The sequence below is a fragment of the Banduia mediterranea genome, assembly GCF_031846245.1.
GTDB lineage: Bacteria > Pseudomonadota > Gammaproteobacteria > Nevskiales > Nevskiaceae > Banduia > Banduia mediterranea.
In genome coordinates this window covers 57672-115342 of the sequence record NZ_JAVRIC010000010.1, presented here as the reverse complement: position 1 = coordinate 115342, position 57671 = coordinate 57672, and the positions used below count along the sequence as shown (strand labels likewise).

Below are 57671 nucleotides of genomic sequence, written 5' to 3'. Positions count from 1 at the left end.
TCCTGTTGCAGGCGCGGCTCCTGTCCGCCCGAATACAGCTTGGCGGTAATGCCGCGATCCTGCGGTGCGTTGAACGGATCGTTGCTGTCGAGCAGGTACAGGCGCACGCGTCCCACCTCCACCAACCACACGCGCAGCCGCACGGTCCGGCCCGGCAGCAACAGTTCGATGGTCAGCGGTGAACCGTCCGCCTCGGCCACCGCTTGTAACGGCAGCTGCCAGGGATCGTTGCCGGGATAGGATTCCTGCTGGCGGCCCTGCGGGTCGATCAACTGGCGGAAATAACCTTCGCGATACAGCAGGCCGATGCCGACCACCGGCAGGCCCAGATCGCTGGCGCTCTTGAGATAGTCGCCGGCCAGCACGCCGAGACCGCCGGCATACAGTGGCAAGGCTTCGCTGATCCCGAATTCCAGGCTGAAGTAGGCGATGCCGGCGGGGCCGTCCGCGCCCCGTGCCGCCGCGTACCAGCCAGGCTCCTGCAGATAGCGCTCACGTTCCGCCAGCAGCTGCGACAGCTGCGCCACGAAATCCTGATCCCTGGCGAGGGTCTCCAGGGTTTCCCGGGACACGCTCTGCAACAACATCCAGGGATTGCTTTCGCGTTCCCACAGGCTGGCATCGAGGCGCCGCCACAAGCGGTCCGCCGCATGATTCCAGGACCAGCGCAAATCAAGCGCCAGGGTGGCCAGCCCGGCAAGCGGCTCCGGCAGCGAGCCGGTCTGAAAGAAAATCGACATGCGGCCATTGTGCGGCTCCGCCCCTCACGCCCACCTTGACGGCCGTCAATTTGACGGCCGTCAATGCCACCACCGCGCACGCGGACAAAGCTGTGGCCGCCCTATCCAAGACGGTCGCCAGCGGCCACGCGAGCAGACGATGAAACTGATGGAAACCCTGTCCGGCCGGCGCGCGGTGCGCGCCTTTCTACCCGAGCCGGTCGACCCCGAGGTGTTGCTGGAGCTGGTGGCGGCGGCGAGCAATGCGCCGAGCCATCTTAATCAGCAGCCCTGGTCGTTCAGTCTGAGCGCCGACCCCGCCACGGTGTCCGAACTGTCGCGCCGCGCCAAGCAGCATCTGCTGACCTCCCTGCGCCGCCGCTCGCCGTTCTTCGGCCAGCGCGAGGAGCTGAAGGCGCCGGAGCACGAACTGTTCTACGGCGCACCGGCCCTGATCGTGGTCTGCGCCACGCAGCCCGGCGCGCTGGCCGACGCCGGCTGCGCCATGGCCGCCTACTCGATCATGCTCGCCGCGCACAGCATGGGCCTGGGCAGTTGCTGGGTCAGCACCGCGCTGCCCTGGCTGGATTCCAGCGACGGCCGCAAGGCGCTCGGCATTCCACCGGACTACCGGCCGATCGCACCGATCATTCTCGGTGGACCGGCCGGCACGCCGCTGTCTCCGGGCCGTTTCGAGCCGCGCGTGCGCTGGATTGCGCAAGCCGCCTCCCCGGCCTGAGGGTTCGCGACGGGCGACGCGTTCCTCAGGCCGGCTTCGCGTCCGCCTGCAAGGCCAGCCGGATCTCGCGGGTGTCGTCGCCGCGCTCGGCTGGCAACTGCTCGAAGCCGAGTTCCTGGGCCAGGTCCAGCATGCGCCGGTTTTCGGCGAGTACCGTGCCAATCAGAAATTGGGTGCCCTGTTCGCGCAGCGTCCGAATCAGCTTGTTCATCAACAGCAGACCCAGTCCGCCACCCTTGAGCCCCGAGCGCACGATGATTCCGAATTCCGCTTCGATGTTGTCCGGGTCGCTCAGCGCCCGCGCCACGCCCAGCGTCCGTTCGACGCCATCGACGCATTCCACGGCCACGAAGGCCGACTCGCGTCCGTAGTCGATCTGCGTCAACCGCGCCAGTTCGCTGTGCTCGATATGGCGGCGGCTGTTGAACACGCGCAGGCGCACATCCTCAGGGGCGAGGCTGGCCAGGAATTCCAGATGCTGGGCCTCGTCCTCGGCGCGGATCGGCCGCAACAGCAGCTCGCGTCCCTCCCAGCGCACCGATTCGACCAGTTGCTGCGGATACGGCCGGATCGCGAAATGCGGGACACCGGCCGGCGCGCGCGCATCCAGCCGCACGCGCGCATCCAGCGCGATCACGCCGGCGTCGTCGGCGATCAACGGGTTGATGTCGAGTTCCGCGATTTGCGGCACATCGGCCAGCAGCTGCGAAATATTGATCAGGACGCGCTCGATCGCCTCGCGGTCGGCCGGCGGCCGGCCACGGTATCCGGCCAGGCGCCGCGCAACGCGCGTACGTTCGATCAAGGCCCGCGCCAGTGGACTGTTCAGCGGCGGCAGCCCGATCGCGCGATCCGCGAGCAATTCCACGGCGGTGCCACCTTCGCCGAACAGGATCACCGGCCCGAACACGGCATCGATGCTGGCACCGACGATCAGCTCCTGCGCCTGCGACCGCTCGACCATGGCCTGCACCGAAAAGCCGTCGATATGGGCGTCGGGCTTTGCTGCGCGGACACGCTCCAGCATCGACGCCGCCGCGCTGCGCACCGCATCCTCGTTCTCCAGGTGCAGCGCAACCCCGCCAACATCGGATTTGTGGGTGATGTCCGGCGACAGAATCTTCAGGGCCACCGGCAATCCGATCGCCTGCGCCGCCTCGGCCGCAGCTTCCGGCTGCGGGTCGCAGCGGCGCGTCTCGACCACGGCAATGGCGTAGGCCGCCAGCAGCGCCTTGGCTTCCGGCTCGCTGAGCCAGTCACGGCCGGCCGCGAGCGCCTGCGCGACGATCGCGCGCGCCGCCTCCGGGTCCACGACCCTGGAGGGGCCAGCAACCGCCGGAGTTTCCAGCAGCTGCGCCTGGTTTTGCCGATAGCTACGCAGCATCGAGAACGCACGCACCGCCACCTCGGGCGTCGCATAGTCGGCAATGCCGCCTTCGCGGAACAGCGTCCGTGCCTGCACCACCGCCGTATCACCGAGCCAGCACCCCATCAGCCAGGGCGGTTGATGCCGGGCCAGCGGCAGCATGGCGCGCGCGATCTCCAGACTCGGCACGATCGCCGTTGGCGCGTGCACGAACAGCACCGCACCGCCGGGCATGTCGTCGGCCAGCACGCGCAGCGCCGCCTGGTATCGCTCCACCGGCGCGTCGCCGATGATGTCCACCGGATTGCCGTGTGACCAGCCGGCCGGCAGTTCCGCATCCAGCCGCCGCAGCGTGTCGGCGGACAGTTCGCTCAACGGTACGTCCAGAGACGCCGCGGCGTCGGCCGCCATCACCCCGGCCCCGCCGCCATTGGTCAGCACCGTCAAAGTATCGGCGAGATTGCCGCGGAAATGCGCCAGCGTCTCGGCCGCCAGAAAAAGATCCTGAAGCGTGTCCACGCGCAGCATGCCGGCGCGGCGAATGGCCGCATCGAACACGATGTCGGAACCGGCCAGCGCACCGGTATGCGAGGCAGCGGCACGACCGCCCGCGCTGGATCGGCCAGCCTTGACCACGATCACCGGCTTGTTGCGGGCCGCCGCGCGCGCCGCGCTCATGAACTTGCGCGAAGCCTGCACCGACTCGATGTACAGCAGGATCGCCCGCGTCTTGGGATCACTGGCGAGAAAATCCAGAAGATCGCCGAAATCCACATCGGCCTGCTCGCCCAGCGAAATGAAATGCGAAAACCCGATGTCGCGGGCACGCGCCCAGTCCAGCATCGCCGTCACCAGCGCGCCGGATTGAGAGACGAAAGCCAGCTCGCCGGGTCGGGCGTCCAGGTGCGCGAAACTCCCATTGAGGCCAATATGCGGCGCCAGCGCGCCGATGCAGTTCGGCCCCAGCACGCGCAGCAGATAAGGCCGCGCCGCATCCAGCATCGCCTGCTTCTGCGCGGCATTCAGGCCGCCGCTGATCACGATCGCCGCGCGTGTACCCCGCGCGCCGAGTTGCGCGATCAGTCCCGGCACCGTCGCCGCCGGCGTACACACAACGGCCAGTTCCGGCACCTGCGGCAAGGCATCCACACTGGCGTAGACCGGCTCACCGTCGAGTTCGTGATACTTCGGATTGAGCGCATAGCGCGCCCCGGAAAAACTGCCGTTGCGCAGATTGCGCCACACCGTAGCGCCCACGCTGCCGGGCCGGGACGAGGCACCGATCGCCACCACCGAGGCGGGATCGAACAGGGAATCCAGATTGCGTATTGTCATGGGCTGCTTCGGAATGCCGGCCATGCCGACGAGGCCCGGTCAGGGTAGGCCGTTGCGCCAGCGGCGCCCTTGTCCTGCGTCAATTTCCCGCGAAGCGGTAGACCGAGCGTTTGACACGGATCAATGCCGAATCCGAACAGATGCCTAAACTCTCGGGATCACCTATCAATTCGACATTCGGCACGAGGACAAACAGCCATGGCGATGGAACAACTCCACGAAGCGGCTTCGGACATGAGCCCGCAGACCCGCGACATGCACCGCGCACTGTCGTCCCTGATCGAAGAGCTGGAAGCCGTGGACTGGTACCAGCAGCGCGCCGACGCCTGCCAGAACGAAGAACTCAAAGCGATCCTCCAGCACAACGGCAACGAGGAAAAAGAGCACGCGTCAATGCTGATCGAATGGATACGCCGCAACGATCCCAAGTTTTCGAAAGAGCTGAAGGACTACCTCTTCACCGAACGCAGCCTCGCACACGACGCCGCCCATTCCCCGGAATAGTCCGACCATCCGTAGGGTGGGCAGAGCGTAGCGTGCCCACGCGGATCGACCGACCGCGCTGCGGGGTCAGAAAGCCGGCGGTGCTTACATCCAGGCAAGGCGTGGGCAGGTGAAGCCTGCCTACCCTACGGGCGGGGTGGGAGTGAGCAAATGTGGTGTTGGGTTTGGCTAGAGGACGCTGGCGGCGAGTTCGATGAGTTCGTCGGTGATGGCGTCCTGGCGCTGGATCTGTTGATCCAGGCGCAGGCCTTCGAGGCGGTGGCCGATGTTGTCTTGCGCGGCGGCCATGGCCTGCATGCGGGCGCTGTTTTCGGCGGCGTGGCTTTCGAGCACGGCGGCGGCGAGTTGGGCGAACAGGTATTCGGCGGCCAGTTCGCGGAGCAGCAGCGGTGCGGGCAGATACGTCAGCGGCTGGATGCTGCTGCGCGGGAAGCGGGTGGCGTCGAGCGGCAGCAGCGATTCCTGCTTCAGGTTCACGCGCGTGCCGTCCAGCGCCGCGTGAACGATCATGGCGCCGCCGATGCGGCCGGCCGCCAGCGCATCGATCAGGGCCTTGCCGATACGGTCTGCCAGTGCGCGTGCGCTGCCGGCCTGGGCGATCATCGGCGCCGACCACTGCGGTTCACCGCCGCGTGCGCGCAGCAGGCGGGCGCCGCGCCCGCCGATCACGAAGGGCACGGCGCCCGCGTCGAGCAAGGGTGCTGCCGCATCACAGATGCGGTCGTTGAACGCGCCGGCAAAGCCCTGCTCAGTGCAGAACATCACGCAGGCCTGGGGCAGGCCCGTATCGGCTGCGGGCACTGAATCGCCCGGCGGCAGCAGGCCCAGGGCTTGCGAGATCGCATCGGCCACGATCTCGGCGTAGGCGCGAATGCCGGCCAACTGGTGCCGGCTCTGCTGCGCGCGTGCGGCGGCGATGCCTCGCATGGCACCCACCACGCTGGAGAGCTGCTGCACGCTGCCGATCCGTTCGGCCAGCCGCGGGTCCTGCCCGCTCATGGGGCCGGGCCCAGCAGTTGCTTGAGCGCTTCGATGCTTTGCTTGAGCAGTGCCTCCGGCAGGGCATCGCCGGCTGCGACAGCGTCGGCGAAACCCTGCCCCGCTCCGGCCAGCCAGTCCGGCAGCCGTGCGCGCAGTTTGGCCACCGCTTCCGGCGGCAAGGCGTCGAAGGCGCCGCTGTGCAGCAGATGCAGTTGCGCCAGTTGCACGGCCGGCGTTTGCGGTGCGTATTGCGGCTGCGTCAGCAAGGCGCGGATGCGCCGGCCGCGCACCAGCCGTGCCTGTACGCGCGGCTCCACGGTGGTTCCGAAACGCGTGAACATCTCCAGTTCCAGGAACTGCGCGTAGTCCAGCCGCAGCGAGCCGACGGCCTGACGCATCGCGGGGGTCTGGGTCTTGCCGCCGATGCGGCTGACCGAGAGGCCGGTGTCGATCGCCGGCTTGTGATTGGCGTCGAACAGCTTGCGGTCGAGCACGATCTGGCCGTCGGTGATGGAGATCAGATTGGTCGGGATGTAGGCGGAAAGATTGCCGGCCTGGGTTTCGGCGATCGGCAAGGCGGTGAGCGAACCTCCGCCGCGCTCGGGCGAGAGCCTGGCGGCGCGTTCGAGCAGGCGCGCATGCACGTAGAAGACATCGCCGGGGTAGGCTTCGCGCCCCGGCGGCTGGCGCGTCAGCAGCGCCAGCTCGCGGTGCGTGGCGGCGTGCTTGCTGAGATCGTCGATCACCACCAGCGCATGCGCGCCGCGGTCGCGAAAGTATTCGGCCATGGTGAAGCCGGCAAATGGCGCGATCCACTGCAGGCCCGGCGCGCTCGACGCGGCGGCGACCACGATGATGCTGCGTTCCGGTGCGCCATGCGCGTGGATCGCCTCGATCACGCGTGCGGTCGAGGCGGACGTCTGCCCGACCGAGACGTAGACGCAGATCATGTCGCTGTGCTTCTGGTTGATGATGGTGTCGGTGGCGATGGCGGTCTTGCCGGTGGCGGCGTCGCCGATGATCAGTTCGCGCTGGCCGCGCCCCAGCGCGAACAGGCTGTCGATCGCGACAATGCCGGTATACGCGGTCTGGGTGACCAGGTCGCGCTCGAAGATCGCCGGCGCCGGGCGTTCGACCGGCAGCCACTCGGCCGCTTCGATCGGTGCGCCGCCGTCGAGCGGCCGGCCGATCGGGTCGATGACGCGCCCGAGCAAGCTGTCGCCCACCGGGGCGCGAATGATCTCGCCAGTGCCACGCACACGCAGGCCGGCGCCCAGCGATTCGGCACCGTCGAGCAGCACACAGGCCAGATGATCCGCCTCCAGGTTCAGCACGTAGCCACTGGGGCCACCTTCGAAACTGAGACGTTCGTCCAGCCGTGCCTGCGGCAGGCCGGACACGACCGCCACGCCGTCGGCGATCGATTCGACCCGGCCATAGGTTTCGGTGTGCCCGCCGAGCGGCGCGGCGGCGGCGCGCTCGCGCGCCTGCGGCAACCAGCCGCCCAGGGCCTCAGACAGTGTCATGTTCAAGCGCCGCGGCCTTGAGCTGCGTCAGATCCTGCGCCAGGCTGTGCGCGATCACGGAATCGTCGGCGTGCACCGCCAGCCCGGCGATCAGGCTTTCGTCGACTTCGAAGCGCCATTGCACCGGATGCGCCAGCAGCGGGCTCAGACGCGCCTGGATGGCTGTGGTTTCGTCCTCGGCCAGCGGCGAGGCGGAGACCACGCGCAGTTCCGATGCGCCGAGCGCCTGCAAGGCCTCCTTCTGCGTGGTCAATTCTTCGAGATAGGCCCGCGTCAGCACGCCGGCCGGCACCCGTTCGAGTATGCGTGCGGCGAAGTCCGCGGCCAGGGTGGCGGCATCCTCGCGCAGCTGCGTTTCGGCCTCGGCGCGCTCGCGTTCGATCTGGTGCTGTGCCTCATCGAGCAGACGCGCGCTTTGTACGGCCACGTCCTGCATGCGCGCGGCGCGGGCGGCTTCGGCTTCGGCCTGGACCTGTGCCAGCCGCTGCTCGCGCTGCGAGGCCAGACTGGCGTGTTCGGCGGCGATCTCGGTCTTGGCCGCTTCGGCTTCGAGCCGCGCCGTTTCGGCTTTGGCGAGGCGCTCGCCGATTTCCGTTTGGCGCCGCTCCAGCACCGCCAGTACCGGACGGTACAGGAAGCGTTGCAGCAGCCACAGCAAGACCAGGACGTTGATCGTCTGCAGAGCCAGGCTGGTCCAGTCGATCGTCATGGGCGCCTCAGGCGACAAACGGGTTTGCGAACAGCAGCAGCAAGGCGATGACCAGACAGTAGATCGCCGTGGTCTCGATCATCGCCAGGCCCACGAACAGCGTGCGCGAGATCGTTGCCGAGGCTTCCGGCTGGCGCGCCAGCGCGTCCATCGCTGCCGCCACCGAACGTCCTTCGGCAAGCGCCGGGCCGAGCGCGCCGAAAGCCACGGCGAAGCCGGCGCTGACGATGCTCACGACTTCGATCCAGTTGATGTCCATGCGGGGTTTCCTCGAAATGAGTGGGTTTCAGCTGTCTTCGTGCACGGCGGCGCCGATGAAGACCATCGCCAGCACGGTGAAGATGTAGGCCTGGATCGCGCTCGTGAGCAGGTCCAGGGCCATGAACGGAATCGGCACGAACAGGCCGGCCAGGGACAGCACCACGGCGATCACGAACACGCCGCTCATGACGTTGCCGAACAGGCGCACCATCAGCGAAAACGTGCGCGTCAACTGTTCGAGCAGATTCAGCGGAATCATCACCCAGCTCGGCGAGGCGAAGGTCCGCAGATAGCCGAGCAGGCCGTGCGCGCGCAGGCCCTCCACGATCACCGAGCAGAACACGATCAGCGCCAGTGCTGCGTCGGTTTCGATCGACGCGGTCGGCGGTTCGAAACCGGGAACCAGGGACGAAAGATTGGCGAAGAAAATGAACAGGAACAGCGTCGCGATCAGCGGCAGAAAGCGGCGTGGCTCGCATTTTATGGTGTCGCGAATCTGCGACTGCACGGTTTCAACGAAAGCTTCGAAGAGCACCTGCAAATGGCCCAGCGCCTCGACCTCGAGCCGTCGCGTACCGAAATAGCAGAGCAGGCTCAACGCCACCATCAGCACCCAGGTGGCGGCAACCTGATGCCCGATTGCCACGGGGCCGATGTGGAACAGCACTTCGGAGACGAGTGGCGACTTCACGAGGCGCGTTCCGCGCGCAATCCACGGCTGCGGGCCAGGTGCCAGCCGCCCAGCGCCGCCAGCAAAGGCAGCGGACCATAGTGAACCGCCGAGACCAGCACCAGGCCACTGACGACGAAACGCAGCACCAGCAGGCCCACCGTGGACAGGGCCGAACCGCCATCGGTGAGCATGCGTACGTTGCGGGCCAGGCTGGCGACATGCAGGGTGCCGGCCGCGAAGCCGAGCACGGCGAACAGCAGCGTCCAGGCCGCCGTGATCATGATTCCTGCATCCAGCGCCAGCCGGACCAGCAGCCGAGACAGATTCCGGCGAACAGCAGCGCGCCGCCGAAGAACACGCCGCTGTCGAAGTGATGATCGAGCCAGCGGCCCAAGGCGATGCCGAGCAGCGCCGGCACTACCACCAGCCAACCGAGCACGCCGACACGCGCGAACTGGCGCGCCAGACTGGGATCGCCCTCGCGCTGCCAGCGCCGCTCGCGCTCGACGCGGCGGCGCACGCCTGCCAGCACTTCGTCCTCGTCCTTGCCGTGCGGACTCATGGCATGCCTCCGCGTCCCGGATTGAGATAGCGCAGGATTTCGCGTGCGGCGCGCAGTTCCAGTTGCTGGCCGCCGACGCGCGCCTGGCGCTCCTCATCATCGCGTTCGTGAAAGCGCTCCAGCACGGTCGATTCGAGCTGCTCCAGATCGTCGTTGAGCACGGCTTCGCGGGTGGCCACCGACACCTCGCCATCACGCACCGTCAGGACACCGCCGCGTACGGCGCAGTGGTGCGCAAGCCCATCGGCATCGCTCCAGCTCACCACACCGACCTCAAGCGTGGTCAACAGGTCGACGTGCCGCGGCAAGATGCCGAAGGCCCCGCTGTCATCCTCGGCGCGCACCGAGCGCACCTCGGCGTCGACCAGCAGCTCGCCGAGACTGGTCAGACGCAGCCTCATGCCGCAACCTGGGCACGGGCGCGCTCACGCACCTCGTCGAGCGTGCCGGCCATGAAGAAGGCTTCTTCGGGCCAGCTGTCGGTCTTCCCTGCGAGTATGGTCTCGCAGCCGGTAATGGTGTCGTCGAGCTTGACGCTGCGGCCGGGCTTGCCGGTGAAGGCTTCGGTCACGACGAACGGTTGCGTCAGAAAGCGCTGCAGACGTCGCGCGCGACCCACGCTGAGCCGATCCTCGGCGCCCAGTTCCTCGATGCCGAGCAGGGAGATGATGTCCTGCAGTTCGCGATAGTGCGAGATCACCTCGCGGACCTGTTGCGCCACCGCGTAGTGGCGCTCGCCGACCAGGCCGGGATCGAGCAGCACCGAGCTGGACATCAGCGGATCGACCGCCGGATACATGCCCTCGGCCGCCATCGACCGGGACAGCATGACCTGGCTTTCGAGATGGGTCGCGATCGTGGTGACGGCCGGGTCCGTGAAATCGTCGGCCGGCACGTAGACCGCCTCGATCGCCGTGACCGAACGCCCGCCTACGGAGGCAATGCGTTCCTGCAGCGCCGCGACCTCGCTGGCCAAGGTCGGCTGGTAACCGACGCGTGACGGCAGGCGCCCGAGCAGGCCCGAAACCTCGGCGCCGGCCTGGACGAAGCGGAACACGTTGTCCATCAACAACAGCACGTTCTGGTGCTGTTCGTCGCGGAAATACTCCGCGACCGTCAGCGCCGCCAGCGCGATGCGCCAGCGCGCGCCCGGCGGTTCGTTCATCTGTCCGAACAGCAGCGCGGTCTTGTCGATCATCCCGGAGTTGCGCATGTCGAGCAGCAGTTCGTGGCCTTCACGCGAGCGCTCGCCGATGCCGGCGAACACCGAGATGCCTTCGTAGCCGGTGGCCATGGCCTGGATCAGTTCCAGCACCAGCACGGTCTTGCCGACACCGGCACCGCCGAACATCGCCGCCTTGCTGCCCTGCCCGACCGGCGCCAGCAGGTCGATCACCTTGATGCCGGTCTCGAACAGATCGATGTGTGCGCTGCGCCGCTCCAGCGGCGGCGGCGGACGCTGGATCGGCCATTTCGGTGTATCGGCGGGCAGTGCCGCGCCGCCGTCGCCGACGCGTCCGCTCACGTCGATCAGGCGGCCGAGTACATCGGGCCCCACCGGAATGGTCAGTGACTCGCCGCTCGCATGCGCCTGCGCTCCACGGGCGATGCCGGCGGTACCGGACAGCGCCACGCAACGCACGGTTTCGGGGTCGACGTGGCTCTGCACCTCGACCAGCAGCGGCTGTCCCAGCCCGGCCGCGTGTATCCGCAGCGCCGATTCGAGCGGCGGCAACTCGCCCGCTCCGAAACGCACGTCGACGACAGCGCCGCGCACGGCGCTCACGGTTCCGATGGAGGTATCGCTCATGCGGGCAACTCTACGCCGCGACACCCCCGACACCTTGACCAGCGTCAATTGCGGCACGCATCCGCGACGAAATCGCCGCAGCCCCGCCGAATCGGGAAGGCGCGTCGGGACTATCCGAGCGTCGAGCAGCTCATATCGAAGACGGATCGGCCAGCCGGAAAATCGGTTGTGGTGCTACCGCCGCGAGCCTCAGGCCGGTTGCGCGGCCCAGGCTGCGCACCAGCCGTTCCGGGGGACGAGCTTGCCGCCGAACGCACCGCAGGGCGCGTAGCCGTCCTTTTCGGATGCGGCCTGGTACAGCACGCAATCGCCGCAATGGCTACCTTCCTTGTAGGTCGGCGCCTGCGACTTGTCGAGCGCGGACACGTCTTCGACGAAGTGCAGCGCCTGTGCGGTGGGATCGCTCGTCGACAGCTTTTCCTGCGCCAGCACCGGAGCGGCCCATAGACCACCGACGGTGACGGTCGCCAGGGAAGCCCCTGCGACCTTGATGAAATGCCGGCGATCGTACTGCTTCTGCATGCCTTTCTCCTGTGAGGCTCGGGGGCCTGTTGCCCGGAGCCTGTTGATGTTCACACGGCCACCGCGCCGTGCCTCGATCGCCGCCGTCAGGGCAGCGTCTTCACGTACTCGGCCAGGGCCCGCATGGTGGCTTCGTCCATGCCCTGCACCACGCCCTGCATGACACGGGCGTTGCTGTTCGAATCACGTTCGCCGCTCTTGAATGCCTTGAGCTGGGACAGCACGTAGGCGCTTTGCTGGCCGGCCAGCGACGGAAAGCTGTGCCATGGCGTGCGCGTGCTTGCCGTCTGCGGGCGCGGGCCGCGACCATCGGCGCCATGGCAGCCTTGGCACGGCGGTATGCCCTGCCGCGAATCGCCTTGGGCGAATACCGCTCGGCCGCGAGCGATGAGCTGATCCTCGGCACTTGCGTCCAGCGGCTTGGCGTCTTGTGCCGAGAAGTACGCGGCAAGGTCCAGCATGTCCTGCTCGCTCAGACCCTGGGCCTGGGCGGACATCACTGGATTACTGCGGATTCCGCTCCTGAACTCCGCCAGTTGAAAGTAGAGATAGCTTTGCGGCAGTCCCGCCAGCACGGGAAAGGTCGGGACCACGGAGTGGCCGGCCGGGCCGTGACAGGCCTGGCAGGTACCGGCCTTGTCCTCGCCTGCCTGCGGGTCACCGGCCAGCACCGCTGGCGCCCCTCGCAAGTCCACGGGCGTTGCCGATGCGGCGTGCCCTGCGGATAGCGTGAGAACTAGACACGCAGCGACAAAGATCCTGGGCAATCTCATGGTGGCCCCCTCAAAGCTTGAACTGCAGCATCACGCCGACGAGGCTGGCTTCGTAGTGGCGGCTGGGGCCTTCGTCGGTGTAGATGCGGTGGTCATAAAGCCTGGCGTCTTCGAATCCAAGGTAGTGCCAATCGTCGAAATCGCCGACTTCGTAACGTCCGAACAGGCGCGCCGCGAAACGCTGTGAGAAATTGCGCGTGATTCCGAGATCGACGCTGTGCACGCGGTAGTGCGTGTCCGGATAGGGGGAGAATTCCCCCGGATAGGCTTGCTGGTTGAAGGTGATGGCGCCCAGCGAAGCGTAGTCGTAGGCGATCTCGCCACGCGCGTAAACGAAGCTGTAGGCGGCGTCGACCCGGGTACGCCCGAAGTCGCGCACGAGATTGAGCCCAAAATTGAGATCCTGCGTCTGACTGGTTTCCTTCCAGACGTTCTCCAAGGGGTACTTGTCGCCGCCCAGGTCGGCGTCGGAACTGACGACGCCTTCGTTGTCGGAGACGTTGGCCATGTTCATCTCGCCGACCTCGGCCCCGGCATAGACGCCCATGCTGAAATGGGGCGCTGGCTGGTAGTCCCACTGCATCGTCAGGCCGATGTTGCGATCGCCCTGACGGCCGATGCGCGCGCTGTAGTCATTGTATTGGCCGTACAGGATCGTCGAGACCGTCCCGGCCTGCCCGACCGGGTGGATGAAGATTCCCCGGAATTTGTGCTGGCGCCGGTCGCTGAGGTCGTACTTGCGCATCGCCGACACGGTGAACGGGTTGGCGCCTTCTTTCTCCACGAAGCCGTCGATGCTGGTGGAGTAGAACGCGTCATACGGAAAATAGTCGTAGCTGTCTCCGCCACGGTCGGCGAACTCGTAGCTCACGCGCAGGGAGCCATTCGCGATCGAACGGCTGACCCAGGCCAGGGTCGCGCGGCTTTCGTCGACCCTCGACCGTTCGCGATATTCAGGCTCGCGGCGCTCGAATCCGAACGAGAGGCTCAGCGTGTTCTGCCAGTTCACACGCCAGTCTCCGCCGAGATCGAAATTGGTCTTGTCGGTGGCGTACGGCGTGGAACGGATGTGAGCGAAGTAGGACTGATACAGCGGATTGTTGGGGTCGAAGATGCCCATTTCCCCAGGCACGACGCTGCCCTGTGAGCCGTTTTCGGAGATGTAGCCGTATTCGCCGGTCAAGGGGTTGTAGGCCAGGTAGTCCGTCTTGTTATCCTCGCCGTAGTGGCGCAGCTCGGCGCGCCAGCCGAACTTTGCGCTGGGCCGGAAGCTGAACTTGGCATCGAGCAGCAAGGTGTCGATGCGCGCGTCGGCCTTGGTCTGCGACAGCGAGGCGCTGCTGTTCCAATTCGCGCAGTCGGCCACGAATGGCGTTCCTGAAACGCCGATCGAACCTTCGCAAGTCACCGGCGCCAGCAGGGTCTCGTCCTGACGCATCGTGCCCACCGCACCGGTCAGCGACATCTGCCCGTTCCACGGAAGACGGCGCGACAGTTCCAGGCGCAGGTTGTGCGCATCGTTGTCCGGTTCCAGCGAGAACTGGCCGTAGCCCACCACACCCGCCGCCGGCGTACCGGTCACCGGCGAAAGGATGAACGGGCTTTCGAAATCGAGGCTGTCCTTGTGATTGCGGAAGAACGAGCCGCTGTAGACCGCGTTGAACTGCCAGAGATCGCCGACGAAGCGGGCGCCGACGCTGAGGTCGGTGGTGGTGAAGTCGATCGGGCGCACGGTTTCGACGATGCCGCCGTTGTTGGCGAACGGGAAGTTGAAGAACATCGACCCGCCCCACAAACGGGTGCCGTCGCGCTCCTCGTTGCTGACGGCGGCGTAACCGATCCACCGTTTCGCGACATTGCCTTCGACGCTCAGGCCGGTGCGCGTGCGGTCGACGCGAACCGTGCTGCGTGGCGCCCCAGACACCGCGGCCGCGATCGCGGCCGGATCGCTGGCGCCCGGCGTGAGTCCTTCGGGCAGCGTCAGACTATCGGTACCGACGCCGTTCCAGATCGGGTACGCGGTGGTTGAAACCACATGCGGCATGTCGCGGTAGAAACCTTCGATCTTGTAGCGCCCGTAGCGTCCCGCGCGAAAGCGGTAGAACTGGTCGTTCTCGCTGAGGTGGCTGGCGCGCAAATCCGCGTAGTGGCCGCTGTCCGGGCGGTAGGCGTCGAACCAGAGCGAACCCAGCACCAGGCCATTGCTCCAGTCGCTGTATTGCCGGAACAGCTGCGCATCGTCGTCGCCCGAAAGATTGATGACGCCCGCGCTGAGCAGGCCGCTGTAACGCCATGCGCCCTGTTCGTGCTCCGGTGGCGGCAACGTGGGAAAGCCATAGGGGATACCGCTGGGCGAACGCAGACTGCCGGCGTGCAGCCACGACATTCCGACCGGATCGGCTTGATCGGATAGCGCGGCGAAACCACTGGGATCGAGCCCGTTGCCGTATTGGATATCGGCCACTCGGGCGCTGTCGCTGGAATCGGCATAGGCCGGGGCGCAGGCGATACCGACACCCAGCCCGAGCAGTGCGATCAGAGCGTGATTGACTGTCATGTCTGCCTCCCCCGCCTACTTGTGAAACCTCGCGCCGGACGGATTGTTCGAGCCGTGGATATTGGTGTGGCAACTGATGCAGGCGCGTCCCATCAAACGCTCGTCGGGCGCGGACCCGGTACCGAGGCCGGCCGGCGTCTGCAGATCGTTGGGATGGAGCGTCATCGTGTGGCACTGCTGGCACAGCATCGGCAGCGGCGCGACCAGCAGGGTCTGCTGGTTGGAACCATGCGGATCGTGGCAATTCAGGCAACTCTCGCGGACCGGCGGATGTTCGAACAGCAAGGGGCCGCGCTTCTCCGCATGGCAGGTGTAGCAGGTGCCGTTGACGGTATCGGTCTTGAGCAGCGGATCGGTGACGGTGCCATGCGGGTTGTGACAATCCACGCAGGAGATCTGCCCTTCCGGCAAGGGCATGTGTGAGCGCCGGTTGAACTTGGCGCGCACGTCGCGGTGGCAGCCGGCGCAGGTTTCGCTGATCGATTGCTTGGTCAACAGGCCCTCGGGCGACATCTTCGCCATCGGATTGTGGCAATCCGAACAGGACAGTCCCCGCGCCTCGTGTATCGAACCGATCCAGTGCTGGCGCGCGCCGCCGGTATGGCAGCCGAGGCAGGTTTCGGTCTGGGTTTCCACCGGCGTGGCACTGCCGTGCGTGAAGGCGATGATGCTGCCCGCAACGGTCGGGCTGGCGGCATGCAGCGAACCGGGACCATGGCAGCTTTCGCAGGTGCGGTCCGCGTTCGAACCCAGGGCACCGGAACGCAGCGCGCGAGCATGAATCGTGTGCGAGAACTGCAGGTTCTCCTGACTGTGGCAGGCCACGCAGGTGGCGCTGCCGATCGGGATCGCGTCCGGAGCCTGAGGGTTCCTGGCGGCTGCGGCGTGTGCCAGTGAGACGGCGCCAGTCGCATCCACGCCGGCTTCGATGTCCAGGTAGTGGCGCATCGCGCCCACGCCCATGTCGGTTTCCGGCAACTTGTGTGGATTCGATGGCGCGGCGCTGTCCGCGTCGTCCTGGGCGTGCACCGTGATCGCCCCCACCAGCATTGCGGCGCTCGCGAGCAGCGTCGCCGCTGCGCTCGCCCACCTCCCAGTTCGCTTCATCGTCTCCCTCGCTTTGCGTTCTTTAGGAACGCTGCCGCTCGGTACACCTGATTTGTTATTTCGCGCCCGGCCTGTGACCCGACCGAACGCGTTTGTACACTATAACCAAACTGTACCGTTCAGTACAAGCAAGAAAGTCCGGCAGGGCTCGGCCGTTCAGGTACAAGGCTTGCAAATACGTTGCATCATCGGCGTGCGGACCCAGCTGACCGACGCGGGCGACATTGATTTCATTTGGCCATCCGCGGGTGATCGCGGAATGCGAACCCGAGCCACGAGCAGAGACTCATCAGACTTATGACCAACAAGCGAGTAGATCGCCGCGACGCCGCGAAAACGATCGTTCGCCCGACCGACACAGTCGCCGGCGCTCAGCAGTTTCGCACTGCCCGCAGCCGCGACCGCAACCGTCGCATCCGTGAGGCCGCCACCGCGCTGTTCCTGGAACACGGCTACGACGGCGTCTCGATCGACGACGTGGTCAGGCGTGTCGGCGGCTCCAAGGCCACGGTCTACAGCCAGTTCGCCAACAAGGAGGCCCTGTTCGTCACCGTCATCGAGGATCTCAGCGACGAATTCGTCGCCGAACTCAAAGCCGTGCGCACGAGCCGCATGGGGCTGGAAAACGGCCTGCGCCGAATCGCGAACAAGCTACTCGAGATTGTGCTCCGTCCGAGGCACCTCGCCTACTGGCGCCTGATCGTGTCCGAGGCCGCGCGCATCCCCGAAGTCACGCGGGCATGGTTCCGCCATGGACCGGCGGCGTCCAGCCATTTCATCGCCGGCTTCATTGCCCACCACCAGCAGACCGGCTCCGTGCGTCGCATCGACCCCGAGCAAGCGGCGACCCTGTTCCACGACATGGCGATCACCTCAATCTTCCACCGCGCGGTGATCGGCGACACGCCGAGCGAGGCCGAAATCGAGAGCACCGTGAATCTGGCCGTCAAAATCTTCGTGCACGGCGCCCGAAACTAACGGCCATGCCTCCTCCTCGCGCCTTGTCTCGCAGCACCATCCCTTCGCGATTGATTGCCTGACCGCCGGGACACCACACTAGGTGCCGGAATACCAGTCGAGCAGTTCCACCTCGATATCCGGATTGCCGCTGTTCACCAGGGATTTGAATTTTTCGACATCGCTGAGCCCCTCCGTTCCACGGAAGTGATATGGGTAAACCCGCTTCGGGGCGAAGGCCAATACCCCGTCCGCGGCGTCTTCCACGGTCATGGTGTACGGCAGGTTCATGGGAATGAACGCCACGTCGATGTCCTTGAGCGCACGCATTTCCGGCACGTCCTCGGTATCGCCTGCCACGTAGATGCGCAGACCTTCGCGCTCGATCACGTAACCATTGCCGCGCCCTTTGGGATGAAACGCATCCGCGCTTTCGGGCAGGTTGTACATCGGTATCGCCTCGATCGAAAAGCCGTGCTCGGTAAGGCTCTGCCCGTTCGCGAGCATCGTCGTGCGCTGCGCGAGGGGCTCGGGCAGCTGATCGATCACGGCCTGCGGCGCAACGATGACGGTACCGTCCTCGATCACCGCCGTCAGCGTGTCCGCGCTGAGGTGGTCTCCGTGAATATCGGTGACCAGCACCAGATCCGGCGCATCCATACCGGCGAAGGCCTCCGCTCCACCCACCGGGTCGAGATAGATCACCTTATCGGCCCAGTGCAGGACGGCCGTGGCATGCGAAACCGGCGTCACCTCGAAGGTTTCGGCGACAGCGCCTCCGGCCGGCATCGGCGCAGTCTCGGCCGGCGCGGGCGCGGCCATGGCCTCGTCGCGCGAGCAGGCGGTCAGCGCGCAGATCGCAACGACCGCCGCGAGCGTAGATCGATATTCCTTGTTCATGCTTGACTCCCTGGCAACGTCGATCAGCCGCCTCGCCTGTTGCGAAGCAACCCAATCCGGTATCTCAGGGTACGACAAGCCCGAACCGTGGGCGAGCTCGATCACAGCGATCATTTACTTGCGAACGCCCTCAGTACAGCTTTCCGTACATTCATGGTGCTTCACCAAGCCATACAACATACTGATTTTGTTTACTTCTCTTCTGACGGAATCTAAGGAGTAACGGGGGACAGACCACGGTTTTCGCTACACTCCATCACCCGTTATTAGACCGAGTCGCTCCCTATGCCCCGCCGCGCCCGGCTCACACGGCAGGGCATTGGGGTCGGGCAGGGCATTGGGGTCGGGTCTTGTTCCTTGCCGAATTTCTTTGGCTTCGCTACGTTCCCCGGATGGCCCGTCCTCTACGCATCGAATTCCTCGGCGCGATCCATCATGTGATGGCGCGCGGCAATGCCCGTCAAACGATCTTCCTCAATGAGGAAGATCGTGCCGCCTTTGTCGACGGGCTCGGCCGGAGATCGACGCGCACTTCGGTCTGCACTACTCGACCGTAAGCCGGATCGCGCGAGGTGTTGATCGACGGGTTTCGTCAAGAAGCAAGACCTGACCCTAAGTTCTCCGCCGGCACCCACACAAGCTCATGCCGGACACCGGGCATGAGGACACCAGCGCCCCGGATCACAAAGACGCCGACTCCGCCATACTCGGCGCCCCCCATACCGCACGGCTGCGGCCGCGCCCTCGCGCTGCCCGCCGTCGACAACAAGACAATCCATGCCCAGCGTTCGCCTGAACTACCAGACCATCGAGTTCGATCACGTGGACATTCACGTGCGCTCGCTGCGTGATCTCCAACAATTTTCGGACGATGCCGAACAGACCGCCGAAGCCTTCGGCATGCCGCTGTCGAACTGGCCGTTGTTCGGTGTGCTCTGGGATTCGAGCCGCGTGCTGGCGCAGTTCATGAGCGACTTCGAGTGCGGCGACAAGCGCATCCTCGAAGTAGGCTGCGGGATCGGTCTGGCGAGCCTGATGCTGAACAGCCGCAACGCGGACATCACCGCGACGGACTTTCACCCGGAAGCCGGCCATTTTTTGGCGGAGAACGTGCGCCTCAACAATGGGCGGGCGATTCCCTTCGTCCGCACCGGTTGGGCCGATGCGCCGTCCAGCCTCGACCGCTACGATCTGATCATCGGCAGCGACGTGCTGTACGCCGTCGAGCAGATCGACGCGCTCTCGAACTTCGTGGAACAGCATGCGCAGCCACGGTGCGAAGTCGTGGTCGTGGACCCTGGCCGGGGTTTGCAGCCCCACTTCACGCGAAACATGCAGGCCCTGGGTTACGGCCTGACACAGAGCAAACCTGTGCGGACGGCGGGTTCGTCACCGGATTTCAACGGCGACATTCTACGCTACAGACGCTGAGCCGCAGGCTTTCGGCTTGATCGTCCCCCTACAAACATCGACCGCCCGTGATTCCCCGACAGCCTGCTAGGCTGCCAAGGCGTCGCTTACGCCGTTGATCGACTCCCGAACGCGGCCCACCATTCCCCCCTCGGCCTGATGCAGCATCACCAAGCGCTGCGTGGCGCGCGTCATCCCCACGTACAGCAACCTGGCATCGGCATCGATCTTGTCGTGGGTGACACCATAGGCGTCCAGACGCGGAATGAAGGTGGCGCCGAATTCCAGACCCTTGCTGCTGTAAACGGTAACAATTTTGACGCTGGGCGCGCTCTCGAACAGCGCGCGCTTGCGGCTCTGACTGTCGGCGCAGAGGTAGGGAATGCCGCATTCCTCAAGCCGCGTGATCAAAGGCCGATGATCGGACATGTGCTGCACCAGCACCGCGATGTCGGATAGGGCGCGACCTTGCGCGACTTCGTCACGGATTCTTTCGACAATAAATCGGGCTTCCGCCCAATCGTCCTTGCACTGTACGAGTTCCGGCAGCGGACCGCGCCGCCCTGCGCTTTCAGGCGCTACGATCGGGGCGCCGTCATCGTCCGATTCCTGCGGATTGAGCAATTCATCGGCAAACGCCTTGGCGACGGACAGGATCTCCAAGGTATTTCGGTAGTTGAGCTTGAGGATGGTGGTCCGCCCCTGCGCCTGGATGCCGACGCTGGCAAAGCTGAACTTCCTTTGCTTCTCCTGCTTGTAGATCGACTGCGCATCATCGTAGAGCACCAGTACCGAGTTGCTGTTCGGGTCCACCATCTGCACGACCAGTTGAAACCATTCCGGCTCGAAGTCGTGGCCTTCGTCGATCATTACGGCGCCATACTGCCCACGCGGAATCTGGCCGCGCTCGACACTGGCGATGGTCTGCGCCACCAACTCAGCCGTGTAGGCTGCGTAGCCACCGCTGTTGCGTGGGATGTTCGCGTGGTAGGTCCGCAACATGTCGCGGCACCACTCATGAAAGCTGCATACCGAAACCTGCTCGGCGGCTCCCCGCTCAGCCAACAGCTCACGCAACCGGGCGGCCAAGGTGACGTTGAAGCAAAGCACCAGAATCGGCTTGCGGAGCGCGCGGGCCAGGTACAGACAGCGATAGCCGAGAATCATGGTTTTCCCGGAGCCGGCCACGCCATGAATCACGCGATGCCCGTCCCCTAGGGAGCGGGCCAGCATCTCTTGCTGTATGTCCATGACCTTGATGAGATCGGGAATTTCGAGCGTCTTGTGTCCCGGCCCATCGAACAGACCGAACTGCCCCTGCCCGCTACTCACTCGCAACTCCGGGAACAGGTGCCAACGCACGCGCTCGATTTGCGGAAGGCTCAGCTTGCAAGCGAACACGTGCGAGAACATGCCCCAGATGCGCGACTGGAAATCCTCGGCATCGGCGGAATCCGTCATCTCGTCCTGGCAAATGACCTTGTGTGGCTCGAGCACCTGTCCGAGGTCCGTCGCCTCAAATTGCTTGCGCGTGATGCTGGACAGCACCACACCGAATCCGTACGGCATGATCAATCGGCCGGCATACGGCGTATCCACCGGATTGCGCAATGCCGGGTCGCGCTCCAGGGCATCCACGACTTCCAGGGCGTAGACACGCGCCTGACTCATGGGGTTGCTGACCCGCTTGATACCAAGCGCAGTCAAAAGCTCAACCGACGCACGATCGATCGACCGAATGCTGTCCAGCTTCCAATCCTTCACTTCCAGCACGACAAAGCCACGCGCCGGGTGGAAGACGACGAAGTCCGGTTGCCGCTGCTGCGGCCCCAGCGGCACGTCGTACCAGCACAGATAGTCATCTTCGAGCTTTTGCTCGAGACGCTCAGACAAACGGCGTTCGCCCGAGGTCATGCGCCCCAGGCATGACCGGCGTGCAGGAATCAGCTTTGCCACGAATCCCCCTGGGGAACCTTGCCCCGAAACATCGACGCGGGCCCGCGCACCGCATCAGCCGTGAGAATCAGAATACAAGAGTCGGAATACAAAAATCACCAGTCAACGAACTCCAGGCTCGGTGATCGGGACAGGCGAACAATCCGTAGCGAACAGCACTATGCGGCGGCGCCAATGCGGTCGCACCCATGTCGGCTAGAATTTGCTAGCCACCGGCCCGCATCGCCTCCGCTGCCGCCCGTTCCCCGATTCCAACCAGCTTGCTGTCCTCGAATACCAGCGGCGTGGTTTCGTCCCGGGTGGTGTCGCCATCCGAGTGCGTGCGGTGGGTGCGGTACCGCAGAACGCGGATTTCGTGGCCGTCGACCAGGGAGGCTTCGGTGAAATCCGGATCGCCGAACTGGCTGCGGACCTGATCCAGGGACGAGCCCAGCGCAAGACGGCTGATCGCCTCGCGATTGCGGGTTTCCTGGGCGTGGACGCTGTCGTACTGATCGTCAACGTGATCGCCGTCCCGGCCGATGTGCAACACGCAGCCGTTGAGCATCAGTGCAGCGAGCAGGGCCAGAGCGGTGGCGCGGTAGTTCATGAAGTCTCCTAGTCGATGAATGGTCACAACCATAGTAGTAAGGCATGCGCAATGCCACCAATGGAGTCCTTAACAATCAATAAGTTACGATCCGAACGATTCGAGCCTTCGGCGAACTGCGTCGCAATCTGGCGAGACCGGCGAACTATTGGATGACGAGAGCGATCCACCAGGCAATGTTTGGACTGCCGATGTCTGCGTGGTGACATCGCATCCGCCGGCGCCGTTACGGCGCGGCCGATTTCAGCGTTCGTGCAAAACCGGGATGCCCCGATAGGTCCTGCCGGGCGCGGCGCTGCGGGCCGCCTGTGCCCGGTAGGTCAGCACGCGCGTGACCGGCTGCGCGAACAGGCAGGCTTCCGAAATCCCTTCGGCTTCGGCCTTCTCCATCACCGCCTTGAGAATCTCACCGGCCTGCTCGCTCGGCATCACGGTCTGCACCCAGCTGCGTTCGCGATTGAGCCGGCGCCCCATCGTCACTTTCGATTCGGCTTCGACGAAACGCGCGGACATGATGTTGGCGCCGACCGCGCCGGCGGACAAGGCGGCATCGAGCAGCATCTGCGTGTGTGCCTCGCCGACGATGAAGGTGAGCCGGGTATGCGCCTCGGCGGCCTCCGCCGTGTCCTCACCTTCCAGACCAAGCCCGGCGGCGCGGCCGCCGCTGCCGAGGCGCACGATGTTGCGGCGCCGCCAATCGGTGTGCCCCATCAGGCCGTCGATCGCGGAAATGACCTGCTGCATGTCCGCCGCGTAGTTGCGGCTGCCGATGCGACTGGCGAGATTGACGATGCCTTTCTGTACCGGCATGCGGTAGAGATAGCCGCGTCCCGGCATGTCCAGACGGCCGGCGATGCGGATCGCCTCGACGATGGCATCGGCATCCGCGTTGTCCACGATCAGGGTCATCACTTCCTTGGTGCGCTTCTTGGTGATGCGCAGCCAGCCCAGCCGATCCCGCAGGCCGCGTCCCTCGCAGTAGAAGATCACCGGACCGTGCGCACCGGCCTGCACCGCGGCGCGCGATACCGTCTCGGTCTGTTCCGGCTGCAGGATGCAGGAGATCGCGGACAGATTCTCGCGCAGGGAAAGCGTCGCGTCGGTACCCGGCTCGTCGGTGTCCAATCCGGCCCAGATCGGAAAATCCGGCGTGTGATAGAGGTCGTCGCAGGGCACCGAGTACACGGCGCCGGCGCCGGGATATCGCAGCCCGCCAGCATCGGCGATGTCCCGGATCACGCCGTCCACCTGAGCGTCCGGCACCAGAAATCGCAGGATTTCCTTTTCGGGACTGATCAGCGGCAGGAAGCGCTGCATCCATTGGTCACGGATCAGCGTGCCGCGCGCATTGGTCACGAAGGCGTTGCGTTCCCCAGAGGCGAACAGGCGCTCGATCACCGGCTTGGCGCTGGCCGGCGGCAGAATCGCCGCGACCACGGAAACCTTGTGCAAGACCTGGAAATGCGTGCTCATGGCACCGCTCCCACGCCGCGACCGGACAGGCCCTGCTCCACTCGGCGTGCGCGCGACACGATCAGACCCACCGTCAACACGGTGATGATCGGCCCGACCGAGGCCAGGGCGAGTACGCCGAATCCATCGATCACTCCCGGCACGTTGGCGCCGATACCCAGGCCCATCGCCAGCACCAGCGGCACGGTGATCGGCCCGGTGGTCACGCCCGCGCTGTCCCAGCCGAAATTGACGAACTCCTCGCTGGAAATCGCCGTGAGCGCCAACAGCAGCAGATACGGCGGAATCAGCAGGTATTCCAGCGGGATGTTGAAGGCGATCTTGATCACGCCGACGGCGATGCCGGCCCCTACGCCCAGCGCCACCGACTGCATCAGCAGCGATTTCTTGAAGGCGCCGACGGTGATCTTCTCCACCGTACCGCCCAGGGCGTTGAGCGCCGGTTCCGCCAAAGTAGCGCCGTAACCGAGGAAGAAGCCGAAGATCGCGGCGATCAGCTTGCCGGCCACCTCGGACTCGAACAGCGGCTCGCGCAGGCCCTCGGCGCCCCAGGGCGTGAGCGTGGCAAAGCTCAGCGGCACATTGCTGCCCAGCTGGGTGCCGAGCGGCGTCAGCCCCAGCGTGATCCCCAACATGAACAGGCTCATGCCGACCAGCGAAAAGGCGATGCCGATGAAGATCTCGTCACGGTTGCGCAGCCGCTCGGGCAGTACCAGACGCAGCGTGATCAGCAGGAAGATGCACAGCGGCACGATCGCGCGCAATGCGGAAATCGAACCCTGATGCAGTTCGCGCGCAAAATCCACGCTGGGGTCCCAGGTCGCGCGCGAGACCACATTGGCCTGCAGCAGTTGCCGTTTCTCCAGCACCAGTGTGGCGTCATCGAGCACGATCCGTCCGTCCACCAACATCGATTCCCCACCTTCGAAGCGGAACCGATAGTCGCTCGGCGGCACGCCGTTCTTGAGGAACTTCTGGAACTCGTCCTTGCTGAATCCGGTGGGCTCGGTCGCCGAACCAGCCGCCGGCGCTTCGGCGCGTTGCACCGTCGCGACGGCAACCGTGCCGGTGTAATTCGGCTGACCGTAGTAGTCGTCCTGCTGCACGTGCCACATGCCGAGCAACAGTACTGCCAACACCGGAAACAACGAGGCCAGGGTGACGATGCCGAAACCGGCGTTGCCGCTGTCGCCGTCGCCCACGATGCGGCACACGCCGATGCCCAGTGCCAGCACCAGCGGCACCGTGACCGGTCCGGTGGTGACGGCCCCACAGTCCCAGGCCAGGCCCAGCACCGGTTGCAGCACATCGCTGTAGTGCGCATAGACCGTCAAGGCACACATCAACGCGACCAGCGGCAGCACCAGGGTCTTGAGCGACCAGCCGAGGAAGAAACGCAGGATGCCGAGCAGCACCGCCACGCCGACGCCGATACCGACCACGGCGACGAGCTGGCTGGCGAAGTCATTGAGCAGGCTGTAGAGCAGCGGCGCCTGATCGGGCTGCACACCGGCGCCGGCGCTGCGCAGCACCGCGATGGCCGGCTCGGCGAAGGTCGCGCCCAGGCCCAGCAGGAAGGCAAAGCCGAGAATCACGATCAGCGAGGAATTGCGCGGCAGCACCGCGCCGATGGTTTCGCCCAGCGGCATCAAGCCCAGGCGCAGCCCTTCCATGAAGAACATCAGCCCCAGCGCGACGATGCCGATACCCACGCCGATCATCAGCGCATGCACGATCGGCAGGCCCAGCACCAGAATCTGGAACAGCAGCAGATAGGCCACGATGAACCAGATCGCGCGCAGCTGCTCGAACAGATTTTCGTAGAAGTACGGCGCCAGAATCTTCAGCGTATCGCCGAAGCTCAGGCGCACTCGCCCCTGTGCACTGCCGCTCATGCGCATCCCCGCCCAGACCCGGTTTTGACCCCAAAAGGCGCGGCGCGTCGAACCCGACCGCGCCGGCATTGCCTCGCTCGAACAGATTGTCTAGCGAGCATTGTGCCGTTTCTGGAACCTGGCGGCGGTCTGGCTGCCTGTCGGACTCAGGATGATCGACTGCGACTTCGACCCTGCGGCTGAAAATTCCGGACGCCCTCGTTGAATAATTCCCGATATTCGCCTCGGTCTCCCGAAATTTTCATCTCACAGGACCAAGCCCTCGCTACGACCCTCTGAGTCCGACAGGCTGCCAGTAGTTCACCCACTTGATAATTGCGTCGCGACGACTGCAAAGCCTGTTCGCATTTTTTGCGGGATTGCGCGTGTAGACCCTCGCCAGGATCGCATAAATCTTATGCAGAAACGAGTCTAATTCTTTTGTTTTCAAAAGGATGTAAAAATACTCCTTGGTTTTGACCGTGGCCGGCACGGACGATGCGCGTTTCCTCGGATCACTCTTCACTCACACAATGCCCGAGTCCAGGAATGCTTCGAACAAAGCCCGTATTGATCACCGCCATCCTGCTGGGCAGCCTCAGCCTCGGCGCTTGCAGCCACCTCGGCGCCAAGCCCTGGGAGCGCAGCGTGCTGGCCCGCCCCGACATGCAGGCGAGCGCCGACCCGGTTCAGGCCGGCCTGGACGACCACGTCTACTTCAGCAAGGAAGCCAGCAGCGGCGGACGCGGCTTCGGCGGTGGAGGTTGCGGATGCAACTGACGCCGGAGGACAAGCGGCGCGCACTGGCAGCCGCGACGCTGACGCTGCTGGGCGGCGGCCTGCCGTCCGCGCAGGCCGAGGACAAGACCTGGGATATCGACACGGCGGTGATGGTCTATGCCGAAAGCGACAACCGGGTTCAGGCCGTGGAACCGGTGCTCAAGGGCACGCTGAACCTCGGTGCGGAACGCTACTTCACCGCCAAGCTGGTCGTTGACACGCTGACCGGCGCATCCCCGAACGGGGCGACGCCAGCCTCGACCCCGCAGACCTTCGCGGGCCCCAGCCCCTATACGGCGGACCCGAACGAAACGCCGCTGGACGACCGCTTCCGCGATACGCGCTTCCAGGGCCTCGTCGACTACCAGTTTCCGCTGAGCGATGTGGATACCCTGGGATTCGGCGTCAACGCCGGTACCGAATACGACTTCGTGTCCCTGGGGGGGAACCTGCGCTACGCGCGTGACCTGTTCCAGCACAACACCACACTCAGCGCCGGCCTGAACTTCGAGTCCGACAGCATCGATCCAGTCGGCGGCATCCCGATCCCCCTGGCCGTGATGCGAGTCGCGAGCGACTCGGACGACGACGACGGCATCGACGACGATATGAACGGCTGGCGCGACGGCAGCTCGGACTCCAAGACCGTCACCGACGTAGTGCTGGGCTGGACTCAGGTGATCGATCCGAAAAGCCTGTTCCAGATGAACTACTCGCTGAGTGCCTCCAGCGGCTATCAGAACGACCCGTACAAGGTGCTGAGCGTGGTCGGCGCAGATGGCGAGCCGCTGCGTTACGTCTACGAGGCGCGACCGGACAGCCGCAGCAAGAACGCGCTGTTCATGAGCTACAAGCGCTTCGTGTTCGACCGCGACGTCACCGAGATTTCATATCGCTACATGACCGACGACTGGGGCATCGATTCACACACCGTGGATTTGAGCTATCGCTGGTACTTCGGCACGGCGCATTATCTGGAACCCCACTTGCGCTGGTATTCACAGACCGCAGCGGACTTCTATCATGTGGCCCTCGACGACGGAGAGGAAACCCTGGTGAGCGAAGCCAGCGCCGACACCCGACTGGCCGAATTCGATGCCGTGACCGCCGGAATCAAGATCGGCAGCGCCGTGCCCGGACGCGGCAACTGGAGCCTGCGCCTCGAGTACTACCAGCAGAGCCCCAAGCTCGGCGGCGTGCCCACGCAGGCTGCGGACGGGCTGTCGAAGTTCGACCTGCAGCCCGAGTTGTCGGCGGTGATGCTGACGATGGGGTATCGCTTCACGTGGTAGCGGCGCGTCCGGTCACGGTCGCCTCCCTGCCCGGCGGCGGCCATGCCGGGCGCTTCACCGCCATGGCCGCTCCCTGCGAGGTGCTGGTGGACGGTGTTTGCGCACAGGAAGTGCGGCGGCTCACGCGCATCGTCGCAAGGGAAGTCTGGCGCATCGAACGGCACTGGAGCCGCTATCGCGACGACAACATCGTCCACCGCATCAACACCGCCAGCGGCCGGCCGGTGACGGTGGACGAGGAGACCGCCCGCTTTCTCGACTACGCCCAGCAGCTCTACGCGATCAGCGACGGACGTTTCGATCTCAGCTCCGGTGTATTGCGCCGGGTCTGGCGCTTCGATGGCTCCGACCGCGTGCCCACGGCCGAGCAGATCGCGGAGGTCCTGCCGCTGGTGGGCTGGCACCGCGTCCGCTGGAAGCCGCCGGTGCTGACGATGCCGGCCGGCATGGAAATCGACTTCGGCGGAATCGGCAAGGAATACGCCGTGGACCGCGCCCTGCGTCTCGTGGTGCAACAAACCAAGGCGCCCGTCCTGGTCAATTGCGGCGGCGATCTCGCCGTCAGCGGTGCACGCGCCGATGGCTCGGCCTGGCAGGTGGGCGTGGAAACGCCCGAGTCAGGCCCCGCGCCCGTCATCGGGCTCCCGGCCGGCGCCATCGCATCCAGCGGCGACACCCACCGTTTCCTGCTCAAGGACGGCGTGCGCTATCCCCATGTTCTGGATCCGCGCACCGGCCAGGCCGTGCTCGGCGGTCCGCGCACAATCAGCGTGCGCGCGGCAAGCTGCACCGAAGCCGGCGTGCTGGCTACCCTGGCGCTGCTGCACGGCGCGCAGGCGCAGGCATATCTGCGCGACAGCGCGGCGGACGCCCGGGTCTGGTGGTAAGCGCAGCGTTCCGCGACTACGGCACGGACACGCAGTTGCGGGTATGGGCCGGCGCGCAGTCATCGATGATCGGAACACGCACACCGCCGATCATAAGGTCGGGCCAAGGGGGCGGATGGGTTCCGACAGCACCGTCGACTGTGACTGCGCCATGGACATTCCCGGACCCGGCGCCTGGGCGAGCGCCGCCTGTTCAGTTGAGCGCGAACAGTACTCCGGACCGGTCGCGGGCGACGAGCCCGCCGGCGCGTTCGCGCGCTGCCACGGGGCGCGGAGCCGGCGGACCACCGCTACTCGAAGAGCGAGTACTGCCCGCCGTTGGCGAGGCAGGCCTGTTTCACGTCGTCCGGCTGGGACATCGGACTGAAGGTGGTCTGCTTGCCGACGGCGCTCTGCATGCTGCAGCTCGGTCCGCTCCGGTCACAGCCGCCCGAGACGATTTGATTGCCGCCCTGGCCGCATTGCGCGCGGAACGCTTCGAACCTGCTGCGGCTGTTGATCGTGTAGTCGACGCAGATGAAGGCCCGTGGGTCGTAGCAGCTGAACCCGAACACGCCAGTGTCATTGCCACCGCCACTACCGCCGCTGCTCGACGGCATCGACGACTGGAATTGCTGCTGCATGCCGCGGCCCAGTGCGCTCACAACGCCCTCGCCGCTCTCGACGTTGCGCGCAACGTTGACGGCTGCGTTGGCGGCCTGCTCCGGGCTGATCAAACCCTGCTGCGCCAGCACGGAACCGCTGGCGACGGCCGCCACCCCCGCCAGCCAGCCGGCATTGCTCCGCGACTCCTGCTCACGCTGCTGCTGGGCGAGCACTCGCTGCTGTTCGCGCTCCCAGTCGCCGATCGCGACTTCGATTCGTTCATCCTGCTGGCGCAGTGCCGCCAGCGTGCCGACGTGCGCCTGTGTGCGAGCCCGTGCGGCCTGGGCCGTGCCGGGTGGCGTCAGCAATTCCCCGTTGTACCAGTCCACGCAAAGACGACTGCGCGCGCTTTCGACCTCGGATGCGAAATCCAGCAGGGACCGGTTCGGCAGGGAGTAGCAGCCCGTCCCTTCCAGGGAACAGGCACAGGCTTTGTCGGCCTCCATGTATCGACGTTGCATGACGTCCAGCGCAGCCTTCAGGGCGATCTCGTCGCGCGCGGCGAAGACATTGTCCAGCGTGACGTCCTTGCTCGCGGCCACGTCCAGCCCGCTGGCGGGCAGCGCGGCTGCAACCGGCGCTGACGACGGCGACGCCTCGGAGTGGCCCATCAGCGCGTCCAGGGACATGCCGGATGCGGGCGCCGTCGCGGCGTCCTTGAGCGGCGGCTCCTGTGCTTCGAGCAGGGCATCCAGCGACAGACTCACCGTGTTCGTGGGCAGCGCTCGCGGCCAGGTCTTGAACCAGCTTTCGATGCACTCGTAGCGCTCCTCGCAGAAGCGCTCGACTTTCTGATAGTCCGCCAGACTGATCGGATGACCGTCCTCACGGACCTGGACGCGCACGTGTTCGCACATCCAGTCCTGGCACTGGAGATGAATGTCGTCATTGCGACCGACGTAGCGACGCAGGCCACTGACGGCTTCGGCGTCCATGTCCAGCACCTGGTATTCCTCGACCACGGCGGCCAGCGGCGCATCATCCGGCAGGGTTCTCACGGTCTGACAGAACGGTGAATTTTCGTTGAGCCAGTCGCGCGCACCCGAAAGCATGTCCGGCAGAGCGTCCACCATGTAGCCATGGCAGGCGCTGCGGATTACACCATCCAGCTGGGTTTCGAACTCGTCGAGCGTCGGTTCCTGCGCGAACAGCGGTGTGGTGGCAAGCGAGACCACCAAGGCTGCGAACCAGTAACGGGGCCGAGCGCGGCGCGGCGCTCTCCGTTCGTTCGAAGTGGTCATGTTTTACAGTTCGGATTCGGCCTGATTGACCAGATCGAGCGCCGTCGAATAGTGACGGGCGCCGCTGCCCTGCTCGCCGATGTAGCGATACAGCCGTTTCATCGCAGCCTGCGGCTGGCCGGTCCTGAGCAAGGCTTCGCCATAGAAGAAGTCCAGCGAGGGATCCTTGTCCACGTTCAGGCCTTCGAGCTTGGCGAAGACTCCCAGCGCCTCCTGGTAGCGCTGCTCCTTCAGAAACGTGCTCAAGGACACCATGTATTTGTCGCGCAGCACCTCTGGCGGCAGCGAGGCTTCCATTGCTACGACCGCCTGCTTCCGCCGGGCCTGCGATTCCTGCATGGCCAACAGTTTGGACGTCAGTGCTGGCGCCTGAAGGCGTTCTGGAATCTTCGCGAGCACTTGCTCGCAGTGCCTGACCTCGTCGCCACTCAGGCAGGCATTCGCCTCGGTCTTGAGCGAATCCGGATAAGCAGAAATATCGGACGTCGCGACGATCGGCTTCACCTCCGGATACTTCGCGAATACGGCGGATGCCTGGACCTTGGACAAGTTCAGCTCGGCAACCTCGCTTCCAAGCGGCGGATTGTAGACATCCCAGTAGAGGTGGCTGCCGGGCTCGCCGGGCGAAACCGTCCGGTTCAGGGACTCGCCATTGCTGCTTTTGAACACGAAGCTGTTGCTCTGGTGGGGAATCAGTTCGAACGCAACGACCTGCTCCTCCTCCAGTTCTGCGACCTTGGTGTCGTTCAAGACAACAGTCAGGGTCGTATCGTCTTTCAGCATGCTGGCCCAAACGCTGACGAACACGATGGATGGGTCTTGCTCTATGAGCTCGGCGTCCTCGGGCAGGCTGTCCGGCGCATACGTCGCACACGCCGAAAGCGCCAAGCCAAACAAAGGAAATGCTTTCCGAATTCCAATCATTACGCCCCCGAATATCGTTTGTATTCAAACGTCTGAAATTGGTGCGGGCGTGTCACCGGCGGACCCGACCTATCGCATCGCCCTGACCGTACACCCGCTGTCCCGCCGTCTGCCTGCCCCAGACAACGAGATGGCACTGCGATGATCCAGAACGGGTCGGGCCGCACAACGCGGTCTGGATATGACCGGTTGCCAAGACGAGTGGAAGATGCCCCCGAACAGTCGTTCCGTTCCCCGATTCTACTGATCGCTCACCGAGCGTCCAGCAGGTTCGCCGCTTCAGACGCGGCAGGATGCACGCCACCCCGATACGTCGTCCGCCGCAAACTCACCGGAATCCGGCCCCACGTGCGGGCAGGATCCCCTGATGTTCATCTGACGGAAGGAGTCGATTGGCGGATTTCAGGACGCCATTCGAGCGGGCCTGTATTCTCGATTCCCGACCCGGCCTGCGACCGAACTGCGTTGTCGATCATCAGGCTCTGATATCCCATTCTCAGGAGACCCCAATGCGCTCTGCCCTGCGCCCCGCCGTCTCGGCCTGCCTGTTCGCCCTGCTGCTGGGCGCCTGCGCGACGCTGCCCCAGCCTCTGGACGCCCCGGAAACCGATACCGCCGAAATGGCGATGAGCGAGTCCGATCGCATCAACGCCTGGTTCGACGAGAAGTACGAGGAATCGCTGCAGTTCAGCCCGATGTCGCTGACCTTCCTCGGCCGCAAGGACCAGTACGACAAGTTGGATGACCTCTCGATCGAAGCCGAAGACGAGCAGCTGGCCTGGACCAAGGCGAGCGTGGAAGAAATGGAATCCAGCTTCGATTACGCGAAGCTGGGCGAGGAAGCCAAGACGTCCTACGATCTGTGGAAGTACCAATATGAGATCGCCGCGGCCGGCGTGCCGTTCCGCAACAACGGCTACGTCTTCGAGCAGATGAACGGCGCGCAGTCGTTCCTGCCGACCTTTCTGATCAACTTCCACAAGGTCGAAGACGAATCCGACATGGAGGCCTACATCGCCCGTGTTCGCGAGGTGCCGCGCGCGCTTGAGCAGTTGCTGGATCGGGCCAAGATCGCGGCGGACGCCGGCATCCGGCCGCCGCGCTTCGCCTACGAGGGCGTGATCGACCAGTCGAAGAAGGTGATCGGCGGCGCACCGTTTAGCGAAGGCGAGGATTCCTCGATCTGGGCCGACATGCAGTCCGAGATCGACACCCTGGTCGAGAACGAGGTGATCTCCGCGGAGCGTGCCAGCGAACTCAAGGCCGAATCGAAGACCGCGCTGATGGAAGCGTTCCTGCCGGCTTACGAAGAACTGATCGCCTGGATCGACAGCGAACTGCCGAAGACCCTGGTCAATCCGGCCGGCATCGGCACCACGCAGACCAACGGCAAGGCCTATTACAACTACCTGCTCAAGCGCACCACCACCACCGAGCTGACGGCCGAGGAGATTCACCAGATCGGCCTGAGCGAGGTCAAGCGTCTGCGCGGTGAGATGATCGCGCTGAAGGACCGCGTGGGCTTCGACGGCGATCTCGAAGCCTTCTTCAAGTTCCTCGATACCGATCCGCGCTTCCGATATCCGAATACCGACGAGGGCCGTCAGGCCTATCTCGACGCCGCCACGGCCGCCATCGAGAACATCAAGAAGGAACTGCCGAACTACTTCGGCACGCTACCCAAGGCGGACCTCGTGGTGAAGCGCGTGGAAGCCTTCCGCGAACAGGACGGCGCCGCCCAGCACTACTTCCCGGGCACCCCCGACGGCTCGCGCCCTGGCGTGTACTACGCGCACCTGTCGGACATGAACGCCATGCCGAAGACCGAGCTGGAGGACATCGCCTATCACGAAGGCATCCCCGGCCATCACATGCAGATCTCGATCGCGCAGGAGCTGACCACGCTGCCGCAGTTCCGCACCCAGATCAGCTTCACCGCCTATGTGGAAGGCTGGGGCCTGTATGCCGAGTGGCTGGCCAAGGAGATGCCGAACACCTTCGTCGATCCGTATTCCGAATTCGGGCAGCTCAGCGGTGAGATCTGGCGTGCCGTGCGCCTGGTCGTGGACACCGGCCTGCATGCCAAGGGCTGGACCGAGCAACAGGCCGTCGACTACTTCAACACCAACACCTCGATTTCCGAAACCGCCGTACGCTCCGAGATCCAGCGCTATCTGGTGATTCCGGGACAGGCCACGGCCTACAAGATCGGCATGCTCAAGATTCAGGAACTGCGCCGCAAGGCCGAAGCGGCGCTCGGCGACAAGTTCGACATTCGCGGTTTCCACGACACCGTGCTGGGCGGCGGCGCCCTACCGCTGGAAATGCTGGAAGCGCGTGTGGACCGCTGGATCGCGGAGCAGCAGAAGCTGTAATTTCCCGGCAGCTTTGGATGTCCCGTCGCCCCGGTGCGTTCAGCGTGCCGGGGCGATTTCGTTTCGGCAGCTCTACATCAGCTGCGGAGCAGCGGGCACACGCCCTACACTTCGACGCCATTCACCCACGCTGCGATCCCGGCGTGTACCCTGATCCAAGTTCTGCGAGTTCCTTCATGAGCTTCAATCGCACCGCCGCCTGCCTGATCGTCGCGTTGCTTTCGACGGCGCCGGCGCACGCACAGTCCTCGGGCATTCCGGACATCCAGGCCGACGACCCGCAGCGCCCCAAGTGGGAAGCCGGCGTGGCCGGGGTGGCGCTGACCACGCCTGACTACCCCGCGTCGGACCACTATCAGCGGTTGGCCCTGCCGGCACCGTACTTCGTCTATCACGGCCGCGTGTTCCGTTCCGACGAGCAGGGTTCGCGGCTGCGGCGTGCACTCACACCGAACATCGAGCTGTCGATGAGTGGCGGCGGGGCACTGTCGACCGACTCCAGCGACACCGAAGCGCGCGAAGGTATGCCGGACCTCGACTACCTGCTGGAGCTGGGGCCCAACCTGAAGATGAGCTTCGAGGCTCCTGGCGCCGAATCGCAGTTCGTCATCAAGCTGCCGATACGTGGTGTGATCTCGGTGGACAGCTCCGGCGCGGATTGGCGCGGAGCGCTGTTCGCGCCCGAATTCGCGTATCAGGAACGGCGCCTGATGAATACTCCGCTGTCGCTGCGCGTCTCACTGGGGCTCGAATATTCGAGCACCTTGCTGCAACGCTATTTCTACGAAGTGGAACCGCGGTATGAGACCGCCGACCGCCCCGCCTACCAGGCCGATTCCGGGCTGCTCGACGCCTCGCTCGGCGCACGCCTGAGTCTGCCGCTGAGCCCGAACGTCCGAGGTTTCGTGGCCCTGCGCTATTACCGCTATGGCGGTGCCGCCAACGAAGACAGTCCGCTGTTTCGCGATGACGACGGCTACACCGCGGTGATCGGCTTTTCCTGGACGCTGCTACGTTCGCGCGAACGTGCCGCTGACTGAGCGTTTGCGATGTGTCCGCTACCTCGGCGGCAGGTCGTAGCGTTCGTTGACAAGCACATCCATGCGGTCGGTCAGCCGGCGTGCCGCCTTCACCGTCTCGATGTCGATCGGCTCGTAGCCGGGTGCCGGCGTGTTGAGTTCCTCGGCGATGAATCGGATCACCGCCACGATCTGCTGATCGTCGAAGCGCGGGCCGAAGCGCGGCATCATTCCGTAGTAGAACTGATCGCCCACCATGACCTCGCCATACGGCCCGAACACGATCGCATGCGCGACGTACAGCTTTCCCTCCGGCAGCGCGAACCATTCGGACATGCCGGTCAGCGGCGGAAAGCCGTTGCTGCCATCACCGCGTCCGCGACCGTCCGGCATGTGGCATTCGGCGCAGCGATCCATGTAAATGCGTCGCCCATCGCGTTCCTCGTAGACCCGTTCATAGCCGCGATCCACCTGCGCCGATAGCGCCGGCGGCAACATCAGCGCCAACAGAACGGACGAGAGCATCATTCCGGCGCGGCTGGGCGTTCGTGCACCGTGCATCGGTGCTCGACTATGGACCGTCGAATGCATGCTGGGGCCTCCGTGCGCCTGGGGGCGTGACGGGACGCAAGGTTCACGCCCGGATGAGCCCTCGCACGCGCCCTGGGCTGATACCGCTTCTGACACACTGCGAACCTGATCGCCGATCCGTAAGTTGATGCTCGCCGCCTTCGACCGACTGCTGCAGGAGCCCCCGGGCGTCACCGAGCAATCGGGCTGGCGACTGAGACTCCTGGAACTGCTCTGGTTCGGCCTGAAGGAAGCGCGCGCCTGCCTGTTTGCGGGCATCATCTTCGCCGCCATTCTGCTGATGCCTCGCAACGGAATCGCCGGACTGCCACGCTACGACCTGCTGCTGTTGATCGCCGTGCTCAGCCAGGCTTGGTTGCTGCGGTACAAGATCGAAACCTGGGACGAGTTCAAGACGATTCTGGTATTCCACTCCCTAGGCTTTGCGCTGGAGGCGTTCAAGATATCGGAGGCGATCGGCTCGTGGCGCTACCCCGAGTTTGCCTACACCAAGCTGATGGGCGTCCCGCTGTTCTCGGGCTTCATGTACGCCGCCGTGGGCAGCTACATGATCCAGGCGTGGCGGCTGCTGAATCTTACGTGTCGAGCATCATCCGCCGTACTGGATGAGCTGGGCGGGTGTCGGTGACGATCTACATCAACTTCTTTTCGCACCATTTCATTCCGGACCTGCGCGTTGCGCTGGCCGCCCTGGCGCTGGGTCTCTACGCGCGCTGCACCGTGGTGTTCCGCCCACTGCGACGCGAGCGACGCATGCCGTGGGTCCTGGCACTGGTCCTGATCGGCTTCTTTCTGTGGCTGGCCGAAAATTTCGGAACCCTGTTCGGGGTGTGGCAATGCCCGAACCAGTTCGGCGCCTGGGCCACGGTACATGTCGGCAAGTGGGGCGCCTGGTCGCTGCTGGTGATGATGAGCTTCTCGATCGTCGCCAACCTCAAGTACATCAAGGCGCCAATCCGCCTGGCGCCCTGATCTTCGCGATGATCCGACCCGCGCCTGCTGATTACGGCTGAGTTCAGCCTGCGGTCTCATCCTTTTTGGGAAGATCATCGGCAATGTTCATCCACGGAACATGCGAATCGTAGAAGACGTGCACCTGCGGTCGCTGGGCGCGCGAATCGGCGCATCGGTCACAGTGCTGTCGATCCGCAGCCTGTCGCTGCGCTCCACCCGGTCGGCGCAGGCTTGCCGCAACAGGTGCTGGTTGATCCGCTCCCAGGTCATATCCGAGATTTGACTGATCACGCTCTGCAGCGCGGCTTTATCGAATCCAGCAGGCAGAACGCCAGATCCTCATAGGTGAGCTGGCGGTACTGCTTGAGAATCGCACAGCGCAACGCTGATTCGCAGCTCAGGCCCCGGCGCCCCGCCCCCAGGGCCTCGCCCGACTTCAGGTCCGCGGCTACCCGGGCCAGCACCTCCGGATGGGCATCCAGCCAGGTCGACATGGCCTGCAACTCCAGGCCAATCTCGTGCTCGGCGCAGCGTTCGAATATACTGGTCTGGACCTTGCGTTCCATGCGCATCAGTCACCCAGTTTTTGTTGGAAAATCAATGTGTTAACGACTATGATTTTACCAGCTTAACGGGGGTTTCTTATCGCCGATTGTCGGAAAACGACAGTCATATCAAAATGTTAGAGTTTATGGGTGGACACTAGATAAGCCTGTTGCCCCACTCCCCAAAGGGAACGTATTCATTCCCCACAGGGAATTCGTGCGTCTCTCCGATGGGTTTTTCCTCGGTGCGGGTGTAGCTCAATGGTAGAGCTCGTGCTTCCCAAGCATGTGACGAGGGTTCGATTCCCTTCACCCGCTCCACCGCATCAATCTGCGGACTTCTGTAGAAGTCCAAGAGGGTCTGGAAGTCGTTTATACACAAAGACTTTTCATCTCTTTGATGTTCTGCCGAGGTCCACTGCGATCCACCTACAGCCGGAACTTTCAAGTCCACAAACAAGTCCATTTTTGCGGGCGCGGCTGATTCCGGATTGTTGATGGAGGAGCGAGGTCGACGTGACCAGCATCTGGTTCCTGACTCAGGTTCAGGAGCAAGAGCATGGCTCTCTCAGACCTGGCCGTTCGACAGGCCAAGGCAACTGGCAAGGCATACACCCTCCCTGACTTGGATGGCCTCGCCCTGGTCGTCACGGCTGCGGGGTGCAGGACTTGGCACTTCCGCTACTACTGGGCTGGCAAGCAGAAGCGGATGTCGCTCGGCACCTACCCGGAGGTGACGCTTCGCGAGGCCCGCAGCCTGCGCGATGAAGCGCGCCCTGCTGGCCAAAGGCATCAATCCTCGCGTTCACCGCAAGCAGAAGCGCACCGATGTCCGGCTCGCCGACGAAAAACACCTTCGATGCGGTGTATCGCAAGTGGCTCAAGCATCGCGGGCTCAGCCTCAAGGAAGGCCGGCAGACGACCCTCTCGATACTTCCGCGCAACTTCGACAAGGATGTGCTACCGGCCTTGGGCAAGCGGTCGGTCTATGAAATCAAGCGTCCCGACCTCTTGGAGGTGATCGCCAGGATCGAGAAGCGCAAGGCGCTCTCCGTCGCCGAGCCCGGATGTTTCATAAACCGCCCCGCTCGGCACCCTCCGCCAGCTGACCGGCGCTCGACCGAGCCGATTTCTGCGCCAGTCCGATCCAACGAAGTGCTGCCGACGGTCATGATCGCGGGTCTTGGGTGCTTCGAGCACGCGCCGAGTGCTGTTTCCCCGGCTTGCGCGCAGGCGAGGAACCCGTGGTCGGACGTGTGATCGCTGCCGAGGTCGTTTTTGATCGCCTTGATGAAGTTCTCGTCCTGACCCCGCGCGCAATACAAATCCCGGTACAGCACTCCGGTGCCGGACCGGTGATCAAGGTCACGACGAAGCGCGGGTTATCGCCCAGGCTCGTGACCTCGGCCTTGAACACCACTCGCCACGCGCGCGACCAGAAGTCGGCCTGGTAGTCGACATCCTCGTACAGACGCGTCGCGGCTGGCTCGGCCTGAGCGAAGCGGCGCGCACCGTAAAGCCGGCGATGGAGGGAAAACGCAGCTGGGTCCGGGACTGATTCACTGGCGGTCTCGTCCATGCTTCGTCCGAAGCGTTATTTGAATAATTCAAGTTATATCAAATGGATAAACGATATTCACCCGCTTTATGAAAAATTCGGGGGTAGTAGTCCTCCCATTGAGAAGACTACGGATATGAGGTGTGAGCCGAATCGATGGGTGCCCCCTTCTCCCGGAGGGAGAGGGAGAAAATCGTTCTTGGCAATACCCGCAATTGTCAAGTGGGTGGACTACTAGCACTACGCCGGCTTGCTGATCGCGCGCCACACCATTTCGAACAGCACGTTCGCCTGCGGCGTCAGCGGCTCGCACATGCCGCGCTGCACGTACATCTGTACCAGACGGACCAGCACACCGAGCATGTAGTCGAGCAGGATCTTCTCGTCGACGGCGTCGGTGAGCACGCCCTTGGCGCGGCCCTCGGCCAAGACCTTCATGAAGGCGCCGAACAGTTCCGGATTCTGATAGTTGCGGGTCTGCTGCCAGGTATTGATGTAGACCGAACTGAGGATGATCTGCACGACCTTGGGATTCTTCTCGAAGAAATCCAGGGTCACCCAGAACACCTTGCGCAAACGCTCCTTGTAGTCCTCGATACCCTGCAGATGGTCGAGCATGCGCAGCGTCAGCCGATCGAGCCAGGTATCCAGACTGGAGAACAGCAGCGCTTCCTTGCTGCCGTAGTACTTGTAGATCGTCTGCAACGACACATTCGCGCCGCGCGCGATCTCGATCAGGCCCACGCGGTGGAATTCGCGTTCCGAAAAGATGTCGAGCACCGCCTGTTCGATGCGCTGCCGGGTCTGCGGGTCCAAGCGCCCGAGTTCCGGTGGGATGTCAATCGGCTCATTGCTGCTCATCGCGTATTCCTTCGGAAGGGACTGATTCCTGAACCTTTTATTAACATACGGCAGCGTATTGCGGCTGTCGCCAATGGCAGCGTATAGTCTGATGCAATGCAGCATCCGAGACGCGGCCATCAGCGACGCACGATTCAGGGGCCGGGCTCGCCACCGGGTGGCGACACCCAAGGAGCTTGAGGATGCATCTTCAAACGCCCGCTGTTATTCCGGGGCTGAGCCCCGAATCACGCCAGCGCCGCGCCGGACCGGCTGATTCCGTCGTCAGGCCGCAAGGTCCGGCCGCGAGTCTGCGGCGATCGCCCAATGTCACGAGGTTCCCATGTTCAAAGCTCTGATGCACTGGATGAAGGCGGCCAAGATCCTGCCGCGCATTTCCGAAACCGAAAAGATGGCGCTGGAAGCGGGTGACGTCTGGATCGACGGCCAGTTGTTCTCCGGCAAGCTGGATTTCAAGGACATTCTGAAGCAGCCCTACGCCACGTTGCCGCCCGAGGAGCAGGCGTTCGTCGACGGCCCCTGCAACGAGCTGCTGCGGATGTGTGACTTCTACGAGATCGCGAAGACTCGCAAGGTGCCCGACGAAGTCATGGACTTCATCAAGTCCAAGGGCTTCATGAGCCTGCTGATTCCCAAGCAGTACGGCGGGCTCGATTTCTCCACCCAGGGCATCTCCTCGGTGTTGCTCAAGCTGCAGACCGCCTCGCAGCCGGTCGGCACCATGGTGGTGATTCCGAACTCGCTCGGCGCCGCCGAGCTGATCAAGCACTACGGCAGCCAGGAACAGAAGGAGCATTATCTGCCGCGCCTGGCGACGGGCGAATACGTGCCCTGCTTCGGGCTGACCGAGCCCACCGCCGGCTCCGATGCCGCCTCGATCAAAGCCGAAGGCATCCTGTTCAAGGATGCGGATGGCGACATCAAGATTCGCCTGAACTTCCGCAAGCGCTACATCACGCTGGCGCCGATCGCCACGCTGGTGACCCTGGCCTGCCGCCTGCGCGACCCAGAAGGTTTGCTCGGTGGAAACGAGGACTGCGGGATCAATACCGTGTTGATCCACAAGGACACGCCGGGCTTCGAAAGCGGCAACCACCATCTGCCGATCGGCGAGACCTTCTACAACGGCCCACTGGTCGGCAAGGACGTGGTCATCCCGATCGACAACATCATCGGCGGACGCGAGAAGATCGGCCAGGGCTGGGGCATGTTGATGACCCAGCTCGCCGGCGGCCGTGCGATTTCGCTGCCGGCCGGCGCGGTCGGCGGCATGATCGCCACTTCCGCCGTCACCGGTGCCTACTCGATGGTGCGCCAGCAGTTCAACCTGCCGATCGGCCGCATGGAAGGCGTCGAGGACAAGGTCGGCAAGATCGCCGCCATCGCTTACATGTGCGAAGGCGCGCGCGTGTTCACCTGCTCGGCCATCGACAATGGCACCAGCCCGCCGGTCGCCGCCGCGGCGCTCAAGGCCTACACCACCGACCTCGCCCGCGAACTGATCAGTGACGGCATGGATGTGTACTCGGGCGCCGGCGTCATTCAGGGGCCGAACAACATTCTCGGTCGCGCCTATACCAGCGTGCCGGTGGGTATCACCGTGGAAGGCGCCAACATCATGACGCGCACCCTGCTGGTGTTCGGCCAGGGTGCCACGCGCTGTCACCCGTATGCGCTCAAGATCGTGCACGCGGTGGACAATGATGACGGTGCTGCCTTCCGCAACAGTCTGCTGGCCTGGATCGCTTCGTTCTTCGTCGGTATCGGACGCGCCGGGCTGTATGGCATCAGCCGCGGCTGGCTGGCCGGATCGCCAGTGTCGGGTCCGACCGCGCGCTATTACCGCCGTTTCGCCTGGAGTGCGGCGCGCTTCTCGATGCTGGCCAATATCGCGCTGTTCGCCCTGGGCGCCAAGCTCAAGGCGCGCGGCAAGCTGTCAGGCCGGTTCGCCGACGTCATCGCCTACTCGCTGCTCGGCATTGCCGCGCTACGCCGCTACGAGGCCGAGGGCCGGCGCGAGGAAGATCTGCCCCTGGTCCAGTACGGCTGCGAGTTCGCGCTGGCGCAGATCCAAAGCGCCTACGAGGGCATCTTTGAAAACTTCGACGGCCTCATCGGTACGCTGATGCGGGTGTTTCTGCTGCCGTGGGCACGCATCAATCCGATGGGCAGGCACCCGTCCGATGCGCGGTCCCACGCCGCCGCACTGACGATCCAGACCTACAACGACCAGTACCAGCGGCTCGCCAAGGGCGTGTTCCTGTCGGACGATGAAACCGTCGGGGTCGGGCGGCTCATCAAAGCCTTCCGCCTGGTCAGCCGCGCCCATGTTGCCGCAGAGAAGATCATCAAGGCACAGAAGGCCGAGAAGCTCCCACGCGGTCCGCTACCGGCCGATCTGGCGGAGGAAGCGGCCAAGGCCGGGATCATCGATGCCGGCGAAGTCAGCCACCTCAAGTTTGCGCTCGACGCACGGCTCGACGCCATCGAAGTCGACGAATTCACGCCGGAGCAGTATTTCATCAAGCTCGACGAACAGGGTCATCAGCTGGCCGAGGAGCCGCCTCCCCTGAAACGGACCGCTGGCGTCTGAGCGGAGCCGGATCACATCCGAGGTTTCACCAATTACCCGCCCCGGCGGGTAATTTCCTTTGGCGGCTACGCAAGCTTCAATACCGCACCACCGACACCGGAATTCCCGATGAGCAACCCACTTCTGGATGGCGTGCGCGTGCTCGATCTGAGGCGCCTGTTGCCTGGCCCATTCTGCACCCTTTATCTGGCGCAGCTCGGCACCGAGGTCACGAAGATCGAAGGCCCGAATGGCGGCGACAGCCTGCGCGGCTGTCCGCCGAGTTGTTCGAACTGGTGAACTGCGGCAAACGATCGCTGACGCTGGACCCGCACCGCGCCGGGCACATCGAGGGACTCCCTCGAAAGAACCATGCACGCCGATGTCGTGATCGAATCGTTCCGGTCGGGCGTGCTGGCGCGGGCCGGCCCGGACGTGAAGCGGCTGCGGTACTGGAACTCGAGGAATCGCTGCGCGACCCGCGAGTGCGTGCATGCGGCCTGGTCGACGATGTCGGCGGCAAGCCCGCCTTTCACTACCCGGTGCGCCTCGACGACGCCTGGCGCCCCTCACTGGCGCCAGCGCCAAGGCTCGGACAGCCACAATCCTGAACACCGGAACACGATTCAACGCGCTGGACGCACTCGCGCGCAGCCTCCCCGATCGATCTCCACAATGGCTTTGCGTCCATCGTCGGTGTCGATTGGCGGCGTCCGCAGGCGACCATTCGGCAAAGTCTGGACATCGTCCATCGCGGCCAAATCCTCGTACAGAAAGTCGGCATTGTTGAACACATCGGTAATGTGAACGGCGCATTGGGCTTTCTCACGCGCGATACGAGCCTGCCGCGCGGCCAATGCCGCTTCGCGTTCCTGTCGCTCCCGATTCGCGATCTCGGCCTGGCGTTGCGCCTCGGCTTCGCGCACAGCGACCGGCTCCGGCGAAGTCGCGGCCTCCTGAGCCTGCTCCTGGATTTGGGCCTGGCGTTGGCGTTCCGGCGCAAGCGCATTTTCCCGCGCCTTACGCAGCCGTTCCGCCTCCTCTTCGATCTCCGCCTGCCGCGCCCTGGCTTGCGCCTCACGTCGTGCGCTTTCCTCGGCCTCGCGTTGCTGATCGATCAAGGCCTGCTGCTCGGCCTCGCGCTGCTGTTGCACCTCATCCAGAGCCTGAGTCGCGATACGATCCAGCGCCGAACCCTGCAACACCAGCCTGGCTTTTGGCGCCACGAGTGCTCTTGGTGGTGAAGTGCTGGATTCCGGCGCAGCATCGCTCGATTGAACCTTCGGGACGGCGGGCTCGGCCGCCACCACGACGGCATCCGCGCCCCGTTTGTATTCGCGGCTGGACGGGCGCAGCGTCCAGCCCATTGCCAGCACCGACATCAGCGCCAACACCACAACGGGCAGCAGCCAGGGACGACGCGGACGGCGGGACGGGACTATCGTCGGCGGCGCGATCGGCGGCGGCACCACCGGTTCCGGCACCACCGGCGATGCCGCCCGTGCCGAGGATTGCGGCGCCGGCTGCAGTTCGAAGTCCGGAATCGCCGCCTCGCCACGCCACGCCGCCTGCCATTGTTCGACCGTCTGCGGACGCTGCGCCGGCTCCAGCGCCAGGGCCCAGTCGACGGCCTGCCGCAAGGCCAACGGGAACGCTTCGGACGCGGTCGTCTCGCAGGACAGCAGCACCGAACCGGCCTGACGCTCCGCGCTGGATGGCGGACGCTGCCCGGTCATCGCCCGATAGGCGATGGCGCCGAGACCGTAGACGTCAGTCCAGGGGCCGCGCCGTCCGGTCACGCTGTACTCTTCGATCGGCGCGTATCCGCTGGCCGCGCTCGTTCCCAGTGCGCCGTGGCGAAGCCGGACGACATTGCGCGCAGCACCGAAGTCCACGAGCACCGGCCCGCCGTCACGGCGCAGCATCACGTTGCCGGGCTCGATGTCGTAATGCACCAGGCCGTTGGCATGTGCCACACGTAAGCCGTCCATCAGCGGTTCGATCAAATGCCCCAGCTCGGCAGCATCGAAACCACCACCTTGCAGACGCGCAGTCAGGGCTTCTCCTTCGATGTATTCGATCACGGCGTAGGCGGTGCCAGCCGATTCGAAGCAGCGACGAACAGCCACGACATTGGGATGGCGTATCCGTATCAGCGCCTCCATGTCTCCGATGAAGGTGCGCAAGGCCCAGCGAAACACCCCTTCCCCCTGCTCCCCGCGCGGCAGCACCTGGCCATCGATGCGCTGCGCCACACCCAAGGGCAGAAACTCACGCAGGACGACAAGCCCTTCGGCGCTGTCGTAGGCCAGATAGTTGATGCCGTACTTGCTGGGTGCGCCGACCACGCGTTCGATCACGCAGCCTTCCACACTGGCGCCTGCCGCGAGCACACCACTCCCGATGACTTTCGAATCCATTTGACCGCCCCCGAATCCCCATCCACCACGCGCCGAATTGCTTTGCGCCCAGAACCTCGCTGCGCCATGGTGAAATTTAATGCAGTGAAAAAGCAGGATTCACGCCAGCGCAGCCCGCAAGCGACGCACACTGCGACAGTTCGTACCACGGTAGGCTCGCAGTCAGCCACTTTTGGTTAAGATGCCGGTCATCTCGAAAAACGATGGTGGAGAAACAGGCTTTTATGAGCATCCACAGCCCGATTGATCTGCTGATGCAATGGGTCAAGGAACGTCCCAACGAACCGTACCTGCATCAGCCGGTCAACGGACAATGGCGTAGCTATACCTGGAGCGAAGTCGCCGACCAGGCGCAGCGCATGGCCACCGCCCTCAAGGCACTGGATCTGGCGCCGGGCGCCCGTGTCGCGATCTCCGGCATGAACACGGCGCACTGGTACATGGCGGATGCGGCGATCACCATGGCCGATTGCGTCACGGTTGGCCTGTACCCCAACCAAGCGCCGGAGCATGTCAGCTACATCCTCGAGCACAGCGAAACGCAGGTTTTGTTCCTGGGCCCGATGCCCGACATCGACAGCTTCCTGAAGGCCGTTCCGCCAGGGATTCGCATCGTGCAGATGCCCTATCCCGGCGTTCCGGAACAGGCGCTCAAATGGAGTGTGCTGGTGCAGGAACACGCGCCACTCACCGAAATGCCGCAACCCAAACCCGATCAGCTGATGACGCTGATCTACACCTCCGGCACCACCGGCCATCCGAAAGGGGTGATGGTCAGCTACGGCAACATGATGTTCGCCGCGGACGGTCTGATCGAAGCCATGCCACCCCGGGGGCGCGAGCGCCTGCTGTGCTATCTGCCGTTGGCGCATGCGTTCGAACGCGGCGCCGTCGAACTGACTTCCATGGTGCTCGGCGCGCAGGTCTACTTCATCGAAAGCGTGGACAAACTGCAGGCCGCGCTGCAATACGCGAGACCGACGCGATTCTTCGGCGTGCCCCTGGTCTACAACCGCATTCAGTCCGGCGTGTTGCGGCTGCTGCCGCAGCACAAGATCGACAGGCTGATGCGCATCCCGATCCTGTCGGGCATCGTCAAGCGCAAGCTGCTCAAGGGGCTCGGTCTGGACAAGGCGCATCTGTGCATCGTCGGTGCCGCGCCGATGCCAATCCCGCTGCTCGAATGGTTCGACAAGATCGGGCTGACGGTGTTCCAGGGCTACGGCATGACCGAGAACGCGATCTATGCCACCACCAACCGGCCCGGCATGAACCGCATCGGCTCGGTCGGCAAGACCATGCCCGGCGCGCACATGAAGATTGCGGACGACGGAGAGGTCCTGTTCCGCCATGGCGCGGTGATGCAGGGTTACTACAAGGAGCCCGAGAAGACCCGCGAAACCTTCACCGACGATGGCTGGCTCAAGACCGGCGACATCGGGCGTGTCGACGCGGACGGCTACCTCTACATCACCGGCCGCGTCAAGGAAATCTTCAAGACCGCCAAGGGCAAGTACGTGGCGCCGGTGCCGATCGAAGGAGAGCTGGCACGCAACCACGACATCGACCAGGTGTGCTTCGTGGGCAACAATCTCAAACAGCCGATCATGCTGGTTTCACTCAACGAGGACGCTCGCAACAAGCCGCGCGAAGAAGTCGAGGCCGGGCTGATCAGCGACATGGAAGCCGTGAACGCGACGCTGGAACCGCACGAGGCGATCGCCAAGATGGTGGTGGTCAAGGACAGCTGGTCGGTCGACAACGGGCTCGCGACACCGACCTTCAAGGTGCGCCGCGCCCAGGTCGAAAAGCGCTACGGCGAGCTGCTGGAAGCTGAATCACAGACCCGCAACAAACTCAGTTGGGAAGCCTGAGCGGCACCCGACCGAAGCTCAGGCAAACACCACGGTCTTGTTGCCGTCGACGATGATGCGGTCCTCGACGTGCCAGCGCACCGCGCGCGCGAGCACCTGCCTTTCCAGATCGCGGCCGAGCTGCTTCAGGTCCACGGTCTCGAAGCGGTGCGACACGCGCGCGGTGTCCTGCTCGATGATCGGCCCCTGATCGAGATCGGCGGTGACATAGTGCGCCGTCGCGCCGATCAGCTTCACGCCGCGCTCATAGGCCTGGCGGTACGGATCGGCGCCGACGAAGGCCGGCAGAAACGAGTGGTGGATATTGATGATGCGGGCCGGCCACTGCGCCACGAAACCGGGCGACAGTATCCGCATGAAGCGCGCCAGCACCACGAAGTCGGCCGCATCCTGAAGGATCGCCTGCATGCCGGCCTCGGCCTCGGCTTGGGTGTCCGCCGTGAACCGGACCTGCTCGAAACGCACGCCGAAGCGCTCCACCTCGTCGCGCAGGTCCGGATGGTTCGAAATCACCACGGCCAGATCCACGCCCAGCTCGCCGGTGTTCCAGCGCCACAGCAGTTCCAGCAGCGCATGATCGTGGCGCGACACCAGCACCGCCATGCGCGGCCGGCGTGCGGCGTGCGAGATATGCCACTCCATGTCGAAGCGGCGCGCCACGTCCTCGGCGAAGGCCTGCTCCAGCGCCTTGTCCGCCAGATCCAGGCCCGGCGTCTGGAACTCCAGGCGCATGAAGAAGCGGCCGCCACTGGGGTCGGTGGAGTGCTGATCCAGTTCGGTGATGTTGGCGCCGTGACGGAACAGGAACGTGGTCACGGCCGACACGATGCCGGGACGATCCGGGCAGGTGATCAGCAGTCTGGCGGTGGTTTCTGCGGCTGTGGTCATGCCTCAATTTCTTATCGGTTCGGAACTCGCGCGGCGCGGCCTGGCCGGAATCGGCAGACCCTGTGCTCAGGCAGCCACGATCACGCCGGGCTCACCCGGAATCGTGGGGGTCGGATCGATCCAGTCCTCGGGCCTCAGTGGCAGCAGATTCCAACGGGCACGTGCCGAATCGCAGCGCGGATTGTGCAGGCCGTCTTCCCAGGACGGAACGAACTCGCGACAGACCGACGAGCGGCGCGGGTGGATGGTACAGCGAACCGACTGCCCGATGTCGCCGAGCAGCGCGCAGCAACGCGGTGCGGGCTGATTGCTGCCCTTCATCACCCGCAACAGCGGCGTCAACTGTTCGGTCAGCTCGACCGGCACGCCATCGGGCGTGGCATCGTCGGCTTCAGCCCAATAGAACGAGGCGCGGAAATGGGCGCAGCAGGCGCCACAGGACAGACAGGGGTTGGCTTGGGCCATGGTTCGCGGCCCTCACATTTCGCACACCGGAAAATTCCGGCGCGCGATTATTGGGTGTCGAGCGGGTGTCCGCAAGATGGGCGATCAAGTCCCCCAATCTTTGGGTTTCGCGCAAAGACGCCAGGACGCCAGGAACAGCGAACAGACGTCGGCCCGGAGGGAGTCCGCGTGGGAACTGGCATTACGCAGCCGATTGACGCCGCAGGCAGGTTCCGCCGCCGAACGGAAAGCAGCACGGCGACAAGCCAGTGTCTGAGCATGGCGGGACTCTATTGTTCGGTATCCAATGGCGGCAGTTTGGCGACACCGGACGGTGCCGTCGAATAGAACGCGACGCGTGCGTCGTAGACTTTGCCGGTCTCGGGATTCTGGATGTTGGACGGCCCGCGGTATTCGAGCAGGCGCTGGCTGTCCGGGTCGTAGCTGAGGTTCAGTTTCGGCGCGACCAGACGCAGCAACGAGGCGGCTTCGACCTTGAAACGGACCGCGGGCTTGCCTTCGAATTCGGTATCGTCGATGCGCTTGGCGCGAAAGCTGTAGTCGCCGAGATTGCCGGCGGCCACAAAGGTGAACTTGATGGTCTCACCTGCCATCAGTTCTTCGAAGTGGGCCCGCAGGTAGTGATGGAATCCGGAATCCGCGGTCACGCTCTCGGGCTTGTCGATCGATTTCCGCTTTTGCCGGTCGCCATCGCGCATGAACATTTCGATGTCCTCGCCCGCCGCGCGTATCCCCTCCTCATAGTCGAGGTCCGGCAGGCTGAGTTCGTAGACCGGCACGAAGTAGTCCTGCCGGTAGTCCAGGGATTTCTTGCCGAGCGTGCTGCCCTCGGGATCGACATAGCGGATCGTGGCGGTCTGTTCGCGCCCGTCCTGCCAGTGCTGTTCGTGCACCTCGGTGTAGATGTAGCGATCGCTGTCCAGATCATAGGCGTAGCCATAGAAGCGTTCGACGTGCGCGCCCGCCTCGGCGGCCGCGCCCAGTGAGCACAGCAGCAGCCCGATTCCAAGGCCCGCCGGCAAGATCATTCGTGTCATCCTCAGCCTCCTGTTTCCATCCTCAGCGGCCCAATTTCCATCGCTTCGCCGAAGTCCGGCACCTGGAAGCTTACGTCACTCAGGCCTCGTCCCCGACGCGCCGCGATCAGAACCTGCCGTGCTTGCATCTGCCCTTCGGCGGTCAGCTTGAAGGTGCCCCAGTGAATCGCCAGGCTTGGTCTGCGCACGAAGCTCCAGATGCGCCTGTACCGCCTCCGCGGGATTCATGTGTTGATAGGCCAGAAACCAGCGCGGCTCGTAGGCGCCGATCGGCAGCAAGGCCAGGCGCATGTCGCCGAAGCGCTCATGCGCCCACTCGAAGTGATCAGCGTAGCCGGTAGCGCCGGCGAAGTAGACCGGGCCGGCGGCCGTTTCGATCACGTAGCCCTGCCACAGGCTGCGGTTCCGATCGTTGGGCAGCAGGCTGCCGCCGGACCAGTGCTGGACCGGCACGCCATGAATCCGCCGTCCGTTCGGCAGGGCTGCTCCAGCAAGGGCATGCCCGAAAAACGGATCAGCAGGAAAGCCATCAGGCCGGGGGCCGCCAGCACCAGCCAACCCCAGCGGTAAACGTTTTGACACCGGCGCTCCAGCTTACATTGAACCAGTGATGCGACCGAACGCCGGGCTTGAATGAGGGATCCACGGCCAACGGTCGGAATTTCGTCGGAATTTCATCGCGGCAGCTTCAGGTACTGCGGGCTGCGCTGCACCAAGATCGCCCCTCCAATCCGCACTTTCGGGGGTAAAGATGAAATTCGCCATGTTCGCCGCGGGACTCACTGGCGCCGCACTACTCGGCGTGGCGCCGCTGGCGTCGGCGCTCGACGCCGCCGCCGGGGCGCGGCTGGGAACCCTGGGCTACGGCATCGAAGGCACGATCGGCGTCAACGAACGCCTCAACATCCGCGTACCGTTTTCGGTGCTGCCCTACGACAAGGACTTCGAAGAAGATGACATCGAATACAACGGCAAGCTGGATTTCAGCACGATCGGCGTGCTGGCGGACTTCCATCCGTTCAAGGGCAGCTTCTTCATCAGCGGCGGCCTGATGTCCAACGGCAACACGGTGAAGATCAAGGCCTCCGACAACACCGGCAACGAGGAATATGAACTCGGTGACAACACCTACACATCCGATCCGAACGATCCGCTGAAGCTGCGCGGCAAGCTGGACTTCGACTCGCTGGCGCCCTACGCCGGATTCGGCTGGGGCAACCCGATTCAGGGAACCTCCAACTGGTATTTCCGATTCGAGCTCGGCGCCCTGTTTCAGGGTTCGCCCAAGATCGGAATGGGTGCATCCGGCTCGGCACAGGAGCAGGGCTCCGGCACGAGCTTCGATGTCAACGGCAGTTCGGCCGAAGCGCAGCAGTTCCAGGCCGATCTGGAAGAGGAGCGCCAGTCTCTCGAAAGCGACATTAGCGAGTTCGACATCTACCCGGTGATCAGTTTCTCGCTCGGCTATCGCTTCAGCTTCTGAACCGGTGGATCGGTGACGGTAGCGGCTAGCCCGCTGCCGTTCGCCTGCGCGCTGAGGCGGGCGACCATGCGCTGTGCGGCTTGAACTTCGTCCTGCTCGGGACCGAAGGCACCTCGCAGCACCCGTTCGCCGGCCTGCGCCTCGGCCAGTGCTTCATCGAGACGCCCCGTTGCCTGAAGCAGATCGGACAAGGCCAGATGCGTCGTCCCGATACGATTGTTGTTCGGCGGCAGGTGCTGCGGCGCCAGTTCCAGTATGCGGCGCAGGCGTTGCTCGGCGACTTCGGTCTTGCCATTGGCGGCCTGCGCGACGGCGTAGCCACGCGAAATGTCGAGCGAATTCGGATGCGCCTCGCCCAAGCGTTCGACCGAAGCCTGCCAGGTGCGCTCGAACAGCGCCTCGGCCTCGTGGCTGCGCCCCAGCGCCAGCCAAGCCTGGGCGAGCCGATTCATCGAGTACCGCGTCATGAAACTCTGCTCGCCATACAGACGAGTACGCCCATCCACCACGGCCTGGAACATCTGCTCGGCCTCCTGATAGCGATGTTCGCGCAAACGCAGGATGCCGAGATGATGCAGGGCCGAATAGCTCACGGGATGCCGCTCGCCGAGCAGCGACACCGATCGCTCGTACACCGATTGCAGTTCCGCCTCGGCCAGATCGAACCGGCCGCGCATCTGGTGGATGTAGCCGAGCGTAATGCTGGGATACAGCACACGGGCGCTATCGGCGCCGTTATCGTCCGTGTAGCGCGCGACCACAAACCGCATCAGTTGCTCGGCAAGCGCCCAATGGTGCAATTCGATTTCCGCTTCGGCGCGGTTCCAGCAGATGTCGATATAGGTCGGCGTGTCGCCGAAACCCGCCGCGAGCGTGCCTTCGTCCAGCAGCTCGAAGCGACGTGCGGCCTCGACGTAATCCCCCTGCTCGAACGTGACCCAGGCCGCCCCGTAGCGCGCGCGGATCGTATCCATGGCCCAGGGCCCGTGCTCCGCTTCGGCTTGCCGACGCAGGGCTTCGAAATGCAGTGCGGCCAGATCGAGGCGGGCCAGCTCGACCTCGACATAGGCGAGCTTGAACCTCAGGTCGCGGATCACGGATGCGCTCGCGTCCAAACGCGGCGTCAGCTCCGCCAGGACCGAGCCGTACAGACGCTCCGCCTCCTCCTGCAAACCCAGATTCTCGTAGGCGCCACCAAGCGACAAGGCGACGTTGCCCATGACCTCCGGCTGCGCGCCTAGACGTTCATGTAGCCGATCCGTCGCCGCATCGAGCACCGAAGCGACCGTGACATTGCGGCCGCCGTCACCGAGATAGGGGTTGGCCGCCGCCAGCAGATCGTCATTGAGAAAGCCGTTGATCGCGCGGGACGTGGCTGCGTGGACTTCGGCACGGCGCTGCTCCTGACGAGCATTCCAGCCCAGCACCGCCGATACCAGCAGCGCGGCAGTCAGAGTCAGGGCCAGGCGCCAGCTCCAACGGCGGCTCACCATTGCGAATTTCAATGCTTCGCCCGCCAGTTGCGCCTCGACCTGGGCCTGGCGCTGCGCCTCGTGGTTACGCCGACGCTGTGCCAGCAACCGTAGACGGGTCGCCAATTCATCGGCCGAACCGAGCCGGCGCGCGGGGTCGCGGTCGGCGCAGTCCGCAATGTCGGAGCGCAGCATTTCGTCGGGAACATCGCGCTCCCAGCCCGGCGTGAAGGCACGCTGCAGATCGCCGGTCACCAGTTGATACAGGAGTACGCCGAGTGAATAGATATCGGAGCGCACCGTCGGCGTCTGCTGGTCCAACACTTCCGGCGCTGTGTAGAACGGCGTGCCCGAACCGCTGTCCGCCAGGGTCGGAAACAATCCGCGGGTCAGCCCCAGTTCAATCAGGCGTGAACGCTGCAGCAAATGACCGGCGCCGAAGTCCGCGAGCCGCACGCGCGGCGCTCCCTGCGAATCGATTTCGATCAGCAGATTGGAGGGCTTGAGATCCTTGTGCAGAATGCCCGCCTGATGAACGGCATTCAGGGCTTCCGCAATCTGAATGGCGAGATCGATCCGACACTCCAGTGACACGCGGTCGACACCGCCGCAATCCAGATACCAGTCGCCGAGCGAACCGGCCGGCAGATATTCAAACTCAAGGGCCGGCAAGGTCTCGTGCGAAATCAACTCAAGCACGCGCACGAACGGTCCGCTTTCGCCATACGCACGAAACAGCACACTGCAGAGGCTGTGCTCACGGTACAGGCTGTGGGCTTCAGCGACATTGCTCGCCTGCTTGACCACACGCCGCTGGCTCCCGTCGTTTGAGACGATCCGCCAAGTGTGACCGTGACCGCCGAGGCGCTTTTCGTAGCGCCAGCCGCTGCGGTACGGCAGTGGATCTCCGGGCTCGGGCTGCACGCCGGCGGCGAGGTCCTGCGGCGGCGGCGCTTCATCGTCCAGGTGCCGCACCTCGCCTTGCAGGCGATAACCGTAGCCATGAACGGTGACGATGCGCTTGCCGGCACTGTCGCCGAGCGCCTGTCGCAGCTTGGACACGCAGCGTGTCAGCACGGAATCGGTGACGATGCTGCCGCGCCACAGCGAATCGAACAGCTCTTCCTTGGTCACCAGTTCGCCGGCATTTTGCAACAACAGCACCAGCAGGTTGAACGGCTTGGGCTCGAGTTCCAGGGCTCCACCGCCACAACGCAGCTCGCGTGACCGTTGATCCAGCTCGAACTCCCCAAATTGCCAAAGACCCGCCGAGACCGGCAGTTCATCCAGTGAATCCCGCTTCTTCCCCACGCCAAACCGCCCCCGAGCGTTCAGCAGCTCTCATCATTGACTCGCCAATGCCCGACCCCGATCAATACAAGTTGATGAGTGATATTCGGGCTCGACAGGACGCCGATTCTAACCGATAGCCGGAATTGACGGCGGCGGCACTCGCGGAAGCTGCTTGTCGATGAAATGAGCCCCTAGAATTTCATCTCTGTGCGGCGCAACATCAATGCGCTCGAAAACGCCGCCGTTCGAGCCAGCCACCGGGTCTTTTGTGCGCCGGGCGGCCCCGCTCAGAACAGACGCGGACTCGGGGCCGCGCTCGGATTGCGCAGCAGCCGCTGCGCTTCCAGCGTTCTCGAATCCTGGCTCCCGAATGCCGCTTCGAAGGCGAGGTACGCCTGCTCGAATTGCACGGCGGCGCGCACTTCACGCCCCTGCGCACGATAGAGCCGACCGAGACCGAAATGTGTCCACGCCAAACGGAGGTTATTGGCAGGCATGCGTCGTGGTCCAAGCGCCAATACGCGGTCGAACATCGCCTGCGCCTGTACCGTATTGCCGAGAGCCGCTCGAGTCTCCGCCAACACCCTTGAAATCGAGAGACTCGCAGGGTGTTCCTCACCGAGCTGCGCAACCGACAGTTCGCGCGCGCGCGTCAACAGTTCCTCCGCTTCGGAATAGCGGTTCAATCCGTACAAGGCCTCGGCTTTGCGCAGCATCGCCTCGCGCGTCAGGTAATGTTGCGGTCCTCGATAACGCATGCGCCAGTCCAGAACCGTCTGAAAATAGGGCAGCGCCTCGGCGGCGTCGCCCTGACGCAGGCGAATCATCCCCAGCGCTTCAGTGCAGGCCATGCTGACCGGATGCCGTTCACCCAGGGTCTGCGTGGATTGTGCCAGTACCGCCTCGAACAGCTCGCCGGCCTCCCCGAAGCGCTCGCGCACCAGCAGGCTGAGCCCGTATCCCACTCGAATCCAGTACAGGCCCGGACTTTCGGCACCGAGGCTTTCGCTGAAATAGGCTTCCACATTGCGGGTCAGCGTATCGGCCCGTGCCCAGTCGTGGGTCTCGTACAGGGACTGGGCCAGATCCCATTCGACTTCTCGCTGAAACCGCGGATTATCGACGCCCTGCTCACGCAGGTCCGCCAGAATCGCATCGTAGTCCTGCACTGCGCGGACAAAGTTTCCGGTATCGTAGTCCAGCCGCGCCAGTCCATAACGAGCACGCAGCAGAGCCTCCGGGCGCCAGGGATCCGGCAACACCTGCGCAGACTCGTACAACTCGTCGAACAGGCGATGAGCCTCCGGGTAGCGACCATCTTCCAGAGCCAGCCAGGCAAGCCTCCGGAACAGTGATTGCATTTCTCCGGACTGCGGCGACAGACGCCCACGTGCATTGTCAAGCGCCTGGGTGTAAACGTCCCGTGCCTCATCGGTGAGGCCGAGATTGACGTAGGCCTGCCCGATCGTCAGGCTCAGCTGCGCGTGCACGGTGGGCCGATCCTTGAGTGCTCCCAGGCGACCGGCGGCACGCGACAGTATCGAGTTCACCGTGACATTGCGTCCGCCGCCGGACAGGTACGGGTCCGCCGCCGAAAGCACGTCGTCGTTGAGAAAGGCGTTGATTGCATAGGCGGTACCGGCCGCCGTACTGGCGCGGCGCTCGGCCTCGCGTTCCCTCAGATAAAGCCAGAATGAAACGGCGATACCCAACACGAGGGTCGCCACCAGAGCGTACATCCAGGCCCGACGGGCGCGGGTACGCTCCAGAGCCAGCCGGTCTCGTTCTGCCTGCTCCAGCGTACGTTGGCGCGCGGCCGCTTCGCGGCTGCGCGCTTCCACGCGATCGCGCCGTTCCTGCAATGTACGCAGTCGCTGCGCAAGCTCGGCCGCATCGGCCAGGCGGTGTTCCGGTTGAATGTCCGCGGCGCGCGCGATGTCCTCGCGCAGCAGTTCATCACTGACGTCCCGCTCCCAACCGGGCGCCAGCGGCCGTCGCAAGTCACCGACCACGAACTGGAACAGCATCACCCCCAAGGCGTAGAGATCGGCCTTGACCGTCGGCAATTGCCCGGAAAGCACCTCGGGCGCGGTATACAGCAGTGTGCCCAAGGTTTCGCGCTCGCCCAACTGGGATTGCGAGAATCCGAGGCGGCTCAGTTCCAGCGCCCCGAGCCTTTCGATGTCGACACGGCCGCTGCCGAAATCACGGAGCAGCAACCTCGCCCGCTGCTGGCCAATACCCGACACCAGCACGTTTGCCGGCTTGAGATCCTTGTGCAGCACACCGATCGAGTGAATCGCCGCAACCTCGACCGCAATTTCGGCAATCAAAGCCAAGCGCTCCGACAACGGCAGGAGCGCCAGTCCACCGCGTCCCTCCACCCAGTCGCGGAGACTGCCGAGCGGATGGTGCTCGATCTCGATGAAACTCGGTGCTTCGTCCAGATTCCAGTCGAGAATGTCGACCACCGGCAGAGGTGCCTGCAATGCGCCTCTGATCAGCCGGTAGATCGAAATTTCCCGCTTGAGGCTGGTCAGCCCGCGCCCATCGGTCGCGAACTTGAAGACGCTCTGAGCGCCGCTTGAACGGTGCCGGCCCAGCCACACTTCGCCGGCCGACGCCAGATGCTCCACGAGCACCCATTCCGGCCGCCCTGGCGGCGAATCACCGGGCCGGAACTGGGGAAGCGGCGCGGCTTCCGGCGCGTCGTCGCACACCCGGACCGCCCGCGCGGTAAATCGGTAGCCATAGCCGTGTACGGTCTTGAGCAGCGCCTGCCCTTCGTCGCCGAAGACCTCACGCAGCTTGGTCACGCAACGGGCGACGACATTGTCGGTGACGACCCGCCCCGACCAGACCACCTCGATCAATTCGTCCTTGGTGACCAGTTCGCCGGGACGGCGCAACAGGTACATGAGCAGGTTGAGCGGTTTGGGTTCCAGGTGCAGCAGTACGCCATCGCGAAACAGCTCGCGCGTAGCTTCGTTGAGTTCGAACACCGAGAATTGCCAGCGCAACTCCCCTGCCGCTGGCGTCTGAGTTGCGATTTCGGCGTCCGGAATACGGTCCGGAACCACCAGTCTCATATCATCACCAAGGCCTGCCCGTGGTTTGACAGAACAATTTCTCCATATATTACACAGGTTTATTGAACCCGTCAGGAATTCTTCACAAATCCATCAGTGAATCGGACAGACCGGCGACGGCGGTGCACATACTCTGCACGGGCCTGCCATCTAGGCGACACGGCCCCGGCTTCCTAGCCGTGACGATTGTCTCATCGGGGGGTGAGCAGTCGACACCCAGAATAAAGGTCGTGTTTTCGCAGCTGAGGGCCACTTTGTGGCCCTTTTTGTGGCCCTTTTCTTTTGCCGGCGCCGACCTCCCAGTAAAGCTGGGGCTGAAAGCCTCTTCAAAAGCCGTAGCCTGTACCACCGTCATGACTCCGTCGCGCAGTACATGCACGAACGCTTTACTCCGCGCCGCGGAGCGCACGCCAGCCATCCCAAGGGGCTCTGCCGCGTGTCCTCTCCCGAACATCAAAAAAGGCCGGGCAATCCCGGCCTTTTTTGATGAGGCTTGCCACTAGGTCAGGGTGAAGTCACTTTGACCAATGTCAGTACCTCAGCCGTCGCAGGCTCGGTCAGCGTGGCCTGGCGCCCATCCGTCGAGAACGCGAGATCGTAGGTGGTGCCGGTCGGCGGACCGTCGCAGTCCGAACTGGCGCCGATCGTGTCCACGCAATACGGGTCGCTGCCGTCGGTCACCAGCGTGACTTGGCTACCCGCCTCGTTCAGAGACCAGGTACTGCGTTCCACACCCCCATTTTCATCGGTATCGATCACGAACGCCGAACCGCCGGCGAAGAAGCTGATGCTGTCGGGTCGGCCCGGCGACTCGTAATGCGTCCAGCTGCCGACGAGCGAGTTCTGCACCGACGGAATGCGCAGCAGCGGCCGCGGGCGGACTTCCGGTTCGTATTCGCCGGACTCCGTTTCCCCGGTGCCACCATCCTGAAGTTCGTAGAAGATCGCATTCAAACGATTGGCGTCCACCACTTCCAGGTAGGCAGCGGTATCCGGCGCCCCCGGGAACAAGGCGGTACGACTGTAGAGCCCGCAAGCACCGTCCGAATCGACCCGCGCATCGGCGGTGAACAGGCGGGCCAGGCCCGATTCCAGGTTCCACGAGGCCAGCTCCGAACCGACGCCGTCCGCGTCGAGATCGCCGTCGACCGGAGGATCGTAGTTGGGGTCGTAAACGCCGGTATCGAGTTCATGATAATCGCGGTCACAGTCGGGATCGACATCCTGACTGCCGAACACATATTGGCCGTCCGCCCGGAAATTGACGATCGTGAGCGTTGCTGCCTCGGGATCGGCGTTCGGCGCCGCAGGGTCAGGCGCGTACCAGGCTCCGACGACGTCCGAAACATCGATCACCTTGGGCAAGGGCAGACGGTCCAGCAGATAGGTGCCTTCCGTGGAGACGTACAGTTCCAACTGCCCCGCCGCATCGACCTGCAGCGTGACCGTGCCGTCCTGGTCCGAAAGCCCCCCGTCGCCATTGGTGTCCACGGTCTGGGTCACCGTCAGGTTGTGATCCGAATCGATCGACCAGGTCCCGACCTCGATGCCGCGCGAATCGCCAGAAGGTGATTCGCCGACCTCGACGAGGAAATACCCACCATCGGCGAAGAAGCTGGCCACGACCGGCCCCCCGTCACCGGGCAGGCTGTCGAGTAGCCAGCTACCGACGATATCGCTGCTGTCCGGCACCCGTTTGAGTTCGACGATGGAATCCGGATCGCTCGCAACGACCAGCTCCAGAGTGTCGGCATCGACAAAGCCCAGGTTGAACAGCGCGCCCCCTTCGGGTAGTTCGTACAAGCCGCAAGCACCGTTCGCGCCCGTGGTATCGATGTAGGCGCCGACGGCCTGAAACGTTCCCGCTTCGGCATCGATTGCATAACGTCCGTACTCGAAACCATCGGAACAGTCCGGATCATTATGGTCGGTTCCGAACAGATAGGTCCCGTCAGTGAAGAAACTGATTACCGCAGAATCAAGCCCGCCGCCGACCGCCGAGTCGTCGACTGTCCATGATCCTGCAAGTTGCTCGCGTGTCGATCGCTCGGTGTGCGCGCTGGCCGCCGCCGGGTCGACGACTTCATGCCCCGTGTCCTGCGC

Annotated in this window: 49 protein-coding genes, 1 tRNA gene and 3 pseudogenes (2 of these 53 cut by a window edge); 18 read left to right on the top strand and 35 right to left on the bottom strand. The window is 64.3% G+C overall.

Annotation, left to right across the window (positions count from 1 at the left end; genetic code table 11):
* Window positions 1–740, bottom strand: the beginning of a protein-coding gene (gene glgP / locus RM530_RS09085) for an alpha-glucan family phosphorylase (RefSeq protein ID WP_311364906.1). 1741 nt of this gene lie to the left of the window's left edge; 740 of the gene's 2481 nt are visible here — the first part of the coding sequence; its start codon is at window positions 738–740; its stop codon lies off the left edge, out of view.
* A gap of 139 nt (window positions 741–879) precedes the next feature.
* Between glgP and RM530_RS09080 the strand changes: the two genes are divergently transcribed.
* Complete coding sequence (locus tag RM530_RS09080) at window positions 880–1458, top strand: nitroreductase family protein (RefSeq protein WP_311364905.1); 579 nt, start codon at window positions 880–882, stop codon at window positions 1456–1458.
* 25 nt (window positions 1459–1483) lie between these two features.
* Here RM530_RS09080 and RM530_RS09075 read toward each other — a convergent pair whose 3' ends face one another.
* A complete protein-coding gene (locus RM530_RS09075; RefSeq protein WP_311364904.1) occupies window positions 1484–4159 on the bottom strand; it encodes a bifunctional acetate--CoA ligase family protein/GNAT family N-acetyltransferase in 2676 nt (891 codons plus the stop codon).
* 198 nt (window positions 4160–4357) lie between these two features.
* Here RM530_RS09075 and RM530_RS09070 point away from each other — a divergent pair, with 198 nt between their 5' ends.
* The gene (locus RM530_RS09070) at window positions 4358–4663 is read left to right on the top strand and encodes a ferritin family protein (RefSeq protein WP_311364903.1); all 306 of its coding nucleotides are present in this window, start codon (window positions 4358–4360) and stop codon (window positions 4661–4663) included.
* Window positions 4664–4831: 168 nt separating this feature from the next.
* Here RM530_RS09070 and RM530_RS09065 read toward each other — a convergent pair whose 3' ends face one another.
* From RM530_RS09065 to RM530_RS09005, 13 genes are all read right to left on the bottom strand, one after another.
* The gene (locus RM530_RS09065; protein WP_311364902.1) at window positions 4832–5662 is read right to left on the bottom strand and encodes a F0F1 ATP synthase subunit gamma; all 831 of its coding nucleotides are present in this window, start codon (window positions 5660–5662) and stop codon (window positions 4832–4834) included.
* Window positions 5659–7170 carry a F0F1 ATP synthase subunit alpha gene (locus RM530_RS09060; RefSeq protein WP_311364901.1) on the bottom strand — a complete coding sequence of 504 codons (1512 nt, stop codon included), beginning with the start codon at window positions 7168–7170 and terminating at the stop codon, window positions 5659–5661. The genes RM530_RS09065 and RM530_RS09060 overlap by 4 nt, the downstream gene beginning before the upstream one ends.
* Window positions 7157–7879, bottom strand: coding sequence for a F0F1 ATP synthase subunit delta (locus RM530_RS09055; RefSeq protein WP_311364900.1), 723 nt, complete (start codon window positions 7877–7879; stop codon window positions 7157–7159). The genes RM530_RS09060 and RM530_RS09055 overlap by 14 nt, the downstream gene beginning before the upstream one ends.
* A 7-nt stretch (window positions 7880–7886) precedes the next feature.
* On the bottom strand, window positions 7887–8138 hold the full coding sequence (locus RM530_RS09050) for a F0F1 ATP synthase subunit C (RefSeq protein ID WP_311364899.1): 252 nt from the start codon (window positions 8136–8138) through the stop codon (window positions 7887–7889).
* A gap of 27 nt (window positions 8139–8165) precedes the next feature.
* Window positions 8166–8831: a F0F1 ATP synthase subunit A gene (locus RM530_RS09045; protein WP_311364898.1), complete on the bottom strand. Its 666-nt coding sequence runs from the start codon at window positions 8829–8831 to the stop codon at window positions 8166–8168.
* Complete coding sequence (locus RM530_RS09040; RefSeq protein ID WP_311364897.1) at window positions 8828–9094, bottom strand: N-ATPase subunit AtpR; 267 nt, start codon at window positions 9092–9094, stop codon at window positions 8828–8830. The genes RM530_RS09045 and RM530_RS09040 overlap by 4 nt, the downstream gene beginning before the upstream one ends.
* A complete protein-coding gene (locus RM530_RS09035) occupies window positions 9091–9375 on the bottom strand; it encodes an AtpZ/AtpI family protein (RefSeq protein ID WP_311364896.1) in 285 nt (94 codons plus the stop codon). Before RM530_RS09035 ends, RM530_RS09040 begins: the two co-directional genes overlap by 4 nt.
* Entirely contained in the window at window positions 9372–9776 is a 405-nt protein-coding gene (locus RM530_RS09030; RefSeq protein WP_311364895.1) for a hypothetical protein, read from the bottom strand. The genes RM530_RS09035 and RM530_RS09030 overlap by 4 nt, the downstream gene beginning before the upstream one ends.
* Window positions 9773–11185 (bottom strand): F0F1 ATP synthase subunit beta, encoded by a 1413-nt coding sequence (gene atpD, locus RM530_RS09025; protein ID WP_311364894.1) that lies wholly within the window; start codon window positions 11183–11185, stop codon window positions 9773–9775. Before atpD ends, RM530_RS09030 begins: the two co-directional genes overlap by 4 nt.
* A gap of 189 nt (window positions 11186–11374) precedes the next feature.
* Window positions 11375–11707 (bottom strand): high-potential iron-sulfur protein, encoded by a 333-nt coding sequence (locus RM530_RS09020; RefSeq protein ID WP_311364893.1) that lies wholly within the window; start codon window positions 11705–11707, stop codon window positions 11375–11377.
* Between the two features lie 86 nt (window positions 11708–11793).
* Complete coding sequence (locus tag RM530_RS09015; protein WP_311364892.1) at window positions 11794–12402, bottom strand: c-type cytochrome; 609 nt, start codon at window positions 12400–12402, stop codon at window positions 11794–11796.
* 88 nt (window positions 12403–12490) lie between these two features.
* Window positions 12491–15037, bottom strand: a complete 2547-nt coding sequence (locus RM530_RS09010; RefSeq protein WP_311364891.1) for an MtrB/PioB family outer membrane beta-barrel protein — start codon at window positions 15035–15037, stop codon at window positions 12491–12493.
* A gap of 15 nt (window positions 15038–15052) precedes the next feature.
* Complete coding sequence (locus tag RM530_RS09005) at window positions 15053–16144, bottom strand: DmsE family decaheme c-type cytochrome (protein WP_311364890.1); 1092 nt, start codon at window positions 16142–16144, stop codon at window positions 15053–15055.
* 297 nt (window positions 16145–16441) lie between these two features.
* Here RM530_RS09005 and RM530_RS09000 point away from each other — a divergent pair, with 297 nt between their 5' ends.
* Complete coding sequence (locus tag RM530_RS09000) at window positions 16442–17122, top strand: TetR/AcrR family transcriptional regulator (protein WP_311364889.1); 681 nt, start codon at window positions 16442–16444, stop codon at window positions 17120–17122.
* Window positions 17123–17200: 78 nt separating this feature from the next.
* On the opposite strand, the gene RM530_RS08995 is transcribed toward RM530_RS09000, so the two are convergent.
* Window positions 17201–18001 carry an MBL fold metallo-hydrolase gene (locus tag RM530_RS08995; RefSeq protein WP_311364888.1) on the bottom strand — a complete coding sequence of 267 codons (801 nt, stop codon included), beginning with the start codon at window positions 17999–18001 and terminating at the stop codon, window positions 17201–17203.
* Between the two features lie 392 nt (window positions 18002–18393).
* Here RM530_RS08995 and RM530_RS08990 point away from each other — a divergent pair, with 392 nt between their 5' ends.
* Window positions 18394–18558, top strand: coding sequence for a hypothetical protein (locus RM530_RS08990; protein WP_311364887.1), 165 nt, complete (start codon window positions 18394–18396; stop codon window positions 18556–18558).
* Between the two features lie 220 nt (window positions 18559–18778).
* On the top strand, window positions 18779–19432 hold the full coding sequence (locus RM530_RS08985; RefSeq protein ID WP_311364886.1) for a class I SAM-dependent methyltransferase: 654 nt from the start codon (window positions 18779–18781) through the stop codon (window positions 19430–19432).
* A gap of 66 nt (window positions 19433–19498) precedes the next feature.
* Here the strand turns inward: RM530_RS08985 and RM530_RS08980 are convergent, their stop codons facing one another.
* From RM530_RS08980 to RM530_RS08965, 4 genes are all read right to left on the bottom strand, one after another.
* Window positions 19499–21325 carry a DEAD/DEAH box helicase gene (locus tag RM530_RS08980; RefSeq protein ID WP_311364885.1) on the bottom strand — a complete coding sequence of 609 codons (1827 nt, stop codon included), beginning with the start codon at window positions 21323–21325 and terminating at the stop codon, window positions 19499–19501.
* A gap of 247 nt (window positions 21326–21572) precedes the next feature.
* The gene (locus RM530_RS08975; RefSeq protein WP_311364884.1) at window positions 21573–21956 is read right to left on the bottom strand and encodes a DUF3192 domain-containing protein; all 384 of its coding nucleotides are present in this window, start codon (window positions 21954–21956) and stop codon (window positions 21573–21575) included.
* A 243-nt stretch (window positions 21957–22199) separates the two neighbouring features.
* Window positions 22200–23429: a P-II family nitrogen regulator gene (locus RM530_RS08970; RefSeq protein WP_311364883.1), complete on the bottom strand. Its 1230-nt coding sequence runs from the start codon at window positions 23427–23429 to the stop codon at window positions 22200–22202.
* Window positions 23426–25324 carry a DUF1538 domain-containing protein gene (locus tag RM530_RS08965; RefSeq protein WP_311364882.1) on the bottom strand — a complete coding sequence of 633 codons (1899 nt, stop codon included), beginning with the start codon at window positions 25322–25324 and terminating at the stop codon, window positions 23426–23428. Before RM530_RS08965 ends, RM530_RS08970 begins: the two co-directional genes overlap by 4 nt.
* Window positions 25325–25852: 528 nt before the next feature.
* Here RM530_RS08965 and RM530_RS08960 point away from each other — a divergent pair.
* Genes RM530_RS08960 through RM530_RS08950 form a run of 3 tightly spaced genes read left to right on the top strand, consistent with a single transcriptional unit; the run spans window position 25853 to window position 28262 of the window.
* Window positions 25853–26083: a DUF4266 domain-containing protein gene (locus RM530_RS08960; protein WP_311364881.1), complete on the top strand. Its 231-nt coding sequence runs from the start codon at window positions 25853–25855 to the stop codon at window positions 26081–26083.
* Window positions 26074–27375 (top strand): DUF3570 domain-containing protein, encoded by a 1302-nt coding sequence (locus RM530_RS08955; protein WP_311364880.1) that lies wholly within the window; start codon window positions 26074–26076, stop codon window positions 27373–27375. The genes RM530_RS08960 and RM530_RS08955 overlap by 10 nt, the downstream gene beginning before the upstream one ends.
* Window positions 27369–28262 (top strand): FAD:protein FMN transferase, encoded by an 894-nt coding sequence (locus RM530_RS08950; protein ID WP_311364879.1) that lies wholly within the window; start codon window positions 27369–27371, stop codon window positions 28260–28262. The genes RM530_RS08955 and RM530_RS08950 overlap by 7 nt, the downstream gene beginning before the upstream one ends.
* Before the next feature lie 290 nt (window positions 28263–28552).
* On the opposite strand, the gene RM530_RS08945 is transcribed toward RM530_RS08950, so the two are convergent.
* Entirely contained in the window at window positions 28553–30148 is a 1596-nt protein-coding gene (locus RM530_RS08945) for a hypothetical protein (RefSeq protein WP_311364878.1), read from the bottom strand.
* A 3-nt stretch (window positions 30149–30151) separates the two neighbouring features.
* Window positions 30152–30898 carry a hypothetical protein gene (locus RM530_RS08940; RefSeq protein ID WP_311364877.1) on the bottom strand — a complete coding sequence of 249 codons (747 nt, stop codon included), beginning with the start codon at window positions 30896–30898 and terminating at the stop codon, window positions 30152–30154.
* Between the two features lie 683 nt (window positions 30899–31581).
* On the opposite strand from RM530_RS08940, the gene RM530_RS08935 reads away from it, so the two are divergent.
* Entirely contained in the window at window positions 31582–33447 is a 1866-nt protein-coding gene (locus RM530_RS08935; RefSeq protein WP_311364876.1) for a DUF885 domain-containing protein, read from the top strand.
* Between the two features lie 176 nt (window positions 33448–33623).
* Window positions 33624–34487: a MipA/OmpV family protein gene (locus RM530_RS08930; protein ID WP_311364875.1), complete on the top strand. Its 864-nt coding sequence runs from the start codon at window positions 33624–33626 to the stop codon at window positions 34485–34487.
* A gap of 18 nt (window positions 34488–34505) precedes the next feature.
* Here RM530_RS08930 and RM530_RS08925 read toward each other — a convergent pair whose 3' ends face one another.
* Window positions 34506–34991 (bottom strand): c-type cytochrome, encoded by a 486-nt coding sequence (locus RM530_RS08925; RefSeq protein WP_311364874.1) that lies wholly within the window; start codon window positions 34989–34991, stop codon window positions 34506–34508.
* A gap of 193 nt (window positions 34992–35184) precedes the next feature.
* Between RM530_RS08925 and RM530_RS18700 the strand changes: the two are divergent.
* Window positions 35185–36029, top strand: a pseudogene (locus RM530_RS18700) (DUF817 domain-containing protein).
* 87 nt (window positions 36030–36116) lie between these two features.
* Here the strand turns inward: RM530_RS18700 and RM530_RS08910 are convergent.
* Both RM530_RS08910 and RM530_RS08905 read right to left on the bottom strand, forming a co-directional pair.
* Window positions 36117–36302 (bottom strand): hypothetical protein, encoded by a 186-nt coding sequence (locus RM530_RS08910; protein WP_311364871.1) that lies wholly within the window; start codon window positions 36300–36302, stop codon window positions 36117–36119.
* Window positions 36299–36583 carry a hypothetical protein gene (locus tag RM530_RS08905; protein ID WP_311364870.1) on the bottom strand — a complete coding sequence of 95 codons (285 nt, stop codon included), beginning with the start codon at window positions 36581–36583 and terminating at the stop codon, window positions 36299–36301. The genes RM530_RS08910 and RM530_RS08905 overlap by 4 nt, the downstream gene beginning before the upstream one ends.
* Before the next feature lie 220 nt (window positions 36584–36803).
* On the opposite strand from RM530_RS08905, the gene RM530_RS08900 reads away from it, so the two are divergent.
* Both RM530_RS08900 and RM530_RS08895 read left to right on the top strand, forming a co-directional pair.
* A tRNA-Gly gene (locus RM530_RS08900) sits at window positions 36804–36877 on the top strand.
* Window positions 36878–37115: 238 nt separating this feature from the next.
* Window positions 37116–37618, top strand: a pseudogene (locus tag RM530_RS08895) (tyrosine-type recombinase/integrase); the annotation flags it as partial.
* A gap of 170 nt (window positions 37619–37788) precedes the next feature.
* Here the strand turns inward: RM530_RS08895 and RM530_RS08890 are convergent.
* A pseudogene (locus RM530_RS08890) lies at window positions 37789–38078 on the bottom strand (transposase); the annotation flags it as partial.
* Between the two features lie 276 nt (window positions 38079–38354).
* Window positions 38355–38975 carry a TetR/AcrR family transcriptional regulator gene (locus RM530_RS08885; RefSeq protein ID WP_311364869.1) on the bottom strand — a complete coding sequence of 207 codons (621 nt, stop codon included), beginning with the start codon at window positions 38973–38975 and terminating at the stop codon, window positions 38355–38357.
* 322 nt (window positions 38976–39297) lie between these two features.
* Here RM530_RS08885 and RM530_RS08880 point away from each other — a divergent pair, with 322 nt between their 5' ends.
* The 3 genes from RM530_RS08880 (at window position 39298) to RM530_RS08870 (ending at window position 42158) form a co-directional block, all read left to right on the top strand.
* Window positions 39298–41568: an acyl-CoA dehydrogenase gene (locus RM530_RS08880; protein ID WP_311364868.1), complete on the top strand. Its 2271-nt coding sequence runs from the start codon at window positions 39298–39300 to the stop codon at window positions 41566–41568.
* A gap of 108 nt (window positions 41569–41676) precedes the next feature.
* Window positions 41677–41847 carry a CoA transferase gene (locus RM530_RS08875; RefSeq protein ID WP_311364867.1) on the top strand — a complete coding sequence of 57 codons (171 nt, stop codon included), beginning with the start codon at window positions 41677–41679 and terminating at the stop codon, window positions 41845–41847.
* Window positions 41844–42158: a hypothetical protein gene (locus tag RM530_RS08870; RefSeq protein ID WP_311364866.1), complete on the top strand. Its 315-nt coding sequence runs from the start codon at window positions 41844–41846 to the stop codon at window positions 42156–42158. The genes RM530_RS08875 and RM530_RS08870 overlap by 4 nt, the downstream gene beginning before the upstream one ends.
* 15 nt (window positions 42159–42173) lie before the next feature.
* On the opposite strand, the gene RM530_RS08865 is transcribed toward RM530_RS08870, so the two are convergent.
* On the bottom strand, window positions 42174–43967 hold the full coding sequence (locus tag RM530_RS08865; protein WP_311364865.1) for a serine/threonine protein kinase: 1794 nt from the start codon (window positions 43965–43967) through the stop codon (window positions 42174–42176).
* Window positions 43968–44191: 224 nt separating this feature from the next.
* Here RM530_RS08865 and RM530_RS08860 point away from each other — a divergent pair, with 224 nt between their 5' ends.
* Complete coding sequence (locus tag RM530_RS08860; RefSeq protein WP_311364864.1) at window positions 44192–45841, top strand: AMP-binding protein; 1650 nt, start codon at window positions 44192–44194, stop codon at window positions 45839–45841.
* A gap of 18 nt (window positions 45842–45859) precedes the next feature.
* On the opposite strand, the gene purU is transcribed toward RM530_RS08860, so the two are convergent.
* The 4 genes from purU to RM530_RS08840 form a co-directional block, all read right to left on the bottom strand.
* Complete coding sequence (gene purU / locus RM530_RS08855; protein ID WP_311364863.1) at window positions 45860–46729, bottom strand: formyltetrahydrofolate deformylase; 870 nt, start codon at window positions 46727–46729, stop codon at window positions 45860–45862.
* A gap of 66 nt (window positions 46730–46795) precedes the next feature.
* Window positions 46796–47194, bottom strand: coding sequence for a YkgJ family cysteine cluster protein (locus RM530_RS08850; protein ID WP_311364862.1), 399 nt, complete (start codon window positions 47192–47194; stop codon window positions 46796–46798).
* A 269-nt stretch (window positions 47195–47463) separates the two neighbouring features.
* On the bottom strand, window positions 47464–48231 hold the full coding sequence (locus tag RM530_RS08845; RefSeq protein WP_311364861.1) for a hypothetical protein: 768 nt from the start codon (window positions 48229–48231) through the stop codon (window positions 47464–47466).
* Window positions 48232–48306: 75 nt separating this feature from the next.
* Complete coding sequence (locus RM530_RS08840; protein ID WP_311364860.1) at window positions 48307–48813, bottom strand: MBL fold metallo-hydrolase; 507 nt, start codon at window positions 48811–48813, stop codon at window positions 48307–48309.
* Window positions 48814–48994: 181 nt separating this feature from the next.
* Here RM530_RS08840 and RM530_RS08835 point away from each other — a divergent pair, with 181 nt between their 5' ends.
* Window positions 48995–49714, top strand: a complete 720-nt coding sequence (locus tag RM530_RS08835) for a hypothetical protein (RefSeq protein WP_311364859.1) — start codon at window positions 48995–48997, stop codon at window positions 49712–49714.
* Here the strand turns inward: RM530_RS08835 and RM530_RS08830 are convergent.
* The 3 genes from RM530_RS08830 to RM530_RS08820 form a co-directional block, all read right to left on the bottom strand.
* Window positions 49696–52497, bottom strand: a complete 2802-nt coding sequence (locus RM530_RS08830) for a protein kinase domain-containing protein (protein WP_311364858.1) — start codon at window positions 52495–52497, stop codon at window positions 49696–49698. The genes RM530_RS08835 and RM530_RS08830 overlap by 19 nt on opposite strands.
* 269 nt (window positions 52498–52766) lie before the next feature.
* A complete protein-coding gene (locus RM530_RS08825; protein WP_311364857.1) occupies window positions 52767–55568 on the bottom strand; it encodes a tetratricopeptide repeat protein in 2802 nt (933 codons plus the stop codon).
* A 504-nt stretch (window positions 55569–56072) separates the two neighbouring features.
* Window positions 56073–57671, bottom strand: the 3' portion of a protein-coding gene (locus RM530_RS08820; protein WP_311364856.1) for a hypothetical protein. Its footprint extends 588 nt past the window's final position; 1599 of the gene's 2187 nt are visible here — the last part of the coding sequence; the start codon falls outside the window, past its right edge; it ends in the stop codon at window positions 56073–56075.

Coding starts and splice junctions, on each gene's coding strand:
- RM530_RS09080 (WP_311364905.1), top strand. CDS start 880: ATGAAACTGATGGAAACCCTGTCCGGCCGGCGCGCGGTGCGCGCCTTT.
- RM530_RS09075 (WP_311364904.1), bottom strand. CDS start 4,159: ATGACAATACGCAATCTGGATTCCCTGTTCGATCCCGCCTCGGTGGTG.
- RM530_RS09070 (WP_311364903.1), top strand. CDS start 4,358: ATGGCGATGGAACAACTCCACGAAGCGGCTTCGGACATGAGCCCGCAG.
- RM530_RS09065 (WP_311364902.1), bottom strand. CDS start 5,662: ATGAGCGGGCAGGACCCGCGGCTGGCCGAACGGATCGGCAGCGTGCAG.
- RM530_RS09060 (WP_311364901.1), bottom strand. CDS start 7,170: ATGACACTGTCTGAGGCCCTGGGCGGCTGGTTGCCGCAGGCGCGCGAG.
- RM530_RS09055 (WP_311364900.1), bottom strand. CDS start 7,879: ATGACGATCGACTGGACCAGCCTGGCTCTGCAGACGATCAACGTCCTG.
- RM530_RS09050 (WP_311364899.1), bottom strand. CDS start 8,138: ATGGACATCAACTGGATCGAAGTCGTGAGCATCGTCAGCGCCGGCTTC.
- RM530_RS09040 (WP_311364897.1), bottom strand. CDS start 9,094: ATGATCACGGCGGCCTGGACGCTGCTGTTCGCCGTGCTCGGCTTCGCG.
- RM530_RS09035 (WP_311364896.1), bottom strand. CDS start 9,375: ATGAGTCCGCACGGCAAGGACGAGGACGAAGTGCTGGCAGGCGTGCGC.
- RM530_RS09030 (WP_311364895.1), bottom strand. CDS start 9,776: ATGAGGCTGCGTCTGACCAGTCTCGGCGAGCTGCTGGTCGACGCCGAG.
- atpD (WP_311364894.1), bottom strand. CDS start 11,185: ATGAGCGATACCTCCATCGGAACCGTGAGCGCCGTGCGCGGCGCTGTC.
- RM530_RS09020 (WP_311364893.1), bottom strand. CDS start 11,707: ATGCAGAAGCAGTACGATCGCCGGCATTTCATCAAGGTCGCAGGGGCT.
- RM530_RS09010 (WP_311364891.1), bottom strand. CDS start 15,037: ATGACAGTCAATCACGCTCTGATCGCACTGCTCGGGCTGGGTGTCGGT.
- RM530_RS09005 (WP_311364890.1), bottom strand. CDS start 16,144: ATGAAGCGAACTGGGAGGTGGGCGAGCGCAGCGGCGACGCTGCTCGCG.
- RM530_RS09000 (WP_311364889.1), top strand. CDS start 16,442: ATGACCAACAAGCGAGTAGATCGCCGCGACGCCGCGAAAACGATCGTT.
- RM530_RS08995 (WP_311364888.1), bottom strand. CDS start 18,001: ATGAACAAGGAATATCGATCTACGCTCGCGGCGGTCGTTGCGATCTGC.
- RM530_RS08990 (WP_311364887.1), top strand. CDS start 18,394: ATGGCCCGTCCTCTACGCATCGAATTCCTCGGCGCGATCCATCATGTG.
- RM530_RS08985 (WP_311364886.1), top strand. CDS start 18,779: ATGCCCAGCGTTCGCCTGAACTACCAGACCATCGAGTTCGATCACGTG.
- RM530_RS08980 (WP_311364885.1), bottom strand. CDS start 21,325: ATGACCTCGGGCGAACGCCGTTTGTCTGAGCGTCTCGAGCAAAAGCTC.
- RM530_RS08975 (WP_311364884.1), bottom strand. CDS start 21,956: ATGAACTACCGCGCCACCGCTCTGGCCCTGCTCGCTGCACTGATGCTC.
- RM530_RS08970 (WP_311364883.1), bottom strand. CDS start 23,429: ATGAGCACGCATTTCCAGGTCTTGCACAAGGTTTCCGTGGTCGCGGCG.
- RM530_RS08965 (WP_311364882.1), bottom strand. CDS start 25,324: ATGAGCGGCAGTGCACAGGGGCGAGTGCGCCTGAGCTTCGGCGATACG.
- RM530_RS08960 (WP_311364881.1), top strand. CDS start 25,853: ATGCTTCGAACAAAGCCCGTATTGATCACCGCCATCCTGCTGGGCAGC.
- RM530_RS08955 (WP_311364880.1), top strand. CDS start 26,074: ATGCAACTGACGCCGGAGGACAAGCGGCGCGCACTGGCAGCCGCGACG.
- RM530_RS08945 (WP_311364878.1), bottom strand. CDS start 30,148: ATGACCACTTCGAACGAACGGAGAGCGCCGCGCCGCGCTCGGCCCCGT.
- RM530_RS08935 (WP_311364876.1), top strand. CDS start 31,582: ATGCGCTCTGCCCTGCGCCCCGCCGTCTCGGCCTGCCTGTTCGCCCTG.
- RM530_RS08930 (WP_311364875.1), top strand. CDS start 33,624: ATGAGCTTCAATCGCACCGCCGCCTGCCTGATCGTCGCGTTGCTTTCG.
- RM530_RS08925 (WP_311364874.1), bottom strand. CDS start 34,991: ATGCTCTCGTCCGTTCTGTTGGCGCTGATGTTGCCGCCGGCGCTATCG.
- RM530_RS08905 (WP_311364870.1), bottom strand. CDS start 36,583: ATGCGCATGGAACGCAAGGTCCAGACCAGTATATTCGAACGCTGCGCC.
- RM530_RS08885 (WP_311364869.1), bottom strand. CDS start 38,975: ATGAGCAGCAATGAGCCGATTGACATCCCACCGGAACTCGGGCGCTTG.
- RM530_RS08880 (WP_311364868.1), top strand. CDS start 39,298: ATGTTCAAAGCTCTGATGCACTGGATGAAGGCGGCCAAGATCCTGCCG.
- RM530_RS08875 (WP_311364867.1), top strand. CDS start 41,677: ATGAGCAACCCACTTCTGGATGGCGTGCGCGTGCTCGATCTGAGGCGC.
- RM530_RS08865 (WP_311364865.1), bottom strand. CDS start 43,967: ATGGATTCGAAAGTCATCGGGAGTGGTGTGCTCGCGGCAGGCGCCAGT.
- RM530_RS08860 (WP_311364864.1), top strand. CDS start 44,192: ATGAGCATCCACAGCCCGATTGATCTGCTGATGCAATGGGTCAAGGAA.
- purU (WP_311364863.1), bottom strand. CDS start 46,729: ATGACCACAGCCGCAGAAACCACCGCCAGACTGCTGATCACCTGCCCG.
- RM530_RS08850 (WP_311364862.1), bottom strand. CDS start 47,194: ATGGCCCAAGCCAACCCCTGTCTGTCCTGTGGCGCCTGCTGCGCCCAT.
- RM530_RS08845 (WP_311364861.1), bottom strand. CDS start 48,231: ATGACACGAATGATCTTGCCGGCGGGCCTTGGAATCGGGCTGCTGCTG.
- RM530_RS08835 (WP_311364859.1), top strand. CDS start 48,995: ATGTTCGCCGCGGGACTCACTGGCGCCGCACTACTCGGCGTGGCGCCG.
- RM530_RS08825 (WP_311364857.1), bottom strand. CDS start 55,568: ATGAGACTGGTGGTTCCGGACCGTATTCCGGACGCCGAAATCGCAACT.